The sequence below is a fragment of the Corynebacterium sp. KPL4072 genome (assembly GCF_037908395.1).
GTDB lineage: Bacteria > Actinomycetota > Actinomycetes > Mycobacteriales > Mycobacteriaceae > Corynebacterium > Corynebacterium kefirresidentii.
On record NZ_JBBMGE010000011.1, the window covers coordinates 1 to 55777 of the forward strand.

The 55777-nt window shown below is 56.7% G+C and carries 58 protein-coding genes and 1 tRNA gene (1 of these 59 cut by a window edge); 34 read left to right on the forward strand and 25 right to left on the reverse strand.

The features are described from left to right. Positions 1–416: 416 nt before the first annotated feature. The 14 genes from WMP97_RS10795 to WMP97_RS10860 all read left to right on the forward strand — a co-directional run bounded on the left by WMP97_RS10795 (position 417) and on the right by WMP97_RS10860 (position 12136). The gene (locus tag WMP97_RS10795) at positions 417–1226 is read left to right on the forward strand and encodes a hypothetical protein (protein ID WP_340440488.1); all 810 of its coding nucleotides are present in this window, start codon (positions 417–419) and stop codon (positions 1224–1226) included. Next, entirely contained in the window at positions 1226–2209 is a 984-nt protein-coding gene (locus WMP97_RS10800) for an HAD-IIA family hydrolase (protein ID WP_023021617.1), read from the forward strand. The genes WMP97_RS10795 and WMP97_RS10800 overlap by 1 nt, the downstream gene beginning before the upstream one ends. Continuing rightward, positions 2200–2361, forward strand: coding sequence for a hypothetical protein (locus tag WMP97_RS10805; protein ID WP_162837064.1), 162 nt, complete (start codon positions 2200–2202; stop codon positions 2359–2361). Before WMP97_RS10800 ends, WMP97_RS10805 begins: the two co-directional genes overlap by 10 nt. Beyond that, positions 2361–3167, forward strand: a complete 807-nt coding sequence (locus WMP97_RS10810) for a TlyA family RNA methyltransferase (RefSeq protein ID WP_023021615.1) — start codon at positions 2361–2363, stop codon at positions 3165–3167. Before WMP97_RS10805 ends, WMP97_RS10810 begins: the two co-directional genes overlap by 1 nt. Beyond that, a complete protein-coding gene (locus WMP97_RS10815; protein WP_023021614.1) occupies positions 3164–4048 on the forward strand; it encodes an NAD kinase in 885 nt (294 codons plus the stop codon). The genes WMP97_RS10810 and WMP97_RS10815 overlap by 4 nt, the downstream gene beginning before the upstream one ends. After that, positions 4048–5709, forward strand: a complete 1662-nt coding sequence (gene recN, locus WMP97_RS10820; protein WP_340440489.1) for a DNA repair protein RecN — start codon at positions 4048–4050, stop codon at positions 5707–5709. The genes WMP97_RS10815 and recN overlap by 1 nt, the downstream gene beginning before the upstream one ends. A gap of 28 nt (positions 5710–5737) precedes the next feature. After that, positions 5738–6889 (forward strand): putative cytokinetic ring protein SteA, encoded by a 1152-nt coding sequence (gene steA / locus WMP97_RS10825; RefSeq protein WP_340440490.1) that lies wholly within the window; start codon positions 5738–5740, stop codon positions 6887–6889. Positions 6890–6892: 3 nt separating this feature from the next. Then, positions 6893–7795 (forward strand): copper transporter, encoded by a 903-nt coding sequence (locus tag WMP97_RS10830; RefSeq protein ID WP_023021611.1) that lies wholly within the window; start codon positions 6893–6895, stop codon positions 7793–7795. A 3-nt stretch (positions 7796–7798) separates the two neighbouring features. Beyond that, positions 7799–8437: an NUDIX domain-containing protein gene (locus WMP97_RS10835; protein ID WP_023021610.1), complete on the forward strand. Its 639-nt coding sequence runs from the start codon at positions 7799–7801 to the stop codon at positions 8435–8437. Beyond that, positions 8434–9324: a site-specific tyrosine recombinase XerD gene (gene xerD / locus WMP97_RS10840; protein WP_340433032.1), complete on the forward strand. Its 891-nt coding sequence runs from the start codon at positions 8434–8436 to the stop codon at positions 9322–9324. The genes WMP97_RS10835 and xerD overlap by 4 nt, the downstream gene beginning before the upstream one ends. Before the next feature lie 12 nt (positions 9325–9336). After that, complete coding sequence (locus tag WMP97_RS10845) at positions 9337–9666, forward strand: hypothetical protein (protein WP_340440491.1); 330 nt, start codon at positions 9337–9339, stop codon at positions 9664–9666. 252 nt (positions 9667–9918) lie between these two features. Beyond that, the gene (locus tag WMP97_RS10850; RefSeq protein ID WP_340440492.1) at positions 9919–10332 is read left to right on the forward strand and encodes a hypothetical protein; all 414 of its coding nucleotides are present in this window, start codon (positions 9919–9921) and stop codon (positions 10330–10332) included. Positions 10333–10459: 127 nt separating this feature from the next. After that, complete coding sequence (locus WMP97_RS10855) at positions 10460–11332, forward strand: ParA family protein (protein ID WP_034668724.1); 873 nt, start codon at positions 10460–10462, stop codon at positions 11330–11332. A 6-nt stretch (positions 11333–11338) separates the two neighbouring features. After that, positions 11339–12136: a segregation and condensation protein A gene (locus WMP97_RS10860; RefSeq protein ID WP_200287539.1), complete on the forward strand. Its 798-nt coding sequence runs from the start codon at positions 11339–11341 to the stop codon at positions 12134–12136. On the opposite strand, the gene WMP97_RS10865 is transcribed toward WMP97_RS10860, so the two are convergent. Continuing rightward, positions 12133–12699, reverse strand: a complete 567-nt coding sequence (locus WMP97_RS10865; RefSeq protein WP_340440493.1) for a GNAT family N-acetyltransferase — start codon at positions 12697–12699, stop codon at positions 12133–12135. The genes WMP97_RS10860 and WMP97_RS10865 overlap by 4 nt on opposite strands. A gap of 88 nt (positions 12700–12787) precedes the next feature. Here WMP97_RS10865 and scpB point away from each other — a divergent pair, with 88 nt between their 5' ends. The 5 genes from scpB (at position 12788) to WMP97_RS10890 (ending at position 18119) form a co-directional block, all read left to right on the forward strand. Then, a complete protein-coding gene (scpB, locus tag WMP97_RS10870; protein ID WP_023021604.1) occupies positions 12788–13342 on the forward strand; it encodes an SMC-Scp complex subunit ScpB in 555 nt (184 codons plus the stop codon). Between the two features lie 55 nt (positions 13343–13397). Beyond that, positions 13398–14309, forward strand: a complete 912-nt coding sequence (locus WMP97_RS10875; protein WP_005329503.1) for a pseudouridine synthase — start codon at positions 13398–13400, stop codon at positions 14307–14309. Further along, on the forward strand, positions 14309–15004 hold the full coding sequence (cmk, locus tag WMP97_RS10880) for a (d)CMP kinase (RefSeq protein ID WP_340440494.1): 696 nt from the start codon (positions 14309–14311) through the stop codon (positions 15002–15004). The genes WMP97_RS10875 and cmk overlap by 1 nt, the downstream gene beginning before the upstream one ends. Continuing rightward, entirely contained in the window at positions 14997–16577 is a 1581-nt protein-coding gene (gene der / locus WMP97_RS10885; protein ID WP_086589034.1) for a ribosome biogenesis GTPase Der, read from the forward strand. The genes cmk and der overlap by 8 nt, the downstream gene beginning before the upstream one ends. A 156-nt stretch (positions 16578–16733) precedes the next feature. Beyond that, on the forward strand, positions 16734–18119 hold the full coding sequence (locus WMP97_RS10890; RefSeq protein WP_340440495.1) for an anaerobic C4-dicarboxylate transporter: 1386 nt from the start codon (positions 16734–16736) through the stop codon (positions 18117–18119). Here WMP97_RS10890 and WMP97_RS10895 read toward each other — a convergent pair. After that, complete coding sequence (locus tag WMP97_RS10895) at positions 18116–18922, reverse strand: class I SAM-dependent methyltransferase (protein WP_340440496.1); 807 nt, start codon at positions 18920–18922, stop codon at positions 18116–18118. The genes WMP97_RS10890 and WMP97_RS10895 overlap by 4 nt on opposite strands. 37 nt (positions 18923–18959) lie before the next feature. Between WMP97_RS10895 and WMP97_RS10900 the strand changes: the two genes are divergently transcribed. From WMP97_RS10900 to WMP97_RS10910, 3 genes are read left to right on the forward strand one after another with little or no spacing between them, the layout of a single operon-like run. Continuing rightward, on the forward strand, positions 18960–20390 hold the full coding sequence (locus WMP97_RS10900; RefSeq protein ID WP_239206085.1) for an ABC transporter transmembrane domain-containing protein: 1431 nt from the start codon (positions 18960–18962) through the stop codon (positions 20388–20390). Then, on the forward strand, positions 20390–22132 hold the full coding sequence (locus tag WMP97_RS10905) for an ABC transporter ATP-binding protein (RefSeq protein WP_023021597.1): 1743 nt from the start codon (positions 20390–20392) through the stop codon (positions 22130–22132). The genes WMP97_RS10900 and WMP97_RS10905 overlap by 1 nt, the downstream gene beginning before the upstream one ends. Then, positions 22129–23088 (forward strand): alpha/beta hydrolase family esterase, encoded by a 960-nt coding sequence (locus WMP97_RS10910; RefSeq protein WP_023021596.1) that lies wholly within the window; start codon positions 22129–22131, stop codon positions 23086–23088. Before WMP97_RS10905 ends, WMP97_RS10910 begins: the two co-directional genes overlap by 4 nt. On the opposite strand, the gene WMP97_RS10915 is transcribed toward WMP97_RS10910, so the two are convergent. Then, positions 23085–24344: a site-specific DNA-methyltransferase gene (locus tag WMP97_RS10915; RefSeq protein ID WP_301732088.1), complete on the reverse strand. Its 1260-nt coding sequence runs from the start codon at positions 24342–24344 to the stop codon at positions 23085–23087. The genes WMP97_RS10910 and WMP97_RS10915 overlap by 4 nt on opposite strands. Positions 24345–24701: 357 nt before the next feature. Between WMP97_RS10915 and WMP97_RS10920 the strand changes: the two genes are divergently transcribed. Together WMP97_RS10920 and WMP97_RS10925 are read left to right on the forward strand one after the other, a co-directional pair. Next, on the forward strand, positions 24702–24875 hold the full coding sequence (locus tag WMP97_RS10920; RefSeq protein ID WP_023021594.1) for an antitoxin: 174 nt from the start codon (positions 24702–24704) through the stop codon (positions 24873–24875). A gap of 205 nt (positions 24876–25080) precedes the next feature. After that, positions 25081–26463, forward strand: coding sequence for a hypothetical protein (locus WMP97_RS10925; protein ID WP_340440497.1), 1383 nt, complete (start codon positions 25081–25083; stop codon positions 26461–26463). 46 nt (positions 26464–26509) lie between these two features. Here the strand turns inward: WMP97_RS10925 and WMP97_RS10930 are convergent, their stop codons facing one another. The 4 genes from WMP97_RS10930 to WMP97_RS10945 form a co-directional block, all read right to left on the reverse strand. After that, positions 26510–27118, reverse strand: a complete 609-nt coding sequence (locus WMP97_RS10930) for a response regulator transcription factor (RefSeq protein WP_200287529.1) — start codon at positions 27116–27118, stop codon at positions 26510–26512. Continuing rightward, positions 27111–28100, reverse strand: coding sequence for a sensor histidine kinase (locus WMP97_RS10935; RefSeq protein ID WP_239206077.1), 990 nt, complete (start codon positions 28098–28100; stop codon positions 27111–27113). Before WMP97_RS10935 ends, WMP97_RS10930 begins: the two co-directional genes overlap by 8 nt. 155 nt (positions 28101–28255) lie before the next feature. Continuing rightward, positions 28256–29047: an ABC transporter permease gene (locus tag WMP97_RS10940; RefSeq protein WP_200287528.1), complete on the reverse strand. Its 792-nt coding sequence runs from the start codon at positions 29045–29047 to the stop codon at positions 28256–28258. A gap of 39 nt (positions 29048–29086) precedes the next feature. Beyond that, positions 29087–30010 carry an ABC transporter ATP-binding protein gene (locus tag WMP97_RS10945; protein WP_340440498.1) on the reverse strand — a complete coding sequence of 308 codons (924 nt, stop codon included), beginning with the start codon at positions 30008–30010 and terminating at the stop codon, positions 29087–29089. A gap of 91 nt (positions 30011–30101) precedes the next feature. On the opposite strand from WMP97_RS10945, the gene WMP97_RS10950 reads away from it, so the two are divergent. Further along, on the forward strand, positions 30102–30674 hold the full coding sequence (locus tag WMP97_RS10950; RefSeq protein WP_023021591.1) for a cadmium resistance transporter: 573 nt from the start codon (positions 30102–30104) through the stop codon (positions 30672–30674). Between the two features lie 37 nt (positions 30675–30711). On the opposite strand, the gene WMP97_RS10955 is transcribed toward WMP97_RS10950, so the two are convergent. From WMP97_RS10955 to WMP97_RS10965, 3 genes are all read right to left on the reverse strand, one after another. Further along, positions 30712–30785 (reverse strand) — tRNA-Pro (locus WMP97_RS10955). A 71-nt stretch (positions 30786–30856) separates the two neighbouring features. Further along, positions 30857–31246, reverse strand: coding sequence for a YchJ family protein (locus WMP97_RS10960; RefSeq protein WP_023021590.1), 390 nt, complete (start codon positions 31244–31246; stop codon positions 30857–30859). Beyond that, the gene (locus WMP97_RS10965) at positions 31246–32397 is read right to left on the reverse strand and encodes a bifunctional alpha/beta hydrolase/OsmC family protein (RefSeq protein WP_340440499.1); all 1152 of its coding nucleotides are present in this window, start codon (positions 32395–32397) and stop codon (positions 31246–31248) included. Before WMP97_RS10965 ends, WMP97_RS10960 begins: the two co-directional genes overlap by 1 nt. 87 nt (positions 32398–32484) lie before the next feature. Here WMP97_RS10965 and secA2 point away from each other — a divergent pair, with 87 nt between their 5' ends. The 5 genes from secA2 (at position 32485) to WMP97_RS10990 (ending at position 37484) form a co-directional block, all read left to right on the forward strand. Beyond that, positions 32485–34776: an accessory Sec system translocase SecA2 gene (gene secA2 / locus WMP97_RS10970; protein ID WP_023021588.1), complete on the forward strand. Its 2292-nt coding sequence runs from the start codon at positions 32485–32487 to the stop codon at positions 34774–34776. Positions 34777–34861: 85 nt separating this feature from the next. Further along, a complete protein-coding gene (gene odhI / locus WMP97_RS10975) occupies positions 34862–35296 on the forward strand; it encodes an oxoglutarate dehydrogenase inhibitor Odhl (protein ID WP_023021587.1) in 435 nt (144 codons plus the stop codon). Positions 35297–35395: 99 nt separating this feature from the next. Beyond that, on the forward strand, positions 35396–36142 hold the full coding sequence (ftsR, locus tag WMP97_RS10980) for a transcriptional regulator FtsR (protein ID WP_340440500.1): 747 nt from the start codon (positions 35396–35398) through the stop codon (positions 36140–36142). A 38-nt stretch (positions 36143–36180) separates the two neighbouring features. Further along, positions 36181–36774: a bifunctional nuclease family protein gene (locus WMP97_RS10985; protein WP_340440501.1), complete on the forward strand. Its 594-nt coding sequence runs from the start codon at positions 36181–36183 to the stop codon at positions 36772–36774. A 146-nt stretch (positions 36775–36920) separates the two neighbouring features. Further along, positions 36921–37484, forward strand: coding sequence for a MerR family transcriptional regulator (locus WMP97_RS10990; protein WP_023021584.1), 564 nt, complete (start codon positions 36921–36923; stop codon positions 37482–37484). 275 nt (positions 37485–37759) lie between these two features. Here WMP97_RS10990 and WMP97_RS10995 read toward each other — a convergent pair whose 3' ends face one another. From WMP97_RS10995 to gndA, 4 genes are all read right to left on the reverse strand, one after another. Then, complete coding sequence (locus WMP97_RS10995) at positions 37760–38605, reverse strand: hypothetical protein (RefSeq protein ID WP_340440502.1); 846 nt, start codon at positions 38603–38605, stop codon at positions 37760–37762. A 40-nt stretch (positions 38606–38645) separates the two neighbouring features. After that, positions 38646–39494, reverse strand: coding sequence for a 3-methyladenine DNA glycosylase (locus tag WMP97_RS11000; protein ID WP_340440503.1), 849 nt, complete (start codon positions 39492–39494; stop codon positions 38646–38648). Positions 39495–39513: 19 nt separating this feature from the next. Continuing rightward, positions 39514–40815 (reverse strand): DEAD/DEAH box helicase, encoded by a 1302-nt coding sequence (locus WMP97_RS11005; RefSeq protein ID WP_340440504.1) that lies wholly within the window; start codon positions 40813–40815, stop codon positions 39514–39516. A 105-nt stretch (positions 40816–40920) separates the two neighbouring features. After that, complete coding sequence (gene gndA / locus WMP97_RS11010) at positions 40921–42372, reverse strand: NADP-dependent phosphogluconate dehydrogenase (protein ID WP_301732080.1); 1452 nt, start codon at positions 42370–42372, stop codon at positions 40921–40923. 59 nt (positions 42373–42431) lie between these two features. On the opposite strand from gndA, the gene WMP97_RS11015 reads away from it, so the two are divergent. Then, positions 42432–42878 carry a PaaI family thioesterase gene (locus tag WMP97_RS11015; RefSeq protein WP_023021579.1) on the forward strand — a complete coding sequence of 149 codons (447 nt, stop codon included), beginning with the start codon at positions 42432–42434 and terminating at the stop codon, positions 42876–42878. On the opposite strand, the gene WMP97_RS11020 is transcribed toward WMP97_RS11015, so the two are convergent. Further along, positions 42875–44041, reverse strand: coding sequence for a saccharopine dehydrogenase family protein (locus tag WMP97_RS11020; RefSeq protein ID WP_034655349.1), 1167 nt, complete (start codon positions 44039–44041; stop codon positions 42875–42877). The two genes, WMP97_RS11015 and WMP97_RS11020, sit on opposite strands and share 4 nt — an antisense overlap. A gap of 23 nt (positions 44042–44064) precedes the next feature. Continuing rightward, positions 44065–45138, reverse strand: a complete 1074-nt coding sequence (locus WMP97_RS11025) for a magnesium and cobalt transport protein CorA (protein WP_023021577.1) — start codon at positions 45136–45138, stop codon at positions 44065–44067. A 108-nt stretch (positions 45139–45246) separates the two neighbouring features. Here WMP97_RS11025 and WMP97_RS11030 point away from each other — a divergent pair, with 108 nt between their 5' ends. Continuing rightward, positions 45247–45849 (forward strand): class I SAM-dependent methyltransferase, encoded by a 603-nt coding sequence (locus WMP97_RS11030; RefSeq protein WP_034655351.1) that lies wholly within the window; start codon positions 45247–45249, stop codon positions 45847–45849. Here WMP97_RS11030 and WMP97_RS11035 read toward each other — a convergent pair. The 4 genes from WMP97_RS11035 to WMP97_RS11050 form a co-directional block, all read right to left on the reverse strand. After that, the gene (locus WMP97_RS11035) at positions 45846–47381 is read right to left on the reverse strand and encodes a bifunctional hydroxymethylpyrimidine kinase/phosphomethylpyrimidine kinase (protein ID WP_340440505.1); all 1536 of its coding nucleotides are present in this window, start codon (positions 47379–47381) and stop codon (positions 45846–45848) included. The two genes, WMP97_RS11030 and WMP97_RS11035, sit on opposite strands and share 4 nt — an antisense overlap. Then, positions 47374–48003 (reverse strand): thiamine phosphate synthase, encoded by a 630-nt coding sequence (gene thiE, locus WMP97_RS11040; protein ID WP_340440506.1) that lies wholly within the window; start codon positions 48001–48003, stop codon positions 47374–47376. Before thiE ends, WMP97_RS11035 begins: the two co-directional genes overlap by 8 nt. After that, positions 48004–48816, reverse strand: a complete 813-nt coding sequence (thiM, locus tag WMP97_RS11045) for a hydroxyethylthiazole kinase (protein WP_340440507.1) — start codon at positions 48814–48816, stop codon at positions 48004–48006. Positions 48817–49062: 246 nt separating this feature from the next. After that, a complete protein-coding gene (locus WMP97_RS11050) occupies positions 49063–50406 on the reverse strand; it encodes an NAD(P)/FAD-dependent oxidoreductase (RefSeq protein WP_023021572.1) in 1344 nt (447 codons plus the stop codon). Between the two features lie 232 nt (positions 50407–50638). Here WMP97_RS11050 and WMP97_RS11055 point away from each other — a divergent pair, with 232 nt between their 5' ends. Further along, the gene (locus tag WMP97_RS11055) at positions 50639–51952 is read left to right on the forward strand and encodes an SAM-dependent methyltransferase (protein WP_239206045.1); all 1314 of its coding nucleotides are present in this window, start codon (positions 50639–50641) and stop codon (positions 51950–51952) included. Here WMP97_RS11055 and WMP97_RS11060 read toward each other — a convergent pair. From WMP97_RS11060 to WMP97_RS11075, 4 genes are all read right to left on the reverse strand, one after another. Continuing rightward, positions 51949–52857 (reverse strand): Dyp-type peroxidase, encoded by a 909-nt coding sequence (locus WMP97_RS11060; RefSeq protein ID WP_239206043.1) that lies wholly within the window; start codon positions 52855–52857, stop codon positions 51949–51951. The genes WMP97_RS11055 and WMP97_RS11060 overlap by 4 nt on opposite strands. 595 nt (positions 52858–53452) lie before the next feature. After that, positions 53453–53617 (reverse strand): hypothetical protein, encoded by a 165-nt coding sequence (locus WMP97_RS11065; RefSeq protein WP_340440508.1) that lies wholly within the window; start codon positions 53615–53617, stop codon positions 53453–53455. A gap of 12 nt (positions 53618–53629) precedes the next feature. Next, complete coding sequence (locus WMP97_RS11070; RefSeq protein WP_301732073.1) at positions 53630–54331, reverse strand: YceI family protein; 702 nt, start codon at positions 54329–54331, stop codon at positions 53630–53632. A 3-nt stretch (positions 54332–54334) separates the two neighbouring features. Beyond that, positions 54335–54685, reverse strand: a complete 351-nt coding sequence (locus tag WMP97_RS11075) for a hypothetical protein (RefSeq protein ID WP_239206039.1) — start codon at positions 54683–54685, stop codon at positions 54335–54337. A gap of 121 nt (positions 54686–54806) precedes the next feature. Here WMP97_RS11075 and WMP97_RS11080 point away from each other — a divergent pair, with 121 nt between their 5' ends. Further along, a complete protein-coding gene (locus tag WMP97_RS11080; protein WP_023021567.1) occupies positions 54807–55190 on the forward strand; it encodes an RNA polymerase-binding protein RbpA in 384 nt (127 codons plus the stop codon). 78 nt (positions 55191–55268) lie between these two features. On the opposite strand, the gene WMP97_RS11085 is transcribed toward WMP97_RS11080, so the two are convergent. Further along, positions 55269–55777 carry the 3' portion of a polyprenol monophosphomannose synthase gene (locus WMP97_RS11085; protein ID WP_340440509.1) on the reverse strand. 385 nt of this gene lie beyond the right edge of the window, so the window shows 509 of its 894 coding nt (coding positions 386–894); its start codon lies beyond the right edge, outside the window; the stop codon is at positions 55269–55271.

Below are 55777 nucleotides of genomic sequence, written 5' to 3' on the forward strand. Positions count from 1 at the left end.
ACCACCGCCCTCTTCCTTGCGTTTTACCAGCCCACCCAGCTGGTGGAGGGCCTCAGCTGCAAAGCCAAGAGTACGGCACTAGGGCGTCCGCGGAGCGTTCAGTAACGCAATGGGCGATTAAGCCTCCTAGTATCCGTTCGCACGCTCGTACAACTGCGCGGCCGGTCGGCGGTGAAGAGTTGTGGAGCGTTGCGGGGGCGAGTGGCTTTCCACTGTGGGTGGTCCTGGCAATTTATTTGCGTTCAGTAGGATCGAGCGCCGTCTCATTGAACCGGTCTGGGCGAGCGATTTTGCTAGCGCTGTATGGCTCACGCTGCGGCAGCGCAAGAGGTTCTAAATTCCGGCTTTTTCGTTTGGGGTTGTAGAATAGGGCCGGTATTTCTGTGCTAGTTCCAACCAAGAAAGGGTAGGGCTGAATGTCGGAGCGCAATCACAACGGGCGAGGTGGACGTGACCGTAAGCCACGCAATAACAAAGGCCGTGATTTCAAGGGCGATTCCCGGAAAAAGAAGTCTTTTTCACCGCAGCGCTCCGGTTACCGTGAGGAACGCATCAATCGTCGCATGAGTGACCCAGACATCCCGGCCGAGGTGGATGTTAACGATTTGGATCCCTTGGTTTTGCAGGACCTAAAATCGCTCTCGAAGGAGAACTCCGAGGCCGTCGCCAAGCATATGATCATCGCTGCGACCTGGATGGAAGACGATCCCAAGCTTGCCTTGCGCCACGCACGTGCTGCTAAGGACCGTGCCGGCCGCGTGGCTATCGCCCGAGAGGTCAATGGTATTGCCGCATATCGTGCTGGCGAGTGGAAGGAAGCGCTGGCTGAATTGCGTGCTTCCCGGCGTATTTCCGGCGGGCCTGGGCTGCTGGCCGTAATGGCTGACTGTGAGCGCGGCTTGGGACGCCCAGAAAAAGCGCTCGAGCTTGGACGCGCGGATGACGCGGCTGAGCTCGATGAGGAATCTAAAATCGAGCTAGCGATTGTTTTAGCCGGAGCCCGTCTAGATATGGGCCAAGCCGAGTCAGCCGTTGTAACTATCCAGCGCGCTCATCCTGATCGAGATGCACGCGGGATAAGCGCATGCCGCCTAGCATATGCCTACGCCAACGCACTGCTGGAAGCTGGCCGGAAAGACGAGGCCAAGGATTGGTTTGAACACGCAGTGTCGATTGATGAGGGCGACTGGACCGATGCAGCGGAGCGCTTAGAGGAGTGTAAGTAGTGACGGTTCTAAGCAAACACGATGCTCTTCTGCTCGATCTAGATGGCACCGTGTGGGAAGGCGGCCGCCCACTTTCTAACGTGGTGGACGTCATCAATACCTGTGGTGTGCCGGCGGTGTACGTGACCAACAATGCTTCACGCAGCCCAGAAGCCGTGTCGAAGATGCTGGCAGACATCGGGCTCGAGGCGACCACGCAGCAGATTGTTACCTCTGCCCAAGCAGTCCTTCAATTAGTGGCGGATGAAGTGCCAGCCGCCTCGAAACTCCTCATTATTGGTGCTGATTCCTTCCGTGATTTGGCCCGCGAGATGGGCTTTGAGGTGGTCTCCAGCGCTGATGACAAGCCTGCCGCTGTTGTGCAGGGTTTTGACCGTTCTGTTGGCTGGGAGCAATTGACTGAAGGGGCTCTGGCCATCCGCCAGGGAGCGAAGTTTTTCGCATCGAACCTAGATACTTCTCTGCCTATCGAGAGGGGATTTGCCGTGGGCAATGGTTCCCTCGTGGCCGCCATCCAGTCCGCCACCGGGGTAGAGCCGGTGTCTGCAGGAAAGCCCTCGCCAGCCATGTTTACTTTTGCGGCGAAGCAAATTGGTGCGAAAAAACCGCTTGCTGTAGGCGACCGTTTGGATACCGATATCGCCGGTGGTAATTCCGCTGCCATGAATACCTTCCATGTGCTTACCGGTGTTTCTGGGGAACTAGAACTTATTGAGGCACCTGTGGAGGCGCGCCCCAACTTTATTGGTGCAGGTATGCATGAACTGGCTTTGCCGGTCTCTGTTGCCCGACCTGGAGCACAGGGTGGATTTACTGCTCGGTGTGATGGACATGATCTTCTGCTGGAAGGCGGCGACGAGAAGTCCACGTCAGTGCAGGCATTAAGAACTGTGTTGGAGGTGGCGTGGGCCATGCCGTCTCCTCCGCGCTATATTCAACCGCGAAGCGAGCGCGCGGAAAAGGTTGTTGCGCAATGGCGGTAAAGCCGCATGATTTTCGCGCCGTGAAGGAGCCGGCGGAGATCGATGCTGACGTAGCAAAGATTTTAGGAGAAAACGCAGCGGATTTGGCCGCTGAGGTGGAACAGCTGGACCGCGCCCACAATGTGTTGCGCGATGCTTTGCAGGAGAATTAATGCCCCCACAACGTCGTAGGTTAGACGCGGAGCTGGTGCGCCGGAAGATTGCGCGCTCTCGTGAGCAGGCCCGGGAAATGATCAAGTCCGGCCGTGTCACGGTCGGTGGTTTCAAGGCACAAAAGCCGGCGTCGATAGTAGAACCAGAGGTCTCCATCAAGGTGGAGGAGTCCGAGGAAGATAAGTGGGCCTCCCGCGGTGCGCACAAGCTTTTGGGAGCCTTAGCGGCGTTTGACGTCGATATGAATGGTCGCATTCTTGATGCCGGCGCGTCTACCGGTGGCTTTACTGATGTGTGCTTAGAATACGGCGCGCAGGAAGTTCTTTCTGTGGATGTCGGCTACGGACAGCTGCTCTGGCGCCTCCAAAACGACGATCGAGTAAAAGTTCTCGACCGTACCAATATCCGGAATCTGACGCTCGAGCTTACCGACGGCCCTTGTGACGGCATGGTTGGAGATCTGTCCTTTATCTCCCTCCGGCTCGTATTGCCAGCCATTGTGGAATGCCTAAAGGATGGTGCCTGGTTATTGCCCATGGTGAAGCCGCAGTTCGAGGTGGGCAAGGACCGCCTTGGCAGCGGTGGTGTCGTTCGATCACCGGAATTGCGCAAGGAAGTAACCAAGGAGGTCGCTCAGTTTGCCCTGTCGCTCGGGTTGAGCATGCACGGTGCTGTAGCGTCCCCGCTGCCTGGGCCAAGTGGCAACGTGGAGTATTTCCTGTGGCTGAAAAAGGACGGCGCGCCCACGGATCTGGCTAGAGTAGAAGAAATGATTGACCGTGCAGTCGAGGAAGGCCCGCAATGACCCGTGAGATCCTGTTGGTGCCTCATGCCAACCGCGAGCAGAACCTGCAGGCAACGTCGCGAGCAGCGGAGCTGCTACAAGATGCCGGGATTACTGTTCGAGTGTGCGCGGACGAGAAGGTCTTGCCTGGGCTAAAGCACGTCCCCCACACCGAAGACGCGGCTTCGGGGTGCGAATTAGTCCTGGTACTCGGTGGAGACGGAACCTTCCTCCGTGCAGCGGATATGGCACGTTCTGTGGATATTCCGGTGCTAGGAATCAACCTCGGGCATGTGGGATTTCTGGCTGAGTGGGAAGTCGAATCCCTAGATCAGGCCTTAGTGCGGGTCATAGACAAAAGGTACCGCATTGAGGATCGACTCACCATCGATGTCACTATCTTTGACGAGGAAGGAACCCTTCTCAATCGCAGCTGGGCTTTGAATGAGGCTTCGGTAGAAAACCAAAATCGCTCTGGAGTATTGGACGCAATTTTGGAAGTTGACCGCAGGCCGGTGTCTTCCTTCGGTTGTGATGGGGTGCTCATCTCCACGCCTACTGGGTCGACCGCCTATGCGTTTTCGGCTGGCGGGCCGGTGCTGTGGCCCTCGCTCGACGCGATTTTGGTAGTACCGAATAATGCGCACGCTTTGTTTACTAAGCCCCTAGTCGTCTCGCCCAATTCTTTAGTAGCCGTTGAATCAACCATGCGTACAACTCCGGCGACCGTGATTTTGGATGGTTTCCGTGAGCTCGCCATGCCTCCAGGAGCTCGCGTGGAGGTAGTGCGAGGCGCGCGTCCGGTGCGATGGGTACGCTTGGATGACCAACCTTTTACTGACCGTTTAGTCTCGAAGCTGCGCCTGCCCGTAGAAGGGTGGCGCGGGCCGAAGGAGAAGTAGTGCTCGTCGATATTTCCATTAATGACCTGGGCGTTATTAGCCAGAGCTCCGCGGAGCTCTCTACTGGTCTAACCGTGCTTACTGGTGAAACTGGTGCGGGCAAGACCATGGTGGTTACTGGATTGCGGCTTTTAGCAGGTGGACGCGCGGATGCCTCCCGGGTGCGGGATGGGGCGAAGAAAGCGGCAGTAGAGGGGCATTTTTCCTCGGGGAAAGATTCTATCCGCGAGTTGGTCGAATCAGTAGGTGGGGAGCCCGATGAAAATGGAGAATACATCGTCTCCCGGACGGTTTCTGCTGCAGGTAGATCGAGGGCCTATTTGGGTGGTCGGGCGGTGCCTGCGGCAACCTTAGACGAATTTGCCCGCGAACTTATTACGGTCCATGGGCAAAATGATCAGCTGCGTTTGCTTGCTCCCGAGGAACAATTGGGTGCAGTAGACCGTGCGGATCCTACGTTGGCCGAGGTACGCCGTCGCTATACCGAGGCTTTTAAAGAATGGCGCCGTTTGGCAAAGGACTATAAGCGGCGTACAGAGCAGCGCCGCGAGCTCGCGCAAGAGGTTGATCGCCTGCAGTTCGCGGTGGATGAGATCGACGGCGTTGCGCCGGAGCCGGGTGAGGATGAGGAGCTGGTGCAGCTGGTTCGCAAGCTGCAAGACGTCGACGGTCTTCGCCAATCCGCGGAAGTTGCACTGGCTTCTATCGACGGCACCGAGGAACTGGAAGAGGCTGCCTCGGCGTTGCTGGGCCGGGCAGTTTCGGCATTGGCGGGGACTACCGACAAGGAATTGGCCGCCTTGGGCGAACGGCTCAGTGAGATTTCTTCACAACTGGGCGATATTTCCGGCGAGCTGGGAGGGTATCTGGCCGGGTTGCCGGCGGATCCGCAGCTTTTAGAAAAGTCCTTGCAGCGCCAGCAGGAGCTTCGTACACTGACCCGCAAATATGCCGGGGATATTGACGGAGTTATAGCTTGGCGGGATGAAGCTGCAGCAAAGCTCGAATCCATGGATACCTCAACTGAAGCCCTAGAGGAATTGAAAAAGCAGGTCAAGGACGCTGAATCGGTGATGGTTGAGCGGGCTGGGGAGCTGACAAAGGGGCGTCGGCAAGCGGCGAAGGCTTTGGGGGAGCAGGTCACGCAAGAGCTGCACGGCCTAGCCATGCCGAATTCAACGTTGACGGTTGAGTTGACGCAGGCGAAATATTCTAAAACTGGCGCGGACGCGGCCGAGCTGCAGCTGAACGGAAAGCCGATCGCGTCTGCAGCTTCAGGCGGCGAGCTTTCCCGTGTCATGTTGGCCTTGGAGGTGGTGCTAGCGGATGAGGACGGCGCCACCCTGGTCTTCGATGAGGTAGATGCCGGTGTGGGCGGACGCGCGGCGGTGGAAATTGGCCGCCGCCTGGCACGTTTGGCCGTGCACAACCAAGTTATCGTGGTAACACACTTGCCGCAGGTAGCAGCGTATGCCGATGCACACCTGCATGTTTCGAAGGAAAAATTCACTTCTGGTGTGGCCGAGCTTTCGCAGGACGAGCGCGTGGAGGAGTTGGCGCGCATGCTGGCAGGCTTGGATGATACGGAGACTGGTCGCGCGCACGCGCAGGAGCTTTTTGAGCGGGCACAGCAAGAAGCTTCCGCGCGCCTAACCCACTAGAAACAATAATCACGTCACAATAGGGGTCATGGCTCTGTTTTCCCGTAACCCCGAGCAGCCTGGTGCACTGCGCGATTGCACTCCGGGCGCTAAGGGGATGAAAAAATTTAGTGAAGGCGATGTCGCCGTAATTGATGCGGCTAATATCTCTCGCCACGAGGCCCAGACCCTCGTTGACCTTAAACCCTCCGCCGTGATTAACGTGGCGGAGTTTTCTACCGGTACGGTCCCCAATTATGGTCCGCATATTTTGCTTGACGCCGACATTGCCCTCGTTGAGGGCGTTGGCCAGTCCTTCGTGTCTGAGTTCAAGGATGGAAAAAAGGCGCGAATCGGGGAGGATGGCACCGTCTTTAGCGGTGATAAGGCACTTGGCACGGGCCGTGTGGTTACTCGCGAGCGAGCAGAAAAGAACTTCACCGCGGCGCAGGGTGCGCTGATTGACCACATGGAATCCTTCTTTGGCAACTCCATTGATTTTATTAACTCTGAGGGGCCGCTGCTTATCGACGGCCTCGGGGTTCCCGCCTCTGGCTCTGAGATTGCGGGCCGCAAGGTTGTGCTGTTTTCTCCGACAGACAGGCACCGCGAACAGCTCAAACAGCTGCGGAACTTTATCCGCGAGTATGAGCCGCTGCTGATTGCGGTGGGAGAGGCTGCAGATTCGTTGCTGGCACAGGGGTATAAGCCAGATTTCATCATTGGTGATCCCAATAGCGTCAGCGATGAGGCCCTGCGTTGTGGCGCCCGTGTGGTTGTTCCTGCGGATCCAGAGGGCGAGGTAGAAGGCCTTGACCGCATCCAGGACCTCGGCATCGGTGCCATGACTTTCCCGGCAGCGACGCATTCAGGTACCGATTTGGGTCTGCTTTTTGCTGATTATCACGGCGCAGACCTCATCGTGCAGGCAGGCGGTGGGGTAGACCTTGATGATATTTTTGCGGATCGCACCAACCCATCGGCGGTGCTTTCCCGGCTTAAGGCCGGCACCAAGGTGGTTGACGCGGATGCGGTGATTAACCTCTACAGTGCACCTTCGTCCAACCTTGGCTGGCTGTGGGCACTGCTGGGAATCCTGGTAGCCATTGCGGCGGTTATCCTCATCGTCGGTTTCGGCGGAAGTCAGGACTTTGCAAGTAACCTCAGCGAAACCTGGTCCAGGCTCTTTGGGGGCGCATAGAGCATGGCAAAGACTGAGCTAGTAGCAGGCTTGGGCTTCGGCGCCGCGGTAGGCGTGGCGCTGGGTGCCCTGGTCATTGCTCCCAATCTGACCACCGGCATGGCCGATGATGATCCGATCCGTGAGGAGCACCGCAAGGTCGTCCAGGACAATAAGATTTTGCAGACCCAAAATGAGGCGAGCGATAAAATCGTGGCTGATTCCGGGGCGGAACTAGTAAACGGGGCATTGTCTCAGCGCCCCGTGCTCATCGTCACCACCGACGATGCTAATGGCGGAGACGTGGACGCAATCCGGAAGCTCTTGGAAACTTCCGGTGCCACGGAGGCCGGCGAGATTAAGCTGACCAAGGACTTTTTGCGCCCCGAAACTAAAGACAAGCTTTTGCCCATCCTGAAAGACACTGCGCCTAAGAAGGCAGACACCAAGGATCTGGATTCTGCGGGAGCGCTCAGCGGTGAGGTGCTCGGCACTGCATTGTCTATGGATCCTGAGAGCACGAAGCCCATGGCATCAGTACAAGAGCGTGCGGATGTGCTCCATAAGCTGCGCGACGAAGGCTTCATTGACTACGAGGATGGGACCATCGTTCCTGCCCAGGCCATTATCGTCGTCTCTGGCAATGGCCTGCGCGGCTACCCTTCCGATGCTTTGGCGGAATTTGTTACCGGGTTGGATGATGTCAATGGTTCTGTAGTGTTTAGCGGGCGTACCAAACAAACTCAGGACGATAAGGCACTTGCCCAGGTGCGCGACCAAGATGCGAAGCTGTCCACGGTCGATGGCACCGAGCGTGCAGTCGAGCGCATTGCCGTTATTTTGGCCACCGAGGAGCAGCTCGATGGTGGTCAAGGCGATTATGGTGCCACAGAGACCGCGGATTCTGCCTTACCGGGAAAGGACTAGCTCATGGCGCATGATTTCAAGGTGCTTGACTCGCAATTGCTTGTCGACGCCCCCATTCTCGCTCTCCGCCGCGACGAGGTTGTCATGCCCGGCGATGTTTCTGCCTCCCGCGAGGTAGTAGAGCACCTAGGCGCGGTGGCAGTGGTGGCACTGGACTCGGACGAACGAATTGCCATGGTGTATCAGTATCGCCATAGCGTGGGCAAGCGCCTGTGGGAATTACCGGCAGGTTTGCTCGACGTACGCGGCGAAGATGAGCTAACCGGCGCGAAGAGGGAGTTACAGGAGGAAGCTGGTCTGAGCGCGCAGACGTGGTCAGTGCTGACGGATTTGGTAACTTCACCGGGGTTCTGCGAAGAAGCGGTCCGTGTTTTCTTAGCCTCCGACCTTTCTGAGGTGCCGCGTATGGAGGCTACCGGGGATGAAGAAGCTGATATGGAGGTTGCTTGGGTCCGGCTCGAGGACGCCGTCGACAAGGTAATGCGAGGCGAAATCGTCAATTCCATCGCCTGCAGCGGCATTTTGGCGGCTTATGCAGTGCTGCGCGGTGGCAAGGCGACCCGCAGCGTGGATGAGCCTTTCACGTTGCGGCCGACGTCGATGAGTGCCCGGCGCACGGGCGCGGACCTGAAGCAGCTGTGAGCGCGGTCGAAGATATAGCACAGACGTGGCTTAATCATCTAGCGGTTGAGCGAGGCGTTTCTGCCAATACGTTGAGTAATTATCGCCGTGATGTTCGGCGCTATGTCACTTGGTTGGAGGACAACGGGGTAGAGGACCTGCGCGCGGTAACGCGGCCTATGGTGGAGGCTTATCTCAAGGATCTGCGGTCAAAAATGGCTGCGTCCTCGGCTAATCGTGCTCTCATCGTAGCCCGCGGGTTGCATAAATTTTCCGTGGCAGAAGGCGTTGTAGACGTCGATGTTGCGGTGGAGGTTACCCCTCCATCAACTGGACAGCATTTGCCTGAGACGTTATCGGTGGACGAGGTCAGCGGCCTTATTGAGGCAATTCCCACTGAAACCCCGGTGGATGTGCGCGACCGTGCCCTGCTGGAAATGCTCTACGGTACTGGCGCGCGAATTTCAGAAGTAATCTCCCTAAACGTTGATGACGTTTCCTCTGCGCAAGAGGTAATCCACCTGCACGGAAAGGGCGACAAAGAGCGGATTGTGCCCTTGGGGTCGCATGCCCGCCAGGCCATTGACGGCTATTTAGTGCGGGCTCGTCCGGTGCTGAGCAAAGGCACAACGCCGGCGTTGTTTCTCAATACCCGCGGCGGGGCTTTATCGCGCCAAAGCGCGTGGGCAGTGTTAAAGACAGCTGCACAGCGTGTAGATCTGGGAAAGTCCATTTCTCCCCACACCTTGCGGCATTCTTTTGCGACGCACCTGCTTGAAGGCGGCGCAGATGTGCGCACCGTGCAAGAATTGCTGGGACATTCATCCGTGACGACAACGCAAATATATACCCACGTCACTGCCGACTCCTTGCGTGAGGTGTGGCGCACTGCTCACCCCCGTGCCTAAGAAAGGACATATATGTTTTCTACTCGTGTAGCCGGCGCGGTACTTTCTACCGCGTTGCTTTTCCCCGCGGTGGCGCAGGCACAGCTGCCACCGGAGGTAGAAGCCGCTATTGCCGCGCCTATCCCGGTTCCGGCCGGCGAAACCACGACCGTGAGCCTGCCAGTGCCGGCCGAGGCGAGCTACTCGGGTGATGGGTGGAACGTTTCTGCCTCTGGTACCTCTGCTACCATCACCGCCCCACCAGAGGGCGGCCAAATCTCTGTTCCCGTCTCCGCCCAGGGTATGAATGCAGCTCTCACGCTGGTAGCCGATGGTTCGGTGGAGCAGGAAGACATTCAGTAAGAAATCGACGGTGCAGAGGGTGCTCCAGCGCCGAGCCCGGCACCGAATAGGCCGGATGACGGCGGCAATCCGCCGGCAGACAAGGGGGCCGAAGGTGGGGCGGAAAAGCCCGCGCCGGCGAAAGAGAACGAAAATCTCCCGGTAGTCCCAGGCGAAAAACCGGAACGTAAGCCGGCAGGGGAAGCCAACCTTAAAGGTGCGGAATACGTCAACCTTGAATCTCATATCGAAGGCAATACGATTACCGCGAAGATGGGGCTCAAGCAGGCCTACGACCTCTACCAGCAGTTTAAGGACACGGAGGAAAACGACGTTAAGCTGCGCTACCTTGATGGTGAAGGCAATATTATCCAAGGCGTAAAGCGCGACGTGGATGCTTCATCACGTACCCTCACTCTGACGTATCCAGAGGGGGAAGCGCCTGATAATCCCTTCATTATGCAGTTGCTGCGCAACGATGGCTCTGGTGCCGCCCTCATCGTCACTTTGCAGGACCCTAATTATCAATCTGCGTCAGAGAACCTCGATAAGCGGCAACAGGAAGAACCCAAAGATGATAATGAGAGCTCGCATATGGGCTGGATTATCGGAGGGGCAGCTGCGGCGATACTTATCGTTCTGATCGCTCTAGTGGCCGCACTCAAACGACGTTCTAGTCAACGCTAAAAGCTTGATATAAACTAAGTCTCGGTACTTTCTTGCTGTAGCGGGTACGCTTTAATGACAACGTTGTAATCAACCCTAAGCCAAGTGTCATGGTCCGGAACTTGGCGTCAAGGAAGCAGGTGTGACTGTGAGCGAAGAGGGTCTCTTTTCTGCCTCTGATGTAGAGGTGGGGCTGACCGGTCGTCCTATCCGCGAGTTGCCAGAACCCGCACCCTTGGAAAAGCATGGGCCGGCCACCATTATTTCGATGTGTAACCAAAAGGGCGGCGTGGGTAAGACCACCTCCACCATTAATATGGGAGCCTGCTTGGCTGAGTATGGCCGTAAAGTCCTCTTGGTTGACCTTGACCCGCAGGGTGCGCTTTCGGCAGGTTTGGGGCTCACACATGACGATATCGAGGACACTATCTATGACGTCATGCTCGATAGCCATACCTCTATTCACTCCGCTATCCAGCACACTGGTGTAGCAGGCTTGGATTTGGTACCGGCGAATATTGACCTTTCTGCTGCGGAAATTCAGATGGTCAATGAAGTAGGCCGCGAACACACGCTAGCTCGGGCCCTGCGCCCAGTGCGGCGCGATTATGACTTCATCATCATCGACTGCCAGCCCTCGTTGGGGCTGCTTACCGTCAACGCGCTTGCCTGTTCCCAGGGCGTGATCATCCCAATGGAGTGCGAGTTCTTCTCCCTGCGTGGTTTAGCGCTATTGACTGACACGGTGGAAAAGGTCTCTGACCGTATCAACTTTGATCTTGAGGTCATGGGTATCTTGGTGACCATGTTTGATCGCCGCACGAAGCATGCTCGGGAAGTTATGTCCCGAGTGGTGGACTATTTTGGCGATAAAGTCTTTGACACCGTAATTACTCGGACCGTTCGTTTCCCGGAAACGTCAGTGGCCGGAGAGCCGATTACTACGTGGGCGCCAAACTCTCCTGCTACGCAGCAGTATCGCAACCTGGCCAAAGAGGTCATTGAGCGCTCGACCGTTTAAGGTATCGTGACCCAGCCGGAGATTACGGGCTTTCGCATTGCACTGCGAAATTTTGAGGGCCCATTTGACCTGCTTTTGCAGCTTATCCAGTCCAAAAAGATGGACGTGACTGATGTTGCGCTTTCAGAGGTAACGGACGAGTTTGTCGCCTATACGCGGCAGCTGGGCGAGTCTGCGGATTTGGATGAGACCACTGATTTCTTGCTGGTGGCAGCGACGCTTTTGGACTTAAAGGCGGCGCGGCTCCTGCCTCGCGGTGATGTCGACGAGATTGAAGACTTGGAACTGCTGGAGTCGCGCGACCTTCTTTTTGCTCGTCTTTTGCAATATAAGGCCTATAAACTAGTAGCGGACCAATTCGCGGAGTGGCAGCGCGAGGCCCAGCGGAGCTATCCGCGGGCGGTAGCTATCGAGGAGAAGTTTGCGGAGCTACTGCCTCCTGTCTCCCTCGGCCATACGCCAGCCAGTTTCGCAGAGCTCGCCGCGGGAGTCTTCCGCCCAAAGCCGCCGGAAGAAGTGGCCACCGGCCACGTGCACTCCGTGGCGGTATCGGTACCAGAGCAAGCCGGCAAGATCCTGGAAACCCTAAAGCTACTGGGCGCCGGTCAATGGATGAGTTTTGGTTCCCTGACCCGCGATTGCACGGTTTCTATGCAAGTTGTGGGCCGTTTCTTGGCTCTTTTGGAGTTGTACAAGGCCAAGGCGGTTGACGCACAACAGGAAGAAGCGCTGGGCCAGTTGGACCTTTCGTGGACGGGTTTGGACGTTGACCCAGCGGTAGTTGCCGCCGCGAACTGGGACTAAGGACGCTGCTGGATAAACTTCAGCGTCTCCGAGGCAAGCTCGCGATCAGAATAAACGCGTACGTCAGGCTCATCTGGGTTGTCCTCGGTGCCTACGCGGCGGCCTTCCCACACTTGTTGGAGTCCTTGCTTTTCAATGACCCGGATCGCTGCTGGGTGGTTGGTCGTCACTCGGGCGGTGATGGGGGATTCAGGATCAACCTGGTGAATGCTCTTTAGCGTCGCCGAAGGGATCTCTGTAGCAAATCCTGAGCCCCAGTGAACAGGGCGGAGGCGGTATTTGATGTCCCAGAAATTTCCGTCTTCGACAAAAATGGCCCCACCAACTCCGACGAACTCAGAAGGATTATGGCGCATGTAGGCGGCCCATGGTCCAAAATGGTGGGCTTCCCACGATTGGGAGGAGGATTGCGCGAGTGCACGGGTGGTGCGGATATCGGCAAAGCGCCCGTTGGGTCGGTGGCTCCAAATTCGCCCGTCGCTGTAGACCTTGTGGGTCTCTTCGATATTGGCGGCGGACAGTGGGATGAGAATGAGTCTGTCAGTGCGGGTAATAGTTTCCATTGCAATATGTTATCCGCCTCACAATAGGAACCGAAAGTGATTTAGGAAATTTCAGGCGTCGTTTTCCGCTACAGTAAGCTTGGCGTCTATGGACCTTCCCCTCATCTCGCAGCTCCGTTCCCGCCTTGAGTCAATCTTGCTCGTGCTTGATTCCCCAGCTTCGGTGGAGTCCTTGGCGCGTGCTTTGGGGGCGGAAAGGGACGTCGTCAGTGATTGCCTGCGCGCTGTCCAGCGCGAGCTGAATGATCGTGGTTCTGGTATCGAGTTGCGCGAGACCCAAGAGGGGTGGCGCTTTTATACGCGTTCCGAAAACGCAGGCGCGGTAGAAGAATTCCTATTGGATGGCGCCCAGACAAAGCTCTCGCGTGCGGCCCTGGAGACATTGGCGGTGGTAGCCTACCGCCAGCCCGTAACCCGCCAGCAGGTTGCCGCTGTTCGCGGCGTCAATGTCGATGGTGTTATGCGGACCCTAGGCCTGCGCGGATTGGTGCGGGAGCTGCCGCAGGATGATTTTGAAGGTGCCGCGCACCGCTATGAGACGACGGAATTGTTCCTCGAGTTATTAGGGATTGATTCTTTGGAGCGCTTGCCGGACTTGGCGCCGCTATTGCCTGACGTGGAGGCGATCGACGAGGAGTACTAGCGTGGGGTAAGATTGCCCAGGTAATTTCATATCTTCGAGAGAAAAGGACACGTACGTGACTCCTCCCGCTCGCCGTGACGGCACACCGGATAAGAAGCAGCGAGACAGTGACATCATTGTCTCTAATGCTAAGCCGGCCCGTCACCAGCATGTGTCAAAGAAAAAGCAGAAGGCTACTGCAGAATCCGTAGCCCGAGAACTGGGCGCCGATTGGCTGGTCGATGAAGACAAGCCTAAGGGGGAACGTCTCCAAAAGGTGCTCGCTAAGGCAGGCGTTGCTTCTCGTCGCCACGCTGAAATCCTCATCGATGCCGGCCGTGTTGAGGTCAACGGCAAGATCATTTCCAAGCAGGGCGTTAAGGTAAACCCCTCTGTTGACGTCATCCGAGTAGATGGTGTGCGCGTCAATGTCAACGAGGAGCACGAATATTTTGTGCTCAACAAGCCGCGCGGCATGCAGTCCACTATGTCTGATGACCTGGGCCGCCCGTGCGTAGGCGACGTGGTTTCGGAAAAGGTTGCTGCTGGCCAGCGTCTTTTTCACGTAGGCCGCCTCGACGCCGATACCGAGGGGCTGCTTATTCTCACCAATGACGGCGAGTTGGCTAACCGTTTGATGCACCCTAAGTATGAGGTGACGAAGACCTACCTCGCAACTGTTTTGGGTGAGGCCGACCGGAAGCTTGTGCGACAGCTCAAGGAAGGAATCGAGTTGGAGGATGGCCTGGCAAAGGCAGATTTTGCGCAGGTTGTAGATACCAACCAGGGATATTCTTTGGTTCGTCTTGAGCTGCATGAGGGGCGCAAGCACATTGTGCGCCGCATGTTGAAAGAGGCGGGCTTCCCCGTGCAGCGTTTGGTGCGTACCAAGCTTCATACGGTGCAGTTGGGCGATATGAAGCCCGGTGGTCTGCGAGCTCTCAATTCCAGCGAATTGACTAGTTTGTATAAGGCGGTGGAGATGTAATGATTTCTAATATGCCGAATCAGGGCCTCATCCTGGCTGTGGATGGCCCTTCTGGGACTGGTAAGTCGACCACGTGCCGCGCCCTAGCCAAACAACTCGATGCAAAGTACATCGACACTGGTGCCATGTACCGTGTAGCAACTCTTGCCGTGTTGCGTAAGGGAGTGGACCCTGCGGATACGTCCGCGGTGATTGCTGCTACAGCCGATCTGCCATTGGAAGTTTCCGATGATCCAGATTCCACCGAGGTTCTTCTCGGCGGCGAGGATGTCGCGCGCGTTATTCGGGAAGACGAAGTCACTCGCAATGTCTCCGCCGTATCTGCCATTCCGGAAGTTCGGGAAAACCTGGTAGCCCTGCAGCGCAAGCTAGCCCGCGAGGCACATCGCGCTATTGTAGAAGGGCGCGATATTGGCACTGTTGTGCTTGCTGATGCCCCTGCTAAAGCATTCATGACCGCCTCTGCTGAAGTCCGAGCCCGCCGACGTCAGGCGCAGAACGCAAGGGCAGGAATCGCTTCAGACTACGAGACGGTACTCGCAGACGTGCAGCGCCGCGATGCGGCAGATTCTTCACGCAAAACCTCGCCGTTGCGCCCAGCAGACGATGCAACCTTAGTTGATACCTCGGATATGAGCCCTGAGGATGTCATACAGGCCCTGATTAACGTGGTAAAGGAGTCGGTCAATGACTAAGCATGATCCCCAGGAAGAGTCGGAGACTCAGTTCCATTACCCGGCCGGAAAGTTTGATGATGAGGTGGTAGAAGCCTCTCCTGGTTGGGCCGCTGATGACTTCAATGCCGAGGAATTTGACTATGAGTTCGATGACTCGGAATTCGGCGAGGCCGATTTTGGTGAAGAAACAGAAGGAGAAGAGCCGCTAAGCGAAGAGGAATGGGAGGAACTCTCCCGTGCTTTTGGTGTTGAGTCCGATGATCACACCGAAGAAGCTCTGTGCACGGTAGCCATTGTGGGTCGCCCTAATGTGGGCAAGTCTTCTTTGGTCAATCGTTTCCTTGGCCGCCGCGAAGCAGTGGTAGAAGACCACCCGGGCGTTACCCGTGACCGAATCTCCTATGTAGCGGACTGGAATGGGCAACGCTTTTTGGTACAAGATACCGGCGGTTGGGATCCGAACGTCAAGGGCATCCATGGCGCAATCGCTCGCCAGGCAGAGGTGGCGATGGAAACTGCTGACGTCATCGTCATGGTGGTAGACACCAAGGTGGGAATTACTGCGACGGATGAGGTCATGGCCCGCCGCCTGCAAAAATCCCCCGTGCCGGTGATTCTGGTATCGAATAAGTTTGATTCCGATAATCAGTATGCGGATATGGCCGAGTTTTATGCGCTGGGCTTGGGCGATCCGTGGCCGGTATCTGCTCAGCACGGCCGCGGCGGCGCGGATGTGCTCGATGAGATTTTGCGGGTATTTCCGGAAGAGCCGCGGCAGACCGCGATTACTTCTGGTCCGCGCCGCGTCGCTTTGGTGGGCAAGCCTAATGTGGGTAAATCCTCCCTGCTCAATAAGCTGACCAGTGAAGAGCGCTCCGTGGTGGATAATGTCGCGGGCACCACCGTGGATCCGGTGGACTCTTTGGTACAGCTGGATGAGCAGCTGTGGAAGTTCATTGATACTGCCGGCCTGCGCAAGAAGGTCAAAAACGCGCAGGGACATGAGTACTATGCCTCCTTGCGTACGCGCGGCGTTATCGATGCTGCCGAGGTCTGCATTATGCTTATCGACGCCTCTGAGGAGATTTCTGAGCAGGATCAGCGCGTGCTTAATATGGTGCTAGAGGCAGGCAAAGCCCTCGTTATCGCATTCAATAAGTGGGACCTCATGGATGAGGACCGCCGCTACTACCTAGACCGCGAGATCGATCAGCAGCTGAGCCACCTACCGTGGGTTACGCGTGTGAATATTTCCGCCGAAACGGGCCGCGCCCTGCAGAAGCTGGAACCTGCCATGATCGAGGCGCTGGAAAGCTGGGACCAGCGCGTGTCTACGGGGCAGTTGAATAACTGGTTGCGTGAGGCCATCGCAGCTAATCCTCCGCCGATGAAAAATAACCGCCTGCCGCGCGTTTTGTTCGCCACGCAGGCATCCACGCAGCCGCCGACGATTGTCTTGTTCACGACAGGATTTTTGGATGCGGCCTATCGCCGCTACCTCGAGCGCAAGTTCCGTGAGCGTTTTGGCTTTCATGGAACGCCCATCCGCATCGCAGTGCGAGTGCGGGAGAGGCGCGGCAAGAAGCGCTAGCAGTATGCCCGTTACGCTGGGATTATAGCATTCAGGCGAGCGATTTTTGCACTGAAAACGGTGTGAGAATTAGCTCGCCTGTCCGTTTATGTCCGTTCATGTGGGGATCGATAGGATATAACCAGTTATAGATCCTCTCGTGATGGAAGGCTTTGTATGTTAGCCAGCGTAATCGCGCCAGATTCAATTCTGGCCATCGTGCTCCAGATCATCATCATCCTTAGCGCCCTGCTCTTGGGCACTCGCTATGGTGGCATCGGGCTGGGACTAATCTCCGGCATCGGTCTGATGCTCATGGTCTTTGTTTTCGGCCTCGCCCCGGGCGAGCCTCCGGTGTCAGTGATGCTGACCATCATCGCAGTCATTGGTTGCGCGGCTACCTTGCAACAGGCCCGCGGGTTGGAAGTGATGATGCAATTTGCCGAAAAGTTCCTTCGCGCCCACCCAGAGCGCATCACCATCCTCGCGCCGCTTACTACCTGGTTCTTGACGGTCCTATGCGGTACGGGCCACGTGGTGTACACGATGTTTCCGATTATTGAGGACATTGCGCTGAAAAAGGGCATCCGCCCAGAACGCCCGATGGCTGTCGCCTCGACGTCGGCGCAGATGGGTATTACGGCCTCTCCAGTGTCTGTGGCCACCGTGTCCTTGGCGTCTATCATCGCGGAAAATGCCGGCGCTATCGACCACGCCTATTCCATCCCGCAGATCCTGATGGTGGCTCTTCCAGCGTCACTTTCTGGCGTCATTCTTGCCGCACTGTGGTCGCTGCGCCGCGGCAAGGACTTGGACGAGGATCCGGCATTCCAGGAGCGAATGAAGGATCCGGAGTTTGCCGAAAGCATCAACCAATCCACTGGGTCGCTTATGGATGAGGAATTTTCGCCGGAAGCAAAGCGTGCGGTAGTTATCTTCCTCGTCGCTATCGCCAGCGTTGTCGCCCTCGGCGCCTTTGAATTCCTTCGCCCGCTTGTTCCGGGAGATGATGGCGAGCTAAGCCCGCTGTCTATGAACCTGGTTATCCAAATGGTCATGCTGGTAGCCGGCGCAATTATCTTGCTCAGCTGCAAGGCAGACCCAAAAAAGATCGCTTCCACCCCGGTGTTTAAAGCCGGCATGACCGCAGTATTCTCCGTGTTCGGTGTGGCCTGGATGGCGGATACCTTCTTCGAAGCCCATATCGACGCTTTGGAATACAACCTGGGCTCCGTAGTGGAGGCCGCCCCATGGGCCTACGCCGTGGTGCTGGTCATCGTGTCTAAGCTGGTGAACTCGCAGGCCGCGGCCTTGGTTGCAATTGCTCCGATTGGCCTGCAGCTGGGCATCGACCCAGCCATCATCGTCGGTTTCTACGGCGCGGCCTACGGCTACTTCATCTTGCCCACCTACCCCTCGGACCTTGCCTGCATCGGCTTTGACCGCACGGGAACGACGCACATTGGCAAGTTCGTCATCAACCACTCCTTCCTGATTCCCGGCGCCATCTCGGTATTTACTTCCTGCGTCGTGGGCTCGCTCCTAGCGCAGATCCTGCTTTAATCCGACTCCCGTACCAGCACGAAGGCATCCGTGCGGTACGGGATGTGCAGTTTTTGTCCGGGCGTATATCCCAAGTGCTCGTAGAGGTACCAGTCCAGGTTGTGGGTCATGCGCTCATGGATGGCTTCGCCGTTGCGTAGCCAGTAAGACCGGGTATGCATTAGCTGGTGAAGTTGTTCCGGGGTAAGTTCGTGCTCCCAGGTCAGGCGGAGTTCTCGCTCTAAAGACCACGGCGCCGTATAGTCCGGGTAGAAACCCGGTTTATGTACATCGCCAGAGTGCATAATGCGAGAAAGCCGCAAAACCCATGGTTCGGCATTGACATCGAGCGTATTCCAGACCAAGAGGATTTTTCCGCCCGGCGCGAGGACGCGGTCAAGCTCTGCGCAGGCGGCTGCCACATCAACCCAGTGCCAGGTTTGGGCGAGGCAGGCTGCGTCTAAGGAGGCGTCGGCAAGCGCGGTGTTTTCGGCCGTAGCACGCAGGACCGGCAGGTGTAGACGGGAAGCGAGAACTCTCGCCATATCGGCGGAAGGCTCCAAGGCTATAACCCGCTCATTGGGAAGGGACTCAGTGAGCTTTCCGGTACCTGCACCTATATCAGCTACGGTGTGGGCAGGGGCGATAAGGGCAGTGACTTCGTCCGGATAGCCAGGGCGTACATCGTGGTACGTGCTAGCGCCGCGGCGGAAGGCTTGGGCGGAGGCGGTGCGTTGCGCGGCAGTGCGGAAACCGGGGCCTTGCTTCGTGGAGGCCTTGCGGTAGCTAGGAAAGTGACGGGGATCTGGGCGGCGAGTCGACATAGCTCATCTAACCTACCGCGAATTAGAATGGCTGCCTATGAGGACACTTCCCGCAGCATCAGATCCCAGGTGGCTGCTGAAGACGGTCTTTTCCCGCCCTGCTCTTACTGTGCCGGCAGCGCTATGCATGGTTGTGTCCTTTCTGCTTAACGCCACCACCCCAGTGATAGTGGGCCATGCCATCGATGAAGCCGTGGAGCAGGGATCCATCCACCGGCTGGGGCTATGGCTAGCGGTATTAGTAGCCGCATTCGGTCTTAATGCCCTAGCCGCCTGGTACGGGCGCGGGCTGAATGCCCGAGCCATGTTGGTAATTGGCCACGATGTCCGCATGGCCATCACGGATAGGATTCAAGACCCGCGTGGAATGGCGGGCAAGCCCCGCAGCGCCGGCGAGTTGCTGGCTATTGCCTCCACGGACGCTAGGCGGGTGCAGAATGCGGTGATGATGACGGTATTCCCCGTCGCAGAGATTAGCGCCATTGTGTATGTGGCTATCATGACCAGCCGCATCAATCTACCCTTGGGCATTGCCATTTTGTGTGGCGGCCCGCTCGTGGTGTCGGGCTCGGTGCGCGCGGCACAGCCACTGCGCGCCCGCTCAGGAATCCGCCAGGCGGCGTTGGCCAAAGCCAGTGCAATGGCCACCGATCTGGTGCACGGCCTTCGGATACTCAAAGGCTTGGGTGCGGTAGCAACGGTGAGTATGCGCTATGCCCAGGCCTCTGACACTGCCTATGAGCGAACGGTAGACGCCAATGCCTCCCAAGCGCGCCTCAATGCTGCTACGGAGATTTTGGGCTCGGTGTATGTCATTGCGGTGGGCCTTGGGGCAGGTGCGCTGGCAATGCATTCCACTATCAGTGTGGGTGAGCTTATTACGGTTATTGGTCTGACGCAGTTCGTCATCACGCCGATGACGATGTTGGGACGAAATATTGCCTCGCGCTGGGCAGCCGCGCAGGCAAGTGCTGCCCGCATTACAGCCGTCCTTGCTGCTCCCAGCGTGGAAGGCAAGAAACCGCAGCTTCCGGCCCTCGCCCCTGGAGTGAGCGTGGTGGCCGAGCCTGTCCCAGGTGATCTAGTTTTTCTGCCGCGGGAGCGTTTCCTTGTTGCTCCGCACGATACGCTGCTTTTTGAGGGAACCGTGCAGGAGAATATTTCTTCCGATAGCGCGGTTGCCAAACGGGCGCTTTACACGGCCGCGGGGGAAGATATCCCGGGTGGTTTAGATCGCGAGGTGGGGGAGGGCGGCCGGAATCTTTCCGGGGGACAACAGCAGCGCGTGGCGCTAGCACGAGCAATTGCGGCGGACCCTGCGGTCCTTGTTTTAGCCGATCCCACTACCGCCGTGGACTCGGTGACTGAGCAAGTCATTGCGCAGCGGGTAGCACACCACCGCGGTATAAAGCCAACACTCGTTTATACCGCTTCGCCGGCATGGACTGCTATGGGATCGAGGCTATGATGCGGTTTCCTACGGCTTCTTGGCGCCAGGTGCGCGAAGAAATTAGCCGGCAACTTTCCGACGTCCCCGGTTCGCGGCTGCAGGCTGCCGTGGCCCTTGCCTTACTCACCGCGGGCGCAAGCGCCAATGTAGCGATCCCGATCCTGCTGGGAAAGATTGTTGATGCCGTCATCACCAAAAGCGCAATTTCTACTATTGGCCTTTCGTTGATAGTGGTAGCCGTCGTCTCCGCAGTGCTCTCCGCAGCGGGGTTCTTTCTTCTCTCCCGCCTTATAGAGCGGGTGATTTCGGCTTTGCGTGAAGACATGCTGTCTACCGCTTTGCGCTTGCCCACACATCGTGTGGAGGAAGCGGGCACCGGGGATTTGGTCTCTCGCTCTACCGATGATGTAGCAGAGCTCTCGGCAGCGGTCACCGAGACCGCACCAGTGTTGGCCAAATCTGCTTTTGCCATCACCACCACCGGGGTGGCGCTGCTTAGCCTCAATTGGCAATACATACTGGTAATAGTTGCAGTTACGCCGCTATATGTAGTCGCCGCTTGCAGGTACCTGCACCGAGCCCCTGGCCGCTATGCCGACGAGCGTGCGGCCATGGCTGAGCGCGCGCGCAGGCTTCTTGAGGCGATACGAGGGCGAAAGACCGTGCGCGCCTTTGGACTGGAAGGGCAGATGCATGCCGGCATCGAACGTGCCTCCGCGCAAGTGGTAAAGGATGGCTACGCAGCACGTAAAACCATGATGGTTCTACAGCTGTGGATGACTGGCATCGAGCTCACCATGCTGTGCTGTGGTCTTGGGGTGAGTTTTTGGGCGGTGCAAACGGGAGCACTCACGGTTGGCGCCGTAACCTCAGCCATGCTTCTGCTCATCCGTTTGCGGGGCCCACTCATGGGATTGATGCGGGTAATCGACACCGTACAATCCGGCTACGCCTCGCTGTCTCGCATAGTCGGGGTCGTCGTTGACCCGCCGCGGGCGGTGCCGGATTACGGCGCTCCAGCCCCATACGGAGAAGCCGAAATGCGAAATGTGAGTTTTAGCTACGGCAACGGTGGCTGGGCTGTACGAGACATCAGCCTCAATATTCCTGCCGGGCATACGGTGGCTTTAGTCGGAGCCTCCGGCGCGGGTAAGACTACCGTGGCCGCACTTTTGGCTGGCTTGCGGGTTCCTGAGGAAGGAAAGGTCTTGGTCGACGGGGTAGAGGTAGCACTTCTTTCGGACGCTGAGCGCGTGGCGCGATTAGCCATGATCTCCCAAGAGGTACACGTTTTTTCAGGCACCCTCCGCGAGGATCTTTCTTTGGCTGCCCCTCAGGCAAGCGACGCACAGATGCTTCAAGCACTCGACCGGGTGGGCGCACGCTGGTTTGCGCAACTAGACGAGGGCCTAGATACGGTTATCGGCTCACAGGGAGTCCAATTAGATCCTGTGGCGTCCCAACAACTCGCGCTAGCACGAATATTGCTTTTGGACCCGAAAATCGTCATTATGGATGAGGCCACTGCGGAGGCGGGTTCGGTGGGAGCCGAAGCCCTCGAAAAGGCCGCCATCGAAGTCACCCGTGGGCGTTCGGCGTTGGTCGTGGCGCATCGGCTCGACCAAGCAGCACGGGCGGATAGAATCATCGTGATGGATAATGGCCGCGTGGTTGAACAGGGAAGTCACCACGACCTGCTAGATTATGGTGGCCGTTATAAGCACTTATGGGACGCATGGCAGAAGGGAAGACAAGGATGAACGCGAGGTCACTTCGGGCCGTGCTCGGTGCGGTAACTGTGTGTTTCCTTGCCGCTGCTGGCACTTCGTGTTCTAGCGAATCAACAGAGTCCCCGCACGCGGCAGAGACCACCAACACCGTTAACCTAGGAATCCCTACCTCCGCACCCTTGAACGGCCCTGAGCCGGGCTCTTTTAGGACGATCAACCTGCCTTCCGGGCGTTCCTTTATCCTCAGTGTGCCCAAAGACTATTCTGGGGATAAAAAATGGCCTATCGTCCTCGCCTTTCACGGGTGGGGTCAGTCTGCCGAAAACCTCCGTGGTTATTCTCGTCTTGATGCTGCAGATGCCATCATGATTTTCCCAGAAGGCAAGAAAAAGGCGTGGAGCCCCGCTCCATATGCCAAGACCTCGACAACGGAAGATAAGAAGTTTGTGCGGGAAATAATTGATGCGGTCCGCGCTACTTACCATGTCGATGATGGTCGAATTTTTGCCACCGGTATGTCTAATGGCGGCGGATTCGCTGCCTATCTGGCCTGCCAGATGCCCGATACCTTCAAATCCGTTGCCACCGTTTCCGCTGCCTATTATGAAGACATTCTGAAAAACTGTGCGCACTCTCCCGTCGGGCGGCTGGATATGCACGGCACCGTAGACCCTGTGGTGGGCTATTACGGAGGCACTCGCCACAAGACCAAGTACTACTCCGTGGAGTCCGTGCTGGAACAAGACCGCAAACGCAATGGTTGTTCGACCAAGGTCGATACCACCCGCTTGGTCAATAATGCGCTCGATATGAGGTGGAGTGGTTGTACCGCACCGCTCGAACATATCCGTATCGCCGGGGGTTCGCACGTGTGGCCTGGAGGCACGGCGGACGCGCACAACGAGGTAGGTAGGTTCTTCGCTACCGATCGCGTCTTAGATTTCTTCGGAATTCCTGGTCGTCCATCCGGTACCGCACAAACCTAGAACTGCTTAAAGACCTGAAAGGTAGCACCTGGAACCTTGCGCACCCTTTCCATGCAAATATCTGCAACGGTAGAAAAACCAGCGCGGTGAGCCGTGCTACGCGGGGAGGTAGGCTCCGGAATTTGCGCTAGATGGAAAGTCCTGGACCCCCCATCTTCGGCGTTGAGCTCTATAACCGCCTGCGCTGTGGTGCCGGACCCAGCAAAAAAGTCTAAGACGCGAGCATCCTTGCCACCACCAATGGACAGAAGGTGTTTAATCAGGCGTACCGGCTTTGGAAAATCGAAGATGCCCTCTATACCCATTGCTTCCTCCGCATCGCGTCGGCCGGTGCGGGTCACTCCAAAGCGCTCGCCGTCCAGGATCGAACGTGGGCGTGCTCCTACCTTCTGGTAGTTCTTGGTGTAGACAAACCCTCGACGGAAAACCAGCTCATCGTAGAACTGTTCCACCTTGTCGAGGCTCCATCGCCAGCGAGCGACCTTTTTCTTTCCCACCGGTTGGTCTGGCCAATACTCCTTTCCATCGGGCCCTGAAATAGGAAAATCTAGAGAAGGAAGGTAACCAAGGGTTTTAGAATCTAGGCGTACCAAGGAGTATTTTCCCTTGTCATCCTCATGGTTATATTTAGTGGAGGTATGACCTTGGATATCGATATTGAAACCGGGGTTGTCTGGAGTTCGGGCATAACACAGGATGTATTCGTGCTCTACCACGGCGTATTTTGCATCATTTTTGCCAGTACCGGCCTTCTTCCAAATCAATTGGCCGGCAAAGCATCCCTCGCCAAAAACCTCATCGAGAACCTTGCGGGTATTGGCTACCTCGTCTTCGCCAATGGAGACGAAGATGAACCCCTCAGGGGACAGTACTTCACGAGCCAAAATTAACCGGGGGAGCATCATCGACAGCCATTCCGAGTGCCATTCCGCATAGCTACCTGAACGCATCTGGCGACGTAAACGATAGTTATCGCGGTAGACGAAGTCTTTGCCCGTGTTATAAGGGGGATCGATATATATGACGTCGAAGACTTCCCGGCGGGCGGCTAGCTCTTTTAAGACTGGAAGGTTATCTGCGGCAAAAATCCTATTGAGGGAGTCACCCGGTGTACTAAGAGCAGAATCGAGCGGGAAATTCCGCGCCAAGGGCGTATGTGCGGCTTCTCGGGCTGCGTCTTTGCCTGGCCAAACTAAGCCAAAAAATTCCCCGCCCGTATCCGGGTGTGATGGGCGCGGTGGGTTAGCAGTAGCCATGGTGCAAAGCCTTTGTCAGGGGAGGAAACGTCAATATCGTCTAACGCTAGCATTCGCATGAATCTGGGCATTTGGTATTAGCCAAAATGCTGCCGCTGCCTAATAGCATGGGGCTTTGGAGTGCGGCTAAGCCAGTGGCCTGACATGGTCGTCAGGCTGTGGGGCCTCCATTTGTCATTCTGAGAAGAACTCCGTTACAGAGCGGAATTGCTTTTGGTTTAGCGGAAAAGAATATTTGGTCTAGTGACTCAATCGCTCGATTTGGTGGCATGGAGCTAGAAGTATCGGTACGTTGGGATGTGTTGCCGGACACGGCAATAATTAGACAAAGCTAGAACTAGAAGAAAGGATAACCACATGGGTATCTTCGATAAGGCCAAGGATGCACTGAACTCCGACAAGGGCGAAGAGTTCACCGATAAGGGCTTGGACAAGGCTGCTGACGCAGCTAAGGGCAAGCTGGGCGAGGACAAGGCAGACCAGATCGACAAGGCTCGCGACGCTGCTGATGGCAAGCTCGGCAACGAGTAAATAGCGTTCGCCTGCTAGACGGGTGAACAGTTAGTTTTTATTTTGGCCCCCAACCCGTCAGGGTGGGGGCCAAAATTGTATCGGGCTTGAACGCAGTGATCTGCAATAGGTCTATCCCAGTGATGTCACCTTTTTGTGGGTGAATTGAGCTATAAAATGGGCGAACCGGGCTGAATTTTTGCAGGAAATCGCTAGGATTATTTGTGTGAACAATCTTGAAGGCTCCGTCTCCCACGCGGGCTCCGCTAAGCAGCGCTTGCTGGAGCAGAGTGCTCGTATCCTGGCCAAGGGTGGGCGCGACGCTTTACAGGTTTGTGCTGTCGCGGAGCAAATCGATGTGCCAGTCGATGAAGCTAAGTCCTTTTTTGAAGACGACCACGACCTATATATTCAAACCAGCCGATTCCTGGATGAAAGAATCCGTGTGGCAGCGTTTAAGGCACTAGATAGGTTGCCGGATGATGCTGCGGCTATTGAGAAACTTCGTGAAGTAGCCAAGGTTTACTTTAACTTAGCTATTGAAAACCCGACCTATTTCGCTGCTTATAATAACTGTCAGACGGCGACGAGCTTTCCCAACTTTGAAGACGGCATTGAGCAGGCGGAAAGCTTCGACGCATTTCCTCCCATCTTCCGCTGGGTACTCGAGCACATGCGGGATGCGGCAGTTGCCGCACGGGGCGAGTTTAAGCACCGGCTGGTAGTTATCCAGTCGCTCTCTTTCTTGTGTGAGCTGCAGGGAATTACCCACTTGGCCACGTTTGGAATTATGCGACACCTTTCGCCGACGGCGAAGAAGCAGACCTTTAATGCTTGTCTTGAGACGTTGTTTTCCGGCTTGGAAATTTGCTTGCGCGACGGGCAGATAGCCCCCTTCGAACCAGAGGCGCTTTCTGGGGAACCGCCGGTCCCGTTTACTACTGCTGCAAAGGACATGCCAAAGTGCACGGCGGAGGAAAAGCGCGCAGCCATTTTCCGAGGTGCGGCGGAAGAAATCGTCTACAATGGGCTTCCTAATCTGCATCTGGGCTCAGCAGCTGCACGGGCGGGCGTAGATCTGCCAGATGCCGAGCATCTCTTTAACGGCGATTCTCACCTGTTGCGTGCTTTGGAAGAATCCTTGGATGAAGCTAATACGCTGGCAATCATGCGCCAAAACCAGGTTCTGCCTGAAGGCTCCCACGGACTTGCTTATATCAAGGCAACCGGCTTTGGGTACTTGGAATATGCGCTTGAGGATCCCATTGGGTTTGTTGCCCTCATTGAGGTCTCTAGCCGCTCAATCGTCCCCGTTTCTTTCGACGAGACCGGCGAAACTGAGCAACCATTTGATATGGGCAAGGCATTTACCTTCATCATGAATTTGGTGCGAGATGCCATTTCTGAGTCTAATGGACCACGTTCGCCGTGGATTCTTTTTACCCAGATTGCAGCTTTGTGGGCTTCCATCCACGGCCTCTCGCAGCTAAGTACCGTAGGGGCCTTGCGCTATCACTCGGCTAATTTCTACTTCAACCTGGCTTCTAAGGTGATGGATATAATCCTTCAGGGCATGGTTAATGTGCTCGAGCTAAAAAGGCCCGATTAGGCATATACAAGCAACAGGGGGATTTCAGCACCGGGGCCGCGTTTTATTAAAGCCAACCTTGTGCTTGCGCAATGGTCGCTGCCTCAAAGCGATTTTCAGCCGCGGTTTTAGCGATGAGCGAAGATACAATATTGCGTACCGTGCCATTGCTCAGGTGCACCTTGCGGGCGATCTGGTGAGTTCCGCTACCTTTCAAGACAAATTTTGCGACTTCCTGTTCGCGTGTGTTCAGTGGATTTTCCTGAATGAAAATGGTCTCTTGGGCGAGTGCTGGGTCAATGACCTTGAGACCGGAGTGCACCCGCCGAATGTCTTCGGCTAGTTTTTCTGGCGGGGTATCTTTGACTACGAACCCGGAAACTCCGGTCTCCAGCGCCCGTTTCACGTAGCCACCGCGGCCGAAGGTAGTGACTATGAGGCTGCGGCAGCCCGTGCCTTGCAGTTCAGCGGCGGCATCTAGCCCGTTCTTGCCGGGCATTTCAATATCCAGCAGAGCAACATCGACGCTATGCTTGGCGACGAGCCCCGCAACCTCCGCACCCGTTGCACACTGTGCCACAACGCTAATGTCTGGCTCTGTTTCCAAGAGAGCAACTAGCGCGCCTCGCACCAATGATTGGTCCTCAGCAATGAGAACTCGAATGGTTTCAGGCATCGCCTACACCTCCGTCGGTGCTAAGAGGAAGAAAGTCGTTGTCTCCGTCCATAGTAACCAAGGCGAGCGTGCAGTCATTGCGGCGCGTAAAAAGCAGCTGCCCGCCAGCTTTTGTCACGCGTTTGCGCAGACCACTAAGCCCTCCTTGGGGACGGAACAGGCTTTCTTCTGCACCGAATCCGCAGCCGTCGTCTGCTACCTGCAGTTGGTGGTCTGTCACTTGGACCCAGCAGTGGGTGGCACCGGAGTGCCGGACCACGTTGGTGGTCAATTCGCGCAGAGCCCAGGAAAATTCGGCGTCATAAAGGCCAGAGGCCTTAGTAGCCGAAGGCAAATAGGGCGTAATACCCGCGGTTTCGAGCGCCCTCCGGGCGGCGTGGATTTCGCCTTCAAAGGTGGGCATGCGCATCCGAGTCACTGTGGAGCGGACTTCCGCCAGACCTCGGCGAGAAAGCTCACTTACCTCTTGCAGTTCCTGACTTGCCCGCTGTGGATCCGTATCTATTAGCCGGCGCGCCAGCTCGGACTTAAGATTAATCACGGTAAGAGAGTGCCCCAAGAGATCGTGAACATCGGTAGCAATATCCTCGCGCTGGCGTGCCAGCTCCAATCGGCGTTCTAGCTCTGCGCGACTATCTTGACGCTGGGAAAAGGTGCCGAGCAGCACTAAAAATATTGGCCAAGCGAAAAGGACGATGAGGACCCAGCCGATATTTTTGGGCGTAAGGTACCAAGTGGCAGCAGCCACCACAGCCCCTGTAAGAAGGGTGAACGCTAAGCTGTGGCGCAAAGGAAGGTTAAAGCCGAGCAATGCCGCCAAGTACGGCGCAAAAATGACGGCAATGCTCCCGAAGAAGACAGTCGACAATACCGCGATGGCTGCAAGTGCAAACCAATACAGCCCGATTCGCTGCTCTACCCGCCATCCGCGGGGGTAGTAGCCTCCAGCGCCGAAAGCGAAGAAATAGACAAGACCGAACACTAGAGCGCACGAAAGGGCCCCGGTTTGATTAGTAAGGGTCATCCCCGGCGCGGCAAAAGTGCTCCCCAGTCCGGGAATGAGGAAGACTAACCACACACTGGCAAAAAGCGCACTTTTGAGGCTGAAACCGCGGAATGGCTCTCGGAGAGATGACATCAGCGCCGAGCTTTGTCGCGGGAGCGTAGCAGGAGACACGCGGTCAGGAAGATTGTCGTCCATACCGTGAAGTTTAGCCACGCCATCCACAACGGGTGCGTAATCGTGCCTTCATCCCCGTTGAGAAACTGGCTTCCTTCTGCCAGAGGCCACTGGGCTAGTACAGCTGGACCGAAAAGGGGAGTGAAGCGGCCCCACTCCATTAGCGGCTTGGTCAGCGGTGTGAACACATTCGCCGCGAAAAGAAAAAGAACAACAGACGTCGAGGCGATTGCGACGGAGTTGTCGGTGGGCAACGCCATTGCCCACACCAAGCCATAAAAGCCCAAGGGAATGGAAACTAGGAGGCAGGAAATGAAGCTTAAGATCCACTGGTGTGGCTGCATTTCCGCATGTGTAGCGGCGCCAGTCAAATATACTGCCGTAATGGGTAGCAGGGCTTGAAAGCCTATGGATATGAGGTTTGCCCATAGCAGCTGGCGTGAGCGTAATGGAGTAAGCGCTAGTTGGCGTGCCCACCCAGTCTTGGCATCGGTGACGGCGGAGCCAGCGGCTGCAACGGAACCAGCGACGCCGCCGTAGAGTGCCATGCTGATCATTTCTAAGGCAGCATAATTACCTCCTTTAAAGGGGGTATCGCCAAAGTCCATCATGGCGCCGAAGAGGAGATAGAAAAACACCGGCAAAATGGTGCTGAAAAATATCGGGGTGAAGTTTCGACGCAGGCGCAGCAGGTTATGGGCAGCAAACCGCAGGGTTCGTGCAGTGGTGGTTGCAGGTTTAATCGTCATGGGAGATTCCTTGTGTAAAGGTTTACTGGAAGTGGCTGGTTAAGGTTGGGGCGCAGTCATCGCTAAAAATGCGTCCTCTAAGGAGCGGTTCCGAATTGTGATGTCGCGCGCCGAGGTGTGGTTAAGGAGGTATCTTGCAAGCGCATCAGAGTCACTGGTTACCATGCGGGCGTAGTCGCCAGACTGGGAAATCTCGGCAGAAATCGGTAGCTCGTCTGTAGAGGGGACTGGCCCTGCGAACTTCGCCTCGACAATGCGCTGGGCCGACTGCTCGCGAAAATCCTGGGCGCTTGCATCCGCACGTAGTTTGCCTTCATGAAGGAGAATAATCCTTTGCGCAAAATTGTCCGCCTCCTCCAGATAGTGGGTGGCAAAGACAATAGTTCGTCCCATCTCTGCCTGGCGGCGCATGGTGGTCCAGAATTCGTGGCGAGCATTAGCATCCATTCCTGCAGTAGGCTCATCGAGCAAGAGAACGTGGGGATTGCCTAAAAGCGCGAGGGCGAAGCGTACACGCTGTTGTTCGCCACCAGAACATTTGCCCACCTTTCGGTGAAGGATCCGTGTGAGGTCGGCTTGTGCGGCTATATCCCCGACTGGCAGTGGATGTGGAAAGGTGGCGGACATCATCTGCAGGGTGTCAAGGACTGTGAGCTCGGGTAGGAGGCCGCCGGTTTGCAGTACGGCACCGATTTCTGAGCCTTGGACGGCGGCCCGTGGGGTGCGGCCAAGCACGGCAATGTTGCCTGCGGTGGGGGTGGTGAGCCCTAGGATGAGGTCAAAGAGGGTGGTTTTACCTGCACCATTGGTGCCTAGGAGCCCTACGATCTCGCCTTGGGAGATACTAAATGAAACCTCGCTCAGCGCACGGACTGGCTCTGAGCCCCTCGTGGTGAAAGTTTTACTCACTCCGGAAACTTTTATGGCTGGTGTGTGTTTAGCCCTTAGGTCTGTCGTGCTCATACCTGAAAAGTATCCGGGGCCAGCCAGAATAGTGAATAGGATCTGTCATGAAATTTTCATGACAAGTGTCATGGTGCGATAGGCTGGGTGAGTGCTTACTACTCTCGCAGCGGCCGCTGGGCTATTTGTGGCCACCAATATCGATGACATTGTAGTGTTGTCCCTCTTCTTTGCCCGTGGTGCTGGGCACAAGGGTACAACTGCCGCAATTTTGACGGGCCAGTATCTCGGTTTCCTCGGCATACTGGTGGCCTCTTCCGTTGTCGGATTGGGCTTCAACGCCGTTATACCGACCGATCTCATTCGCTACTTTGGCCTCATCCCGTTGTTATTGGGCCTGTGGGCGGCGTGGCAAGCATTCCGAGGTGAGGATGACGATGAGGATATTTCCGGCAAAAAGCTGAGCACGCTGGCGGTCGCCGGAGTCACTTTTGCCAATGGAGGGGACAATATCGGCGTATACGTGCCCGTTTTTACTACCTCTACGCCGGCCGAAGTAGCAGTTTATTGTGCCGTCTTTCTTGCGCTTGTAGCCCCACTTGTTTGGGCGGCGCGGTTTGTGGCAACCCGGCCAGGAATCGCCGAAGCGCTGGAGAAGTGGGAGAGTGTGCTCTTTCCCGTGGTGCTCATTGCGCTGGGAATCGCGATTTTGCTTGCAGTATAAGAAAAACCAGCACCGTGTAGGTGCTGGCTGCTTTTTGTCGGGCTAACAGGATTTGAACCTGCGACCCCTACACCCCCAGTGTAGTGCGCTACCAAACTGCGCCATAGCCCGCCGTCGCACTGTGCGACTCATCTAGATTACATCAGTAGGATTCTACTGTGAAATTTGGGGTGTAACCTGCGTTAAAGCTCGCCGGTGGAATACACCCACGTACCGTCGAAGCGGCGGAACGAGGAACGTTCGCGCTGCGAACCGACAGCTGCTCCCTTATAAAACGCCTCAAATTCCACTACGCCGGAACTATCCATAAGGCCGCCGCCTTGGGTATCTAGGATATCGAGGCGGTAGAACCTAATGGGGGAGTCTGCCAAGTCGAGGGCCTCAGGTCGAGTGACAGGATCCCACGTGCGCAGCAAGTACTCCTCGTCGCCGGTAACAAAAGCGCTAAACCGGGAGCGCATGAGCGCTTCTGCGGTGGGCGCATTGCTACCGGCATGGTACTTGCCGCAGCACTCGCCGTAGGAAAGGCCGGTGCCACAAGGACAGCGGCGCGAGGAGTCATAAGCAGGCATTAGTGTGCGTCCACGATGGTGACGTTGCCTAGCATGCGCTCGACATCAGTATCCTTCGCGGCAGAGTGCAAAATTGATACCTCTTCCGCTGAGAGGTTACCGGCGAGTTCGATACGGCGCTCGAAGCTGGCAGGGCCGGTTTGGATGATGCTCACATGGACGTCGTCAAGCGCGAGCTTTTTGCCGGCCTCCTTGATTGCTTGGGTCGACGCCGCGGCGAGGGCAGACATAAGAAGGCCCTCGGCGGTAAAGCCCTTGCCCTTGCCGCCGTTCTTTTTAGTGCGGTCGGCGCTAAGGCTATGGTCATTGTGGCGCACGACCACGCCGAATTTGGTGCCGGTAGCCGGCTGCGCAACAGCGGCGTCGGTACCTACTTCTTCCGGCGTGTAATCGGGAACGATAAATTGCTCGGCCCATGCCCCGATGAGGTCCGCTGCACGAGCGGCCGTACCTTGCTTGGTGAGCAGGTGGTCGGCCTTGTCGAGGGAGACCAAGGACTTGGGGTAGCGCGTGAGGAGGAAGATATTCTGCGCATTATCGATACCCACGGTTTGGTCGATGGGAGAGTGCAACACCATCAAAGGCTTGCGTAGCTTAGGCAGATATTCCTCGGGGTTGGTATCTGCCAAGTCCTCCAAGAACTTGCGGGAGATGATGAGCCCGCGGCCGCCGAGGACGACTTCTACTTCACCATTGGCGTCGACCTCGCCAATCTTATCCGCGTAGTGAAGCACGGAGTGGGCTGGATCAAACGGGGCGCCGAGGGTAGCTACCGCTTTGAGGGACTTCATGGTCGTAGCTGCCTTCAAAGCGGCGGCTCCGCCCAGCGAGTGGCCCATCAGCAATTGGGGTGCAGAATAGTGTTCCGTCAGCCACGCGGCTGCGGCGTGGATGTCATCGACGTTTTGGCTAAAGGTAGTATCGCCGAATTTACCGGCGGACTGGCCCAGGCCGGGAAAATCAAAGCGCAGCGTGGCGATGCCGAACTCGGTGAGCTGCTTCGCGGTGCGGGCGGCACCAGGGGTATGGCGGGAGCCGGCGAAGCAATGGGCAAAGATGGCGTAGGCGATCGGGGGAGAATCCGGGAAGTCGATGGTTCCAGCCATCTCAGTACCCCGGCTCGAAGGCAGCTTTACATTGACGGATTGCATGAGAACTAGAATAACGGGCCTCTTTCCCGCAAGCCATACGAGGTTGACTACAGTCGATAGGAGCAATCCATTTAAGGAGGATGAGTCATGGGCGCGTTTGATTGGTTCTGGAAGGCAATGGGCTCGCAAAGCGAGCGTAATAATAAGAAATCCAAGGCCATCGTGGGTTCGGCAGACGAAGCTGCCCGGACATTGAGCCAGCACGATGACGCAGCTGTGGCCCAGGCCGCGCGCGATGCCGTTCAGTCCGGTGAGATAGTGGACAAGGCGCAGTTCCTCGCGGCCCTGGCAGTGGCCTGCGAACGCACCCTGGGCATGAACCCCTTTAACGTGCAATCACAAGCGGTCCTGCGCCTACTCACCGGAGACGTCATCCAGATGGCCACCGGTGAAGGCAAGACACTGGTGGGTGCCATGGCTGCCACCGGCTTTGCACTGACCGGAAAGCGCGTCCATGTAGTTACCGTCAATAACTATCTTGCTGCTCGCGACGCCGAATGGATGCGCCCCGTAGTGGAGTTCTTTGGCCTGAGCGTTGCCTCGGTAACAGAGGGCATGACTCCGGACGAGCGCCGCGTTGCCTACGCACAGGATATTATCTATGCGCCCGTGAACGAGCTAGGCTTCGACCTGCTGCGCGATAACCAGATCACTGACCGTTCCCACACCGTGCAGGCCGCCGGGGATGTTGCCTTGGTGGACGAAGCCGACTCCGTCTTGGTAGATGAGGCCCTTGTGCCGCTGGTACTTGCCGGAAACCGACCGGGCGAAGCACCCACCGGACATATCACCAATGTGGTTTCCCACCTGCGCGAAAAGCTGGACTACATCATCTCTGAGGACGGCCGCACCGTTCAATTGACCGAAGATGGTGCGCGCCGTGTGGAGCAAGAATTGGGCATTGATTCGCTCTATTCCGAGGAAAATATCGGCACCATTTTGGTGAAGGTTAACCTTGCCCTGCATGCCAAAGCGCTGCTTATCCGAGACATTCACTACATTGTGGTTGACGGCAAGCTGCAGCTTATCGATGCCTCGCGGGGCCGCGTTGCCGACCTGCAGCGCTGGCCCGATGGCCTGCAAGCGGCGGTAGAGGCCAAGGAAGGCCTGGAAGTCTCTGAAGGTGGGCGCATTCTCGATACCATCACCTTGCAAGAACTTATGCGGCGCTACCCACTGGTGTGCGGGATGACGGGCACCGCGGTGGAGGCAACCGATCAGCTGCGCCAGTTCTACGGTCTGCACGTCTCTGTTATTGACCGCAATAAGCCGCTGCAGCGGTTTGATGAACAAGACCGTATCTTTGCGACGGTCGAGGATAAATCTGCCGCTATCGTGGAAGAAATCGCCGCCATCCACGCCACGGGACAACCCATCCTGGTGGGCACGCAGGATGTCGCCGAATCGGAGGATCTGGCAGATGCACTGGGCAAGCGGGGCATTGAGGTTAATGTCCTCAACGCCAAAAATGATGAGCAAGAGGCGCGGATAGTCGCCGAGGCCGGAGATATCGGGCGCGTTACCGTTTCTACCCAGATGGCCGGTCGTGGTACTGATATCAAGTTGGGCGGCGCTAGTGAGGCCGACCATGACGCAGTAGCGGAACGTGGCGGCCTTGCGGTCATCGGTACCTCGCGGCACCGCACCGCCCGCTTGGACAACCAGCTGCGCGGCCGTGCGGGCCGGCAAGGAGATCCGGGGCTTTCCCTTTTCTTTGTCTCCTTGGAAGATGACGTGGTTCAGCAAGGCGGCGACGGCGAAACTGTCCGCGCCCAACCGGCGGAGGACGGACGTATCGAGTCCAAACGGGTCAGTGATTTTGTAGCGCACTGCCAGCGCGTGACCGAGGGGCAATTGCTCGAGATCCATGCCCAGACGTGGAAGTACAATCAGCTTTTAGCTGATCAACGCATCATCATCGATGAACGCCGAGCCAAGCTTTTGGATACCGATCAAGCCTGGCAGGAGCTTTCCCAACGCGCCCCAGAGCGCGCAGCAGAGCTTGCGGAGGTTCCCGAGGAAGCTCGCGTTAAGGCCGCACGCGAAATCATGCTCTATCACTTGGACCTTGCATGGGCCGACCATCTGGAGCTCATGGACGATGTCCGTGAGTCCATTCACTTGCGCGCTATCGCCCGCGAGACGCCGATCGATGAATACCACCGCATTGCGGTAAGGGAGTTTAAGGACTTGGCCCAGCGGGCCGTCGAAAAGTCGGTGGAAACCTTCCACACAGTGCTTATCGACGCCGCCGGGGCGCACCTTGATGACGCCGGCCTAGCCCGCCCGAGTGCTACGTGGACCTACATGGTTTCCGATAACCCCCTTGCGGGCAAGGGAAATTCCGTGCTGAGCGGTATCGGAAACATTTTCCGGTGAAATAAATCTCCACCAAAGGGTCGCGGACCCAAATAAGTCGCTAGTATTGTCATAAGTAACTCGTAACTAATCCCCGGAGGTAACAATGAGCGAGAACACCGGAACCCCGGAACCACAGGTAGAGACCACATCTGTATTCCGCGCAGACCTGCTCAAGGAGATGGAAAACGGCGCGAATGGCAACGAGACTGCCGTTGCCGGTACCGATAACCTGGCAGAGGGCCAGGCACTCTTGGTGGTCAAGCGCGGCCCGAATGCGGGTGCCCGCTTCTTGTTGGACCAGGCGACTACCACCGCTGGCCGCCATCCCGAGGCGGACATCTTCCTCGATGACGTTACGGTATCCCGCCGTCACGCGGAATTCCGCAAGAATGACGATGACAAGTTTGAGGTAGTTGACGTCGGATCCCTCAACGGAACCTACGTGAACCGCGAGCCACGCAACTCCCAAGTGCTCGAGGTGGGAGATGAAATCCAAATCGGTAAGTTCCGTCTGGTTTTCATCGCTAACCAGAGCTAACTCTTTCGTAGACCGGCCGCGCTTCCTTTCTAGGAAGGGCGGTGTAGTCTACGTATGGCACGATAAGAACTTTTTCAGGACCCCTAAGAGATAGACACAGTGAGCGCAGCAGATTCTTCGGCAGCAGCAGTACGCCGTACCAGCCCCAAAGCTAAAAAGGCTAAGACTATGTCCATTGGCGTGGTTTTGGAGACGCTGAATCAGCAATTCCCAGACGTCACGGTGTCCAAGATTCGCTTCCTTGAATCAGAGGGGCTTATTAGCCCGCAGCGCACGGCCTCGGGCTACCGCCGCTTCACTCAAGAAGATGTGGACCGGCTGCGTTATATTCTTACTACTCAGCGCGATAACTATACGCCGCTAAAGGTTATCCGTGAGCAGCTAGAGGCCATGGATTCCGGTCAGGTCACCGCCATTGTTTCTGCGGGCCATGCCGAAACCCTCCTGTCCCCGCAGCAGTTTAAGGCCCCTGTCGTCACGCGCTTGACTGATGTAGAGGTAGCCACGCAGGCGGGGTCCAGTGAAGATGACGTCGCATCCTTAGTGAAGTACGGACTCATTCGCCCAGATGCTGCTGGGTTTTTCAATACCGATGACGTGGCTATTGTCTCAGCCGCCGTGGCCCTCAAGGCTTTTGGTTTCGGTGCCCGTGAGCTTAAGTCCCTGCGCAATAACGCGCGCCGGCAGGCTGACCTGATTTCCCAGGCCGCAGCTCCAGTGGCACACTCAAACTCTGATACTGCACACCAGAAGGCGGAAGAAATCTCCCAGCAGATGACCGCGCTCGTGGTGTCTTTGCATGCGACACTGGTGAAATCAGACCTACGTGACGAATACCAATCTTAATACACCGTCATTTCCATCTTTGTGGGAGAGTGGTAGTCATGAGTGATGTAACCCTAGAGTTCCACGGAATCCACCAAGTCGGTCCTGAAGATGATGTCTGCGCATTGTTGCGCTGGCCAGAGGAAAACCGCTTGATCCCCGTGTGGATTTCTCCCATTGAGGGCATGCAATTGGCCGCCGCTTTAGATGGGCACCAGCCAAACCGGCCCAACTCGCACGACCTGATCTGCGAGATCCTTGAGGCAACAGGCGGGGTGGAATCCATAGACGTTGCCAACTACCACCAGGGAACGTTCATGGTAGACATTAAGGCTGCGAACGGCGAGGCTTATGATGCTCGGGTTAGCGATGCGCTAGCTGTATCCGAATTTTTCAATGTCTCCATTTCTGCCGAGGCGGAGCTCCTCGCGCAGGTATCCGTTTATGCCAGTGATGCGGATCTGAAAGAATATTTCGACTTGGAGATTTCTACCCCTTCTCAAGATGACTCGGAAACTGGCAGCGAAAGCGCGGAGTCTTCCACATCGGCATCAGGGAATGCGCAGGCAGATGCGGATTTCGAGGCCATGATGAGATCTTTGGGAATGGAAGAAAAGGATTTCCTTTCGGGGGATGATGAAGAAAAAAGTTAATGACACGCGTGTGACTAATGGTGACAATGTGGTTTTAGAAGTCTAAAGTTGTACTTGAAAGTTGAGCCGGCAGCGCTTGACGGGTGCATGCGCTTGGCTTTTAATTGATCTTTAGAACTTCCAACAAACCCCATTGGAGTAATTACGTGAGCATTATCGAGGACTCCCAGTCCGAATCCACCTACGTGCAGGAATCACTTTTTGATGTCGGACCTGATGAGGAAGTGGGCTACCGCGTGCCTATTGCCTGCCAGGTTGCCGGCATTACTTATCGCCAGCTGGACTATTGGGCACGCACCAACTTGGTCAATCCGTCCATTCGAACGGCACGTGGTTCTGGTTCCCAGCGCCTGTATTCCTTCAAGGATGTATTGGTACTCAAGATTGTTAAGCGCCTGCTAGATACCGGCATTTCCCTGCAAAATATCCGTTTGGCCGTTGAGTCTCTGCGGGATCGTGGTGTCAATGATTTGGCAGAGCTCACTCTCGTATCAGATGGCACCACCGTGTATGAGTGTCGTTCTAACGATGAGGTAATCGACTTGCTTGCCGGTGGCCAGGGCGTCTTTGGTATTGCAGTTCCTGGTATTTTGAAGGAACTGTCCGGCACCATTTCTTCTTTCCCTTCGGAACGCATCGAAGACTTCGCCGAGGACAACGTCGTCGGGCTCGACGAGCTTGCTGCCCGTCGCAAGCGCAAGAGCTCCTAGGCTTCGAACATAAGAATCCACCCTATTTCCCGGCTCACGGGGAAATAGGGTGGATTTTTGATCTCTAAACAACAAGCAGCCTACGTTAAGTGACCCCTCGGAACCTTGTATCTCTGCGCGTCGCCGGGCCCTAGCCCAAGGCGCTCCGATCCGGTTTTTAACACGGGCTCGATTATTGAAGTGCCACCTGTGCCTAGCTGTCGGTACCTTTATGGAGATAGAAGTAAAGGCACCGAACATAATTGTCCGGTGCCGAAGGAAAGGGCGGTTGGATATTAAACGCCTGCGGCCTTAGTTATAGCGCCAGTAAGCTTGGCTTCCTCCGCTGAGTCAACGGTGGTGAAACTATCGGCTGCGGACTTTAGAGCCGCATCCACGTTGCCTTCACCTACGTGCACGACACTGAGGGAAACGTCCTTCGAAGCAGCGTCCTTAAGTGCAGCCGTAAATTGAGCATCATCCATGTCTTGCTCGGTACCTGTAGTCACCACGAGCACCCGCGCCTTGTCGCCGCTACCTGCAGCTTGGTCGGCAGCGTTAGCTACAGCCGCTACAACAGCGCTGCGCGTTTGTGGAACACCGCCGGTACCAAAGCCTCCGAGCGTGCCGGATACGGCATTGCCATCACCAAAGCCCAAGTTCTGGCGGTAGCCAACCGTTGCCGTCTCAGAGATGGGTGAAGAATAATTCCACAAGGACACAGCCCCGCCGTCAGCAGCTAGGTCAGACGCGGTGGTGCCCAAGGCCTGGGAGACAGGACCGTAGATGGGAGCCATTGAGGAGGAAGTATCCAAAAGAAGTAGGGTATTTGCAGCCATCGTTAGGTCGGGCTTGGGTTGTGCTGCGGAACTAGGAGCTGGGGCGGAACTCCGTGGAGAGGAAGAACTGGTAGGCGCGGCGGAAGTGGGGACACTGGAGGTCGCTTTCGTGGTCATCTCCGTTGTAGCCTCGCTGCTGCTTTCAACAGCTGCGGGAGCAGCGGCATCGTTCTCATCGGCGTTGTCCATACCTCGCAAGAGGAAGGCCACCAAGGCGATGATGGCCAGAAGCGCGATGACAGCCACTGTAATAACCCATCCCGCTACCGCGAAGGTATTTTTCCCATTTGAATGCCGTGCCATGTGGTGTGTTCCTCCCAAGCAAACTGCCGTTGTTAGTGGCTTATTGTAGCGGGGCGAGTGCCTGATCTATCACAGCGACAAGCCTGGCTCGCAGCGGTTCGGCCTTCTGCGCCAGGGAACGCTGCCGAGAGACATATTCGGCTTTGCCTTCAGGGGTTTCGATGGGCACTACACCGAGACCCCAATCACGGCAGTCATAAGGAGAGGCTTCCATGTCTAGGATGCGTGCTTCAATCGCCAAATCTAGGCAGTCAAGGAATAGCTTGCCGGGAACCAAAGGGCCCAGCTTCCACGCCCATTTATAAAGATCCATCGTGACGTGTACGCAGCCCGCTTGGTCATTTGCGGGCTGGTCTTCGCGGTGCAGCACGGTGAGGTTAAGCGGACGAGCTGGTGGGGTGAAGAAACGGAAGGCATCGTAGTGGGAACACTTAATTGAGTGTTCATCCACAACGCGGTTTGTGCCTTCTGCACCTAGGCGCAAAGGAAGCGAATGGCGCGGGGTGTCTGTGTGGTAAACCATCGCCCATTCGTGCAGGCCAAAGCAGTCAAAGTGGGCGGGGTTGCTTGCAGAGCGACGAAGCAGATTCGAGATATAACGAACCGAGCTACCGCGGCGTTGTAGAAAGCCAGCCACATCGACGGTTACGCCGTCTGGGGTGGCGTGGTAGTCGCGCCATTCGGCGTGTGGGGGAGTGCCTTCTAGCGCTATTCCTACACCCGGGTGCCAACGCTTCAAGTGGGAAGGCCGGACGGGGTAGTACTCAAAGAGAAAGTCGAAGACAGGGTGATAGCTGCCAGGGTGGCGAAAACGCTCTAAGCGGTCGGTGGCTTGCTTTTCGTGTTGTTGCAGCTGAGCTTGCCAATCATCCGGGCTCAAAGTGTGCACGAGGGCATTCCTCCTTGTCTTAGCGGCCGCGGCGACGGGTGTTTCTACTACCTGGGCGGCGGCGTTGAGATGGGGATTTTTTCTTTGCGGGCTTCGCTTGATTCTGGGGGGTGGCCTGCCCGGGCGGGGGAAGGGCGGGACCATTCGGTTTGCGAGCACCCGTTACCTCCTTGAGCACAGGTGCACCTGCAGGATTATCGCGGCTAGAAATATCGTGCTCAGTAGCCGTGACCCCTGCTTTGTTAATAAGCGCGGATATTTCCTCGCGTTGTTCATCCATGACCAAAGTAACGACGGTCCCCGCCGCGCCGCCACGTGCCGTGCGCCCCGCGCGATGGAGATATGCCTTGCGTTCTGCGGGTGGATCGATATGAACGACGAGGGAAACATCCGCAACATCGATACCGCGCGCGGCAATATCTGTGGCAACCAGCACGGGTACGCTGCCATCGCTAAAGCCTTCGATGGCGCGGGTGCGCGCGCCTTGCCCCTTATCTCCATGTAGCGGATAAGCATTGATGCCAGCACGGCGCAGCTTTTTGACTTGCCTATCCACCCCGTGTTTCGTACGCATGAACATGATGGTTTTGCCCTGGCGAGCAGCAATTCGCAAGGCTACTTCATTCCGCGCCGGACGGTCACCGACGAAAAAGAGATGATGGGACATGGAGTCCACAGCAGCTTGAACCGGAGCGGTGGAGTGGACAATAGGATCGTGGAGGAATTGCTCCACCAGCTTATTGACGTCCCCGTCGAGGGTCGCCGAAAACAGCAATCGCTGACCTGTTGCTGGGGTCAACCGCAGGAGTTTGCGTACCTGGGGTAGAAAGCCCATATCGGCCATTTGGTCGGCCTCATCAAGGGTGGTGATGCAGACCGCATCCAAATGCAGCTTTCCCTGGTTTATGAGATCTTGGGCGCGGCCAGGGGTGGCGACGAGAACATCGACGGGGCGTGCCAGCGAGCGGATATGGTGATTGATATTTACCCCACCCACCACGGCGAGAACTCTCAAGCCAAGCGTTGCCGCAGGTTCATCAAGACGCTGGTAAATCTGGGTGGCCAACTCCCGGGTTGGCGCAAGAATGAGCGCACGGGGATGAGCGGGCTTGGAAGCACCCGTTCCGGCAAGGCGGGCGAGCATGGGTAAACCGAAGGTAAAGGTCTTTCCGGAACCGGTAGGGCCGCGGCCGAGTACATCTTTGCCTGCGAGGACGTCGGGAATCGCGGCGCTTTGGATGGGAAATGGTTCGGTGATGCCTTGGTCACGCAATACGTGCACTAGGCGCTGGGGTAAGCCGAGATCGGCAAAGGTAGTCATTGTTTACCCATACTATCGGCAATAAGGCGGATCGCCGCATTCGTGTGGAAGCGCCTGCTAAATATGGGAAAGGGCCCCGAAGGGCCCCATCAAAGCAATACGAATCTAGTCGGTTTGGGTCAAGCTGCGGTTGCCAGACCACTCGATGTGGAAGGTACCTGGCTTATCGGTGCGCTTGAAGGTGTGTGCGCCGAAGAAATCGCGCTGGCCTTGAATCAGGGCGGCGGGAAGGCGCTCGGCACGCAGGCTGTCGTAATAGGAGAGGGAAGAGGCAAAGACTGGGGCCGGTAGGCCCAGCTGAGTGGCAGCGACAACTACTCGGCGCCACGGATCGATGAGGTCTTCCAGCTCACCCTTGAAGTAAGGATCGAGGATGAGGGCAGGAAGGTCTGCATTATTGTCGTAGGCTGCGCGGATGCGATCCAGGAACTTGGCCCGGATGATGCAGCCGCCACGCCAGATAGTAGCTAGGTCGCGAGGGTCCACATCCCATCCGAATTCCTCGGATCCAGCCTTGATCTCATCGAAGCCTTGGGAGTAAGCAATGAGCTTGGCTGCATAAAGGGCGCGGCGCACGTCTTCAATAAACTCGGCTTTGTCCACGTCCAGCTCCTTGATAGTGCCAGCAGGCAGCTGGCCTTCTTGGGCAGCGCTGCGCTGCGCGGTGGAGGAGGAAAGCGCGCGGGCGAAGACCGATTCGGCGATGCCGGTAATGGGAACACCGAGCTCCAAGCCATTGATGGCAGTCCAGCGGCCGGTGCCCTTTTGGCCGGCGGCGTCTACGATGACGTCGACAAGCGGGGCACCAGTCTCCGGATCCTTTTGGGCCAAAACCTCGGCGGTAATTTCAATGAGATAGGAGTCAAGGTCGCCGGAGTTCCATTCGCGGAATACCTCTGCGATCTCGGCCGGCGCCATGCCTGCACCGTAACGCAGTAGCTGATAAGCCTCGCCGATGACCTGCATATCGGCGTATTCGATACCATTGTGGACCATCTTTACAAAGTGGCCGGCGCCATCTGGACCAATGTGGGTAACGCATGGAGTGCCATCAACATTAGCGGCGATGGACTCAAGAATCGGGCCAAGAGTCTCCCAGGATTCCTTCGGGCCACCAGGCATGATAGCCGGACCATTGAGCGCACCCTCCTCGCCGCCAGAGATGCCAGCACCCACAAAGTGCTTGCCGCGGGCGGCTACGTCCTTCTCGCGGCGAATGGTGTCCGTGAACAGCGCGTTACCGCCATCAATAATGACATCGCCCTCATCCATGGCCTCAGCCAGCTGATCGATGACCGCATCGGTGGCCTTGCCAGCCTTAACCATGATGATTGCCTTGCGTGGGCGCTCCAAAGAAGCCACGAAGTCCTCGATGGTCTCCGAAGGCACGAAATTGCCTTCCTCACCGTGAGCCTCAATGAGCGCATGGGTCTTTTCAGGGCTGCGGTTGTAGACCGCTACGGTATTGCCGTTGCGGGCAAAGTTACGGGCCAAATTAGATCCCATGACCGCCAATCCCACGACGCCAATTTGAGCAAGTTCATTCTTATCAGTCATGCTGCCTATCCTACGTCACTGGGATGCGGTGCTGTCATCAATGGCTAGGCTGGTGGACTATGTCGGATACGCAGAAACTCAATGACTTGCTTCACCTCGCTCATACGCGGGTACTCACTGCAGAAGAATTGGCGTCACTTAATGCCCTCAATGGCGGCCTTGCGGAATTGATAGGGCTGCAATTTACCCATATAGGCCCGCGCGAGGCGCGTGCGAAACTGCAGGTTAAGCCCGAGCATCATCAGCCCTGGGGAGTGGCCAATGGCGGGCTGTACTGCTCCATTGCAGAAACCGTGGCCTCCATCGCGAGCGTGGTGGCTGCCGACGCCCCCGCAGTAGGAGTGAATAATTCCAGTGACTTTATCCGCTCTACGGGACAGGGGGAACTGGAGGCTGTGGCCACACCAGTGCAGCTTGGTGGGCGCACCCACCTGTGGAGCGTTGAGATGCGCCAAGGCGGGGAGCTCATTGCCCGCACCACTTTGCGCACCATGATTTTGCGTTAGCTCACCCGCTCGGCAGTAAAGGACATCCCGTGGGAGGATAGCCGTTCCAAATACGGCTCAGCTAGTCCGGTGGCCGGGGTAAGCACGCCTCCTGTGCGGTCAGAGTCGGCGCGCGATTCGAGAAGGCAGAGTGCAGCCTGGCTCAGCATCATGGCGGTAACCTCGTAGCCAGGGTCGCCTTGTGCTGAGACGGTTGCATGCCAGCGCTCGCCGTCCTCAGTCACGCCGTGGTGGCTGACTTGGAAATGCGCGCCTTCAAGCCCAGGCGTGGGCAGGACCTTTTCCACCACGGGGCGCAAGCGTGATTGGGTGCCATCAAAAAGCAGCTTGGTGGCGAGTGCCAGTCCATAGGCCCGTGCACGACCGGCTAGCCCAGTCCCTGCAAACCACGCTTCCTTATAAAACAAGCGCTTGCCCCACGCCCGCCCAAGCAGAGCGTTGGAGCGGCGCACCACGCGGGTATTAAACATGGACATGAAAAATGGACCCACCCAGCCCACGCCGTCGACTTCTTTGATTTCGAAGTCATTTTGGAGGCCGTCTAAGCGTGGCCCGGCCTTGGGATCCGGGTCTAGTGAGTAAGGATTGTGCAGGTTGCGGGCCACATCTTTATCCGCGTGCGCGGCATGCGAGACCTGCAGGGAAGACTCGATGGTGCCCGGTGAGATTCCGCCTTTGAGCTTGTCGACGACCATCTGCACCCGTGCAAACGGCTTTCCTGCCGCCTGGTAGAGATTGAGCATGCCAATATCCGAGGGGACGGAATCGAAGCCGCAGGAATGAACGATGCGCGCACCTGTAGATTCGGCCACGGCATGGTGGGAATCGATGCTGCGGCGAATAAAGGGAACCTCACCGCACAGGTCAACATAATCTACGCCATGGCGCGCGCAGGCGGCAACGACGTTATCCCCATAAAGGCTGTAGGGTCCGATCACGGTGATTAGTACCTTGGTATGTTCCACCATGTGCTCCACAGCGTCGGCATCATCGGCGGCGGCGATGGCGATGTCCCAGTGCTGATTGAGTTCATCGCGCAGCGCGGCTAGCACCGGTCGGTTCCGGCCGGCCAGAGTCACAGAGGGCGCGTTAATCGAGGCAAGGTAGCGCGCCACCAATTGCCCGACAAGCCCGGTGGCACCATAGACAGTGATATCGCTCATAGAATACGAGCGTACCGCAGTCTTTAGAGCCAGTGGTTCTTTCGGAACCAAGCCCACAGGCCCACAACGACCAAAATCATAATAATAATCGCCATGGGGTAGCCCAAAGCCCAATGCAGTTCCGGCATGATGTCGAAGTTCATACCGTAGATACCGGCCACCAGGGTGGGCGCAGCCCACATGCCAACGACCGCAGAAATGGTGCGCATATCTGAGTTTTGCTGCATGGTTACCTTGGCCACCGAGGCATCGATAAGCGAGGTAAGGCGCTCATCGAAGCTGGAGACCTGGTCTTTGACTACGAGCTCGTGGTCGTTGACGTCGCGCAGATACGAGCGCAATTGCTTAGAAATCAGATCCTTGTGGTCAGAAACCATGGATTTCAGTGCCACCGAAAGTGGGTCGATGGCATGCTTCATCTCCAGCACCTCACGCTTGAACATGTAAATGCGGTCCACATCAAACTTGAGGTTAGGGGTAAAGATTTCTTCTTCCAGCTCATCGACCTCAATGCTGATGAGACGAGAGATCTCCGAGTAACGGTCCACCATCATATCCAGGATCTTCCAGGCCATAGCCACTGGGCCAAGCTCCACCAGATCCTGCTCATCTTCCACCGTGTAGGCCAAGTTGGGAAGCTTTGCCCCGTGGCGCACGGTAATGATGAAGTTGGAACCCATGATCATCTGGATCTCACCGGTAGAAATGATCTGGCGCTTATCCGTTACTTCATCATGGTCGCGATAGTTCACGGAGCGGGCGACGACGAAGAGCTGGTCATCGTAGCGTTCGAGTTTGGGACGCTGGTGAGCCATAACTGCGTCTTCCACGATGAGTTCGTGGATGCCAAACTGTGAGGCTACCTTGGTCATCTGAGACTCATAGGGCTCGTGCAGGCCCACCCAGATAAAACCACGGCCATATTCTTCGATAGCTTCCAAAGCAGAGCTGGTGGAGTATTCACCGGGAAGCGACTCGCCATCAACAAAAACGCGGCAGTGTTCAATCGCGCGTTCCGGCGGTACCGGCAGGGAGGTGGGCTTACTTAGAGGCTCGGGTTTCTTGCGGCCCCTAAAGGGTGAAGGTACGGATGGCATCGTTTCAGCCTCCTTTGCGCGGTAGTGCGGACAAGTTCGCAAAAATTCGACGGCGATTTTATGCAGCGGGTAAATCTTACACCGAAGGCGGGTAATATAATCGAATCTATGCCCACGTGGAAAGAAGTAACCGAAGCTAATCCCGAGCACTCCCATAATTTTGCCCGCAAATGGAAGCTGCTTGCCGCACAAGGCAAGGACATCAATGGCGAGGCCCGGCTTATTGATGCCATGGTCGAGCGCAACTCCACCATCCTCGACGCCGGCTGTGGCACTGGCCGAGTCGGTGGCGAATTGCTTCGCCGCGGCCACAGCGTCGTGGGAGTCGACGTAGATCCCATTCTTATTGAGCACGCAGAGCACGACTTTCCGGATGGCCACTGGTTCGTTGGAGACCTGTGCGAGGAAGAGGTGCCGGAAGGCCCCTTTGATATCGCCGTGTCTGCCGGCAATGTGATGGGCTTTCTAGCAAAAGAAGGCCGCGAGCCCGCTTTGCGCAATATCTTTAATTCTCTCAAACCAGGTGGTCGCCTGGTCACCGGCTTCGGCGAGGGCCGGGGCTGGGAGTTCTCCGACTTTCTTGATATGGCGCAGAAGGTGGGCTACCGAGTCGACTTCACCTTCTCCTCGTGGGACATGAAGCTATTCTCGGAGCATTCCACCTTCCTCGTCGCCGTCCTTTCGCGTCCGGGGTCGGACCTTCTGGCCTAAAAGCGCCTATCGGCTTGGTCGAAGAAATCTACCTCATGGTGGCTCGCTGTGATGTAGGCGCGCTCGGCCCGTGTACGAGTGCGCTCATCCGCCCCGCTGAGAGCCTGCTCGACAATGTCGAGGCTGGCGCGGACTCCGTTGAGGAAGTCTTCACCGCCGTACATGGAAAGCCAGGAGTGATAGGGATGTTCTGGGGAATCGAAATCTGCGAGGTGTAGGCCTACCTCTGCATAAAGCCAGTAGCAGGGCAATACTGCCGCAGCGCCTACCACGTAGTCATCCGTATGAGTTGAACGGATAAGGAAGTCCGTATAGGCGCTAGTAACCCTAGAAGCTGCGGTAGTGATGCCCTCTTGGAGCCAGCCGCGGTGCAGCTCGGCCTCAACCGCCAAGCAATCATGCGCTCCTTCGGCCCAGTGCAGTTGCTGTGCCGCTGCAGGGGCTAGGCTGGCTAGGCGAGCCAAGGCCTTGGAGTAGGCGTTGAGGTACTGGGCATCTTGGTCGAGATAGAACCCAAAGGCTTCTTTATCCAAAGCGCCCGTTCCCAATGCCCGAATAAAGGGCAGAGCCTTGATAGCCTCCCAGTGATTTCCCGCCAGGTCCCACAGACGTTGCGTGTGTGGTCCGGCCGCAGGAACGCGGGGCTGCTCGACTTTTTCTGGTTCCTTCAAGCTGCCGGAAAGGTAGGGCTGTGGCAGGGTAGAGGCCGCCCGCATGAGGCGCTGCGAGCGGTGCAGGTGGTCCACGGGACCGTGCCCTTTGCCCACCTGGAGCGCATCCGCGTGCACAATGGCTTCGTGCAGCCAGTGGGTGGACCACTTAAGCGCTGCGGTGTGGCTATCGCCGGCTCCAAGCCGGGTAGCCAGAGCAGAGGAGAGGGAGCAACCTGTGCCGTGCGTATTCTTCGTGTCCACCCGGCTCGAGGAGACGCGGTGAACGGACCCATCCGGATTCACTACCGCATTGTCTGCGATATCGGAATCGAGGTGACCGCCCTTGACCACAACTGCAGTAGAAGCTTCCTTCGCCCATTGTTTAGCGGTGGCGATGGCCTGCTTGAGGTCGCCTGCCTCCTCGGTGTTGGTGAGAACAGCCAATTCTTTCAAGTTTGGGGTGATGATATCCACCCGGGAACACAGATCTCGCACGGCCTGTTCGGCTTCCTGCTCCAGCAGCCTATCCCCGCTGGTAGCCACCATGACCGGATCCAAGACCACGGGAACATCCTCCGGCAGGCGACGTAGGAAATCTGCGACCTTGGCGGTAATGGCGGCGTCTGCAAGCATGCCAATCTTTACCGCGTCTATCTCCACATCGTCAATGACTGCGTCTAGCTGCTCTTGCAGAAATTCTACTGGCGGGACATGTACGCTGCGGACACCCTGGGTGTTTTGGGCTACCAAGGCTGTTACCACATTCATGCCATATCCGCCCGCAGCGGCAATGGACTTTAGGTCAGCCTGGATGCCCGCTCCGCCCGTGGGGTCTGTACCCGCGATGGACAGTACGCGGGGATAGTTGCCCTTAGCCATGGAAAGCCTCCTTTAATCGGGCGGCTGCTGCTGCAGGGTCTGCGGCCGCCATGATGTCGCTGACTACGCAAATGCCGGCAAAGTCGCTTCCCACCAGTTCGTGCGCGTTATGGTCTTTAATGCCGCCGATGGCGACGGAATCAATGCCGCGTTCCCGTGCGGCGCGGGCGAGGGCCGCTGCTGCATCTGGCCCCATCCCCGCCGGGGCGTTCTTCTTCGTGTTCGTCGAATACACAGGGCCAATACCGATGACATCCGGGCGGGCGTCATCCGAAATGGCAGCAAGTTCGGCGTGGTTGCCAATGGACAAGCCGATAAGTTGCTCATCGGACAGCATCCTTCGGGCTTCCCGGAAGGCCATGTCATCTTGACCAATGTGTAGATGGCAGCCAAGCTTTGCTGCTACCTCCACGCGGTCATTGATAAAAAGCGGTACATCGCCGAGTACGGCCAGCAGTTCCCGGGCGGTGTGTTCAATCTGCTCATCACTAGCTTCCTTATCCCGCAGCTGGACGACGCTAACCCCACCGCGTACAGCTTCCTTCACGATGCGAAGCACGTTTTCTCGCCCGCCTGCCAGATCTGGATCTGTGACAAGGTAAAGCGACCAGTCGATTGCCATTTAAACCCCTTCGACGTCTGTGAGCTTGATTAGTCCCTCGATGTCCGCCGTCGGGACATCGTAGAGCGCGTCCAGCCAAGCAACGGCAAAGGAGCCTGGCGCGTGGTGCTTTTCAGCTGCCACGCTGCCTGCGGCTCCCACGTGTGCGTGGGCCGCGATGATTGCTTCGAAAGCATCCTCCCACGCCGCCAAATATGCTGCGCAGATAGCACCGAGTGAACAACCAGTACCAATGACGTTTTGGAGCATCGGATGACCGGAGTGCAGGAAGGCAGCGCGCGTGGTTTCACCTGCGTGGACGATAAGATCGCGTGGGCCGGAAATGGCTACTACGGCGCCAGTGTTCTGGGAAAGCGCTAGTGCGGAATCTAACGCGGCTTCTACTTCATCAGTAGATTCGACGCCGCGGCCGCCCTGTCCGGTACCCGCGAGCGCAATGATTTCTGAAGCATTGCCGCGGATTGCCCCTGGGCCAAGGGGCAGCACTTCGTGCATGAACTTGGTGCGGTTGGAGAGACCGCCGGCACCTACCGGATCGAGCACCCAGGGGGTCTGTGCGGCATTCGCACCCGCGATGGCCTCGCGCATGCCGCCGTATTGTTCGGAGCTAGGCGTGCCACAGTTGATGAGAACACCGCCGGCTACCTGTGCAAACTCGCGGGATTCCTCCGGAGTATCAACCATCGCCGGGCTGGCGCCAACGGCCAAGAGGGCGTTGGCGGTGACGTTGGAAACGACCTTATTGGTCAAACATTGAATAAGTGGTGTGGACTCGCGCACGGCATCGTGCGCGCGGAGAAAACTATATCCCACAACTATCCCTTCGCTAGTTCTAACTGAGTGCAGGTTCGATGGGTATTTCTCAGCCGCACTGTGTGCGGCACCCCATGTTGCGTTTCTCAGCCTAACAAAGGTCACGGAAACTATGTGCGAAAATCGGCGCTCCAGTGCCCAGTTGGGGTGGTGCTATCGCTATCAATGAGTAACGACAGGAAAATAGAAAATCGCCGCCCTTGCCCTGCATTGAGGCAGGAGAGCGGCGATGCGATCGAGGAGTAATTACTTCTCGTTCTTGTTAATGATGTTGCGCGCGATGCGCTGCTGAGTGGTGATTTCTAGGTTGCCGCGGTCACGGGAAAGAATATTGGTTGCCCAGTTCACCAGCACTGCCAGGCGACTGCGCAGGCCAATCACATAAGTCAGGTGCAGGCCCAGCCAAGCTACCCAGCCAGCGAAGCCACCGAACTCGGTCTTGCCCAGCTTGACGACGGCGTTGAAGCGCTTGACGATTGCCATGGAGCCCTTGTCAAAGTAATCAAAGGCTTCTTTCTCATTGGCGGTAGACTCCTCGTCCACCTTTGCCTGAATGAGCTTAGCGACGTGCGCGCCACCCTGGATAGCAACCTGTGCGAGGCCAGGCAGGCGGTTGAGGGAGATCATGTCACCGACCATGTAGACGTTATTGTGCTCGCCCACGGTCAGGTCCTCATTCACGGAGACACGACCAGCGCGGTCTGCCTCGACGCCAGCCTGCTCGGCCACCATCTTGCCCAGTGGGGAAGCGGCCACACCGGCGGACCAGATCTTGGTAGCGCCCGTCAGGGTGGTCTCTTCCTCGGTTTTCATGTCCTTATAAGTGACGGTATCCGCAGTCACATCGGTCACCATGGCGTTGAGGTGAACCTGTACGCCTTCCTTTTCCAAGGTGCGCTGTGCCTTGCGGCCCAAGCGCTTGCCAAATGGCGGCAGTACCTGTGGGGCGCCGTCAAGCAAGTAGATCTTGGCGGAGGTGGTCCCGTAGTTGGAATAGACATCGTTGAGGGTGCGGTTTGCTAGTTCGGCAATCTGGCCGGTCAGCTCGACCCCGGTTGGCCCAGCACCAACGATGATGAAGGTAAGCAGGCGCTCGCGCTCCGCTGGGTCATCGGTAAGCTCAGCCTTCTCAAACGCGGAGATGATGCGAGAGCGCAGCTCGAGGGCATCGTCCAAGGTCTTCATGCCTGGGGCGAACTCTGCAAAATGGTCGTTGCCAAAATAGGACTGACCGGAGCCCGCTGCAACCACCAGGGAATCATATGCGTAAGTGCGGGAGAACTCATCCTGCTCGGCAGTGACGGTCTGGTCAGCCAGGTTGATATCGGTAACCTCGGCGTTGACGAAGTGAACATTATCCTGATCGCGCAGCAGCTGGCGGGTGGACGGGGCCACCTCACCGGCGGAAATCATGCCTGTTGCTACCTGGTACAGCATCGGCTGGAACAGGTGGTGGTTCTTCTTATCGATGAGAGTGATTTCTACATCGGCGTTCTTTAGCTTCTGGACGGTGTTGAGACCACCGAAGCCAGCGCCAACCACGACAACGTGGTGACGGCCACCATTGGGACGATAAGCGGTATCAGTCATGGATTTATTGCGACCTTCCTCAAGAAAGCTAATGTTTTGTACCCATTCAGTGTAAACACTTCTAACAGAACGTGCATACTCATTGACTGATAAACTTCCGTGCATCGTTATTATTTTCGCGGCAGGAACCATTGCGCCTGTGCGGAGCGCCTAAGCCGAGGTGCGTGCCAAGCTGACTAAGGTAATTGCCGATAGTGACTTCCTCCGCCCACCAAGGAGCGCACCTGGCATTATGAGTTTTATCCGCCCCGAGCATTTGAGCTCCATCGATGCAGATTCCTGGCCCAATGTGGCTACAGTCCCTTCATCTCGTTGGCCTGGTTTAAAGGCTCGCCGTGCAGAGGCTGAATTTGCCAAGGCTTGCGATGACGCCGGATTGGAACTCGACTTGGAAGTAGAGGGCGGACCAGATCTCAAGGTCGGACACGATGCCTTGTTTGAACGAATCGCCGCCAGTGGATGGCTGGGGTTCGCAGAAAGCTTTATGGCAGGAGAGTGGTCCGTCAGCTCGTCCTCCCAGCTGGTAAAAGTGCTTGGGCGGTTGCTGGGGGTGGGATATCTTCCCAAGGCCAAGATGCTAGGCGCCGGCAATTCGGAGCCAGGGGAGTTGCCGATGGAGTTGGTCCGGCTCTATTCCGGTGATGGTTTAAGCCATGTGGGTGGCATCTTTTCTAGCGGTGTGCCGACGACCATTAGGGAGACAGTAGAAAGCTATAGCCCCAAGGCCGGCCGCAAGGAACCGAAAAGCCACTTCGTGGATGTCACGACGCTAAGCGAGCCCACGAGTGTGGACAGAGATGATTTGGGCGATGCCCAGCGTCGCGCCGCTGATTGGCTTCTCGACGTCACTCGCACCGGCGCCGGAACCCACCTATTGGTGTACCCAGCCGCTGGAATGCAGCCTGCCATGCGCGCAACCAAGCGGCGCGCAACGGTAGACGTATTGACCAGCGACGTAGATCAGATAAGTCATATGCGTGAGGCGCTCGTGCTCGAGGGGGCAGATGATTCCATCCATGTGGAACGCATTCCCGGGGTTGTCCCAAATCCCAAGCAATGGCGCGGACACTATGACGCAATCGTCACCGTGGAAAAGATAGAACAGCTTAGCCCACAGGAGCGCAAAGAGTATATTCGCGCAGTCGACCGGTTCTTAACCCCTAATGGCCGGGCAGGAATTCAGTCCCTTGTGGCGACCGAAGCAATGACCGACGCCGGAAAGGCCTCGATTCAGGCCTTGCGTGCATATGTGTGGCCTGCACTGGACTATCCGCTTACCGCGGAGCTGCACCAGCTCGTCGATAAGAACTCGAACCTGCGCATCGTATCGGAAACACACGTGGGGACACACTACCTAGAATCTTTGCGTCAGCAACGATCCTTTTTTGATGGGCACCTGCGGGAGGCCGCGGCGGCTGGGTTCGACCCAGTATTCCGCCGCCTGTGGACCTTCCAATTTGCCCTCCGCGAGGCCTTAATGACGCTCGGAATGATTGACGCGGTGCAATTCGGATTGGCCCACCGCAACCGTGGGGGACGACGCTAGGCGGGCGGTAGCTCGTCGAAGTTTTTCATCAGGTCCGCGCTGGGCACAAAGAAGTTGGTGCCAGTAAGAGCGGTGGAGAAGTCTAGAATGCGGTCGTAGTTCCCCTCCGGCTTGCCGATGAACATATTGCGCAGACGTTCCATGACGTTTTCTGGATCCTTTGCATAGCCGATGAAGTAAGTACCCATCTCACCAGCAGCAAAAGAACCAAAGACCATATTCTCGCGGTAGATATCTTCCTCAAGGTCGTTGAGAGCAACGTGAGAATTGGAAGGCTTAATACCATCGTCGAGCTCGATATCGTCAGCCTTGGTGCGACCAATGACCTTTTCTTGCTCTTCGGTGCTCAGCTCGTTCCACTTGTCGAGGTCGTGGATATATTTTTGTACGGTGACATAGGAGCCACGAGGGTAATCGGCGGCGTCGTCAAGCAATACGGTATCCAAAGCTTCCTCGGCGAGGGGATTGGCGGTGCCGTCTACAAAGCCGAGCAGGTCGCGCTGGTCAAGGTATTTAAACCCCTGGGTCTCATCGATGACCGTTGCAGCCTCACCCAGCTGATTGAGTACCTGGCGAGCCATTTCGTGGCACAGGTCATAATTATTGGCACGGAAGTGCAAGAGAATATCGCCCGGTGTTGCCGGTGCCTTATGTGCGGCGTCAATAGCAGCAAATTCCTTGAGGTGTTCGGGCATAGGTGCGCTGGTCAAACGAGGCCACATGGAGGCGCCAATGCCGACTACGGTATAAAGCTCGCCGTCGTTATAACGGAAGTTTACGGACTTAAACAGTCCAGCGAACCCCGAAAGCATATCGCGGGTGGCTTGCTCGCCGCCATCCTTGATTTCAAGGACCAAGAAGAGCGCTGCGCGGGAAGGCTTATCTACTACATGCTGAATCGTCATAATGCCGATTTTACGCACCCTTAAGGGGCACAGAATGCTAGCGGGGGACAAATCGCGGGCAATGGAGATGCGGCGAAGAATTCATTGCGCGCGATTGCGCACTAGGGGAAATGGCACCCAGATAAAATGACATAATGTACATTATCGGACATTTATCCATTGTTGGGCAGTTCCTCATTTATACCTTGGCATACCTCGAGCCTTCTGGTCGGTCTTATCAGAATCCCCGCCTGCTCCTTTTATTGCGGCGATTATCTTCGCTCCGCCTTCTGCTGTGAAGCTCTGCTTTGCGATGTCGCGCAGTTGCCGCGACACACTCCAGTGGCCACTGGTCCGCCAAGCTGGCTGGCTAATCCTATTGAGGGCCGCCGGTATGCAGTCTGCCTCTGCGACGCCAGGCGCCTTAACTATTAAGCACTATTGAGCCCCGCCGTGCCACGGGCGCCAGCCATCTATGGCGTGTGGCTCCCGATGGGTGGTCGGACGGGTGGATTTCGGCAAAAATACGCCCTACTGGAGCATGTAAAATCACACCACTATATAACGTCACATTGACGATATTCGGGGCAACTACCGCTCGCTTTGGATGTCTTATTTAACGATTACGGTAAGCACTCCACAGCTGCCATATAGTCAAAAGCGCCAAGCAGGCAGAAATCGCTACGATGACCCACATGTGTTGAACGACTACGAAAATGGTAAAGCCGATGACTATAAGAAGGCGCAGCCACATAAACGGGATCATTTGGCGGGTGTTCATGGCTCGTCCTTATTAGTCCTTCTTGAAGGAAATGCGAAGATTGACCTCGCCCTTTTCCTCGACCTTTGCTGCCAACATTTCCGGGGTTTCTACGCCATAATCAAGGCGGTTAATTGGAACGGTGCCGCCGATGACGATGTTATCCCCGTCGCGGAGAACGTCAAAGTCTTGGGAAACCTCGTGTGTCTCATCCTTGATGGTCAAGTCACCGGTGAGCTTTACCGTGCCAATGGTGCCGTCATCTGGGACGTCGGCAAGCGAAGCGGGTTTGGTGAGCTTAAAGGAAGACTCCGGGAAAAGTTGCGTCTCAAAGAGTTTGGACTTCATGTTTTGGTCGCGGACCTTTTTATCCGTAGACAACTCATCCATATCCACGGTGACCGTCGCGGTTTTGAGGGTGGAATCAGAAATTTCTGCCTGACCGGTCACCTCGGTGGTCGAACCAGATGTGGTGGTCTTTTCTGCAGGTAGAATCTCATTGAAGGTAAAACCAACCGAGGTATGATTATCAGCACGCCCCTTGGCAACCTGCCAGGATCCATCTAGTTCCGTAGACGCGGCCTTAGCTCCATCGGCGGAAATAGGCTCTGTTTTTACACCGGCGCCCTTGAGAAGCGAATACACCATAGGGCCAATGGCCACGGCGGTGAGCAATACAATGAGCACCACAAAGATGGTGATGACGAGCTTGCGGTTATAAAAAAGCTTTTTCATCTTCTATCGAAGTCCTTCTAGGCGTCGGGCCAGGGCAACAAGCTCTTCGCACAAACCGGCAAGCTCCTGCGCACTAGCGCCTTCCTCCGCGGCGGTATTGATATCTTCTGCGGAACAACGTAGTTCAAAAAGTCCGTCGCGCAAACTTTCTGCCTTTTCCGGAGTAAGGATCACAGCGTTAGCGGGAATTCCCGTGCCACTAACATTATTTCTTTGCTCATACGCGCGCTGTTTGCACGAGGCGCTGCAGAATTTACGTGGCCGCCCTCTACCGCCTTGATCAATGTCCTTCCCACACCATTGGCAGGAACCGACGTTGCGTTCACGACTAGCTGTACGGATCACCCGATACATTTTAGTGCATTTTAGGCGGGCTGGGAACAAAGACGCGAGGGTGTTCGTTATAATTAGTAGCTCTTAGGCGAAGTTTTGCTTCGCACTCAATCAGGGATCTCTTTGAAAAGGATGATGTTGCATGGCAGATCGCGTACTCCGTGGCAGCCGTATGGGCGCAGTCAGCTACGAAACCGACCGCGACCACGACCTCGCACCACGCCAAATGGTGAAGTACCGCACCGAAGACGGCGAGATTTATGAGGTGCCTTTTGCGGATGATGCTGAAATCCCTGAGGAATGGATGTGCAAAAACGGCAAGCTAGGCCACCTTGTAGAAGGTGAAGGCGTTGAGTCTAAGCCGGCTAAGCCGCCACGTACCCACTGGGATATGCTGCGTGAGCGCCGCTCCATTGAGGAGTTGGACGAGCTCCTAGAAGAGCGCATTAACCACCTGCGCTCCCGCCGCCGTTCCGCAGCCCGCCTGCTAAAGGAGCAGCAGGAACAGCAGCAAAAGAACTCATAAGGTTCTGCGGCAGCTAAAGGCCCGTACCTCCTTAGTTTTACTAAGGAACGGTACGGGCCTTTAGCGTTGAAGCATGGGCTACTTCTTCAACTGTGCAATCTGGTGCTTTGCTAGGTGAGCAATTTCCCCGGCGAAGTCAGATGCCCAGCCGGCGCTCTTGCGGGCCTGCACGCCTAGATCGTGAATGGAGCCATCCTTGACTTCACGATTGACCAACTTGGATACGGCGTCGCCGAAATCCTGCAGCTGCTCCGTGCGGTGGGCAACGCCCCACTTGGTTACCTCTAGCAGGGAATCTTTCACGAAGGAACCATCAAGCTTGGACTCGCCGTATTCGCGCTCGGTGAAGGTAATAGGAACCTCGCGGACATCGAAGCCGGCCTTAACCGCGCGGAAAGCCAGATCCACCTGGAAGATATAGCCCGCCTTGGATAGCTCGTCGAAATCAATGGATTCGAGGAGTTCGCGGCGGAAGGCACGATAACCGGCGGTCATATCGGACAGGCCAGCGCCCAGCGCCACGGAGATGTAGATATTACCCAAGCGGGAAAGGTACTCGCGAGAAGCCGGCCAGTTGACGGTCTCGC

What these genes read in the sequence shown, in the direction of transcription:
- WMP97_RS10795 (WP_340440488.1), top strand. Translation starts at nt 417, where the DNA reads ATGTCGGAGCGCAATCACAACGGGCGAGGTGGACGTGACCGTAAGCCA.
- WMP97_RS10805 (WP_162837064.1), top strand. Translation starts at nt 2,200, where the DNA reads ATGGCGGTAAAGCCGCATGATTTTCGCGCCGTGAAGGAGCCGGCGGAG.
- WMP97_RS10810 (WP_023021615.1), top strand. Translation starts at nt 2,361, where the DNA reads ATGCCCCCACAACGTCGTAGGTTAGACGCGGAGCTGGTGCGCCGGAAG.
- WMP97_RS10815 (WP_023021614.1), top strand. Translation starts at nt 3,164, where the DNA reads ATGACCCGTGAGATCCTGTTGGTGCCTCATGCCAACCGCGAGCAGAAC.
- steA (WP_340440490.1), top strand. Translation starts at nt 5,738, where the DNA reads ATGGCTCTGTTTTCCCGTAACCCCGAGCAGCCTGGTGCACTGCGCGAT.
- WMP97_RS10830 (WP_023021611.1), top strand. Translation starts at nt 6,893, where the DNA reads ATGGCAAAGACTGAGCTAGTAGCAGGCTTGGGCTTCGGCGCCGCGGTA.
- WMP97_RS10835 (WP_023021610.1), top strand. Translation starts at nt 7,799, where the DNA reads ATGGCGCATGATTTCAAGGTGCTTGACTCGCAATTGCTTGTCGACGCC.
- WMP97_RS10845 (WP_340440491.1), top strand. Translation starts at nt 9,337, where the DNA reads ATGTTTTCTACTCGTGTAGCCGGCGCGGTACTTTCTACCGCGTTGCTT.
- WMP97_RS10850 (WP_340440492.1), top strand. Translation starts at nt 9,919, where the DNA reads ATGGGGCTCAAGCAGGCCTACGACCTCTACCAGCAGTTTAAGGACACG.
- WMP97_RS10865 (WP_340440493.1), bottom strand. Translation starts at nt 12,699, where the DNA reads ATGGAAACTATTACCCGCACTGACAGACTCATTCTCATCCCACTGTCC.
- scpB (WP_023021604.1), top strand. Translation starts at nt 12,788, where the DNA reads ATGGACCTTCCCCTCATCTCGCAGCTCCGTTCCCGCCTTGAGTCAATC.
- cmk (WP_340440494.1), top strand. Translation starts at nt 14,309, where the DNA reads ATGATTTCTAATATGCCGAATCAGGGCCTCATCCTGGCTGTGGATGGC.
- der (WP_086589034.1), top strand. Translation starts at nt 14,997, where the DNA reads ATGACTAAGCATGATCCCCAGGAAGAGTCGGAGACTCAGTTCCATTAC.
- WMP97_RS10890 (WP_340440495.1), top strand. Translation starts at nt 16,734, where the DNA reads ATGTTAGCCAGCGTAATCGCGCCAGATTCAATTCTGGCCATCGTGCTC.
- WMP97_RS10895 (WP_340440496.1), bottom strand. Translation starts at nt 18,922, where the DNA reads ATGTCGACTCGCCGCCCAGATCCCCGTCACTTTCCTAGCTACCGCAAG.
- WMP97_RS10900 (WP_239206085.1), top strand. Translation starts at nt 18,960, where the DNA reads ATGAGGACACTTCCCGCAGCATCAGATCCCAGGTGGCTGCTGAAGACG.
- WMP97_RS10905 (WP_023021597.1), top strand. Translation starts at nt 20,390, where the DNA reads ATGCGGTTTCCTACGGCTTCTTGGCGCCAGGTGCGCGAAGAAATTAGC.
- WMP97_RS10910 (WP_023021596.1), top strand. Translation starts at nt 22,129, where the DNA reads ATGAACGCGAGGTCACTTCGGGCCGTGCTCGGTGCGGTAACTGTGTGT.
- WMP97_RS10915 (WP_301732088.1), bottom strand. Translation starts at nt 24,344, where the DNA reads ATGGCTACTGCTAACCCACCGCGCCCATCACACCCGGATACGGGCGGG.
- WMP97_RS10920 (WP_023021594.1), top strand. Translation starts at nt 24,702, where the DNA reads ATGGGTATCTTCGATAAGGCCAAGGATGCACTGAACTCCGACAAGGGC.
- WMP97_RS10930 (WP_200287529.1), bottom strand. Translation starts at nt 27,118, where the DNA reads ATGCCTGAAACCATTCGAGTTCTCATTGCTGAGGACCAATCATTGGTG.
- WMP97_RS10940 (WP_200287528.1), bottom strand. Translation starts at nt 29,047, where the DNA reads ATGACGATTAAACCTGCAACCACCACTGCACGAACCCTGCGGTTTGCT.
- WMP97_RS10945 (WP_340440498.1), bottom strand. Translation starts at nt 30,010, where the DNA reads ATGAGCACGACAGACCTAAGGGCTAAACACACACCAGCCATAAAAGTT.
- WMP97_RS10960 (WP_023021590.1), bottom strand. Translation starts at nt 31,246, where the DNA reads ATGCCTGCTTATGACTCCTCGCGCCGCTGTCCTTGTGGCACCGGCCTT.
- WMP97_RS10965 (WP_340440499.1), bottom strand. Translation starts at nt 32,397, where the DNA reads ATGCAATCCGTCAATGTAAAGCTGCCTTCGAGCCGGGGTACTGAGATG.
- secA2 (WP_023021588.1), top strand. Translation starts at nt 32,485, where the DNA reads ATGGGCGCGTTTGATTGGTTCTGGAAGGCAATGGGCTCGCAAAGCGAG.
- odhI (WP_023021587.1), top strand. Translation starts at nt 34,862, where the DNA reads ATGAGCGAGAACACCGGAACCCCGGAACCACAGGTAGAGACCACATCT.
- WMP97_RS10985 (WP_340440501.1), top strand. Translation starts at nt 36,181, where the DNA reads ATGAGTGATGTAACCCTAGAGTTCCACGGAATCCACCAAGTCGGTCCT.
- WMP97_RS10995 (WP_340440502.1), bottom strand. Translation starts at nt 38,605, where the DNA reads ATGGCACGGCATTCAAATGGGAAAAATACCTTCGCGGTAGCGGGATGG.
- WMP97_RS11005 (WP_340440504.1), bottom strand. Translation starts at nt 40,815, where the DNA reads ATGACTACCTTTGCCGATCTCGGCTTACCCCAGCGCCTAGTGCACGTA.
- gndA (WP_301732080.1), bottom strand. Translation starts at nt 42,372, where the DNA reads ATGACTGATAAGAATGAACTTGCTCAAATTGGCGTCGTGGGATTGGCG.
- WMP97_RS11015 (WP_023021579.1), top strand. Translation starts at nt 42,432, where the DNA reads ATGTCGGATACGCAGAAACTCAATGACTTGCTTCACCTCGCTCATACG.
- WMP97_RS11020 (WP_034655349.1), bottom strand. Translation starts at nt 44,041, where the DNA reads ATGAGCGATATCACTGTCTATGGTGCCACCGGGCTTGTCGGGCAATTG.
- WMP97_RS11025 (WP_023021577.1), bottom strand. Translation starts at nt 45,138, where the DNA reads ATGCCATCCGTACCTTCACCCTTTAGGGGCCGCAAGAAACCCGAGCCT.
- WMP97_RS11030 (WP_034655351.1), top strand. Translation starts at nt 45,247, where the DNA reads ATGCCCACGTGGAAAGAAGTAACCGAAGCTAATCCCGAGCACTCCCAT.
- WMP97_RS11035 (WP_340440505.1), bottom strand. Translation starts at nt 47,381, where the DNA reads ATGGCTAAGGGCAACTATCCCCGCGTACTGTCCATCGCGGGTACAGAC.
- thiE (WP_340440506.1), bottom strand. Translation starts at nt 48,003, where the DNA reads ATGGCAATCGACTGGTCGCTTTACCTTGTCACAGATCCAGATCTGGCA.
- WMP97_RS11050 (WP_023021572.1), bottom strand. Translation starts at nt 50,406, where the DNA reads ATGACTGATACCGCTTATCGTCCCAATGGTGGCCGTCACCACGTTGTC.
- WMP97_RS11055 (WP_239206045.1), top strand. Translation starts at nt 50,639, where the DNA reads ATGAGTTTTATCCGCCCCGAGCATTTGAGCTCCATCGATGCAGATTCC.
- WMP97_RS11060 (WP_239206043.1), bottom strand. Translation starts at nt 52,857, where the DNA reads ATGACGATTCAGCATGTAGTAGATAAGCCTTCCCGCGCAGCGCTCTTC.
- WMP97_RS11065 (WP_340440508.1), bottom strand. Translation starts at nt 53,617, where the DNA reads ATGAACACCCGCCAAATGATCCCGTTTATGTGGCTGCGCCTTCTTATA.
- WMP97_RS11070 (WP_301732073.1), bottom strand. Translation starts at nt 54,331, where the DNA reads ATGAAAAAGCTTTTTTATAACCGCAAGCTCGTCATCACCATCTTTGTG.
- WMP97_RS11075 (WP_239206039.1), bottom strand. Translation starts at nt 54,685, where the DNA reads ATGTATCGGGTGATCCGTACAGCTAGTCGTGAACGCAACGTCGGTTCC.
- WMP97_RS11080 (WP_023021567.1), top strand. Translation starts at nt 54,807, where the DNA reads ATGGCAGATCGCGTACTCCGTGGCAGCCGTATGGGCGCAGTCAGCTAC.